The following is a 53,129-nucleotide window of genomic DNA, read 5'->3' as shown; positions in this document are numbered from 1 at the left end:
GGCGGCGTTGCCGACACTTCGGAGACGCCCAGTCTGCGCGCATGCCGGCGCCTTGCCAGCGCGCGCCTGGACGACGCCGGCATCCACCAGCAACTGAGAGACACGGCCTAGTGCCCCGCCGTGCCTCCGCGCCCGTGCGGCTCGGTGCCAACCTCGCCGGCCTCGTGGTGTTCGTCGCGTGCGCGTTCCCCGTCTACTGGATGGTGAACACCTCGCTCCTCCCGCGGCGCGAGATCAACGCACCCGAGCCGACGTGGCTGCCGCTGGGCGGCTCCTTCGACAACTACCGGCGCGTGCTCTCGGGCGGCCGGTTCTTCGACGCGCTCCTCATGAGCCTCGGCGTGACCGTCGCGACGGTCGCGGTGTCGCTGACCTTCGCGTTCCTGGCGGCGCTCGCCGTCACGCGGTTCAGGTTCCGTGGCCGCAAGGGCTTCATCGTCACGCTGCTGCTGATCCAGATGATCCCCGTCGAGGGCCTCTTCATCAGCCAGTACAAGATGCTCGAGGGCTTCCACCTCCTCAACACCGTCGCCGGGCTCACGCTGGTCTACGTCGCCAACGTGCTGCCGTTCACGGTCTGGACGCTGCGCGGCTTCGTGGCCGGCGTGCCCTACGAGCTCGAGGAGGCCGCGATGATGGACGGCTGCTCGCGCTTCCAGGCCTTCCGCAAGGTCACCTTCCCCCTGCTCGCGCCCGGGCTGGTCGCAACCGGGGTGTTCGGGTTCATCCAGGCGTGGAACGAGTTCACCCTCGCGGTGGTCGTGATGACCCGCGAAGACAAGAAGACGCTGCCGGTCTGGCTGGCGAGCTTCCTCGACGTCAACCGCGGCGTCGACTGGGGCGGCGTGATGGCCGGCTCGACGCTCATCGCGGTGCCGGTGATCATCTTCTTCCTGCTCGTCCAGGGGCGGATGGTCTCGGGGCTGACCGCCGGGGCGGTGAAGGGTTGACCACGCTGGAGTCGCTGGCCCTGGCCGTGCTGCTGCCGTCGTTCGACGGTACGACGGTGCCGGACGATGTCCTGGCGCTGCTCGAGGAGGGGCTCGGCGGGCTGTGCCTCTTCGGCAGCAACACTGCCGACGGGCCGGACGCCGTGGCGGCGTACTCCGAGCGCGTGCGGTCGGTCGCGCCGCGGGCGGTCGTCGCGGTCGACGAGGAGGGCGGCGACGTCACCCGGCTGCATGTGTCCGACGGGAGCCCGGTGCTCGGGCCGCTCGCGCTGGGCACCGCCGACGACCTGGCGCTGACGCGCGCGGTCGGGCGGGCCATCGGCCTCGAGCTCGCCGCGGTCGGCATCACGCTCGACCTCGGGCCGGTCGCCGACGTCAACTCCAACCCCGACAACCCGGTGATCGGCACCCGCAGCTTCGGCTCGTCGGCCCCGGAGGTCGCCGCGCACGTGGCCGCGTGGACCCGCGGCCTGCAGTCGGCGGGCGTGGCTGCCTGCGCCAAGCACTTCCCGGGCCACGGCGACACCGCCGAGGACAGCCACCTCGCGCTCCCCGTGCTCGACGCCGACCTGGCGACCCTCACCGCGCGCGAGCTGGCGCCGTTCGCGGCCGCGGTCGAGGCCGGCGTCGCCGCGGTGATGACCTCGCACGTCGTCGTGCCCGCCCTCGACCCCGCGCTGCCCGCCACGCTGAGCAAGTCGGTGCTCGGGCTGCTGCGCGACCGGCTGGGCTTCCGCGGCGTGGTCGTCACCGACGCGCTCGACATGGCCGGGGCCTCGGCCGGCCGCGGCATCCCCGAGGCCGCCGTGCTGTCGATCGCCGCGGGCGCCGACCTGCTGTGCCTCGGCACCGGCAACTCGGTCGCGCAGGTCCGCGCGATCCAGGCCGCGCTCGTCGACGCCGTCCGCTCGGGCCGCCTCCCGGAGCACCGCCTGGCCGCCGCCGCGGACGCCGTGGGAGGACTGACCGGGAGCGCGGCTCGAGCGCTGGTCGACAGTCGAGGAATTTCTGAGGCGCTGGCTGCTGGCGCGGCGCGGTCGGTCACGACGTACGGCGACCTGCCGTCGCTGTCCGGCGCACGGGTGGTCCGGGTCGACTCGGCCGGCACGATCGCGATCGGGTCCGCGCCGTGGGGGCTGCCGGCGGACGCCGTGGTCGCCCCGGGCGCGACCGACCTGCCCGACGGGCCGCTGGTCGTGCAGGTCCGCGACGCGCACCGGCAGCCCGAGGTCCTGGCCACGCTGGCCGCTGCGCCGCCCGGCACCGTCGTGGTGGAGTGGGGCTGGCCCGGCAGGCGAGCCGACGGGCACCCGACGATCGAGGCGCGCGGCTGGTCGCGGCCGGGCGCGACCGCAGTGACGGAGATCCTCAGACAGGCAGGGTGGGAGCAGTGACGGGCAGCATCGGTCTCGACATCGGGGCCACGAAGACGCTCGGGGTGCTCGTGGACGCCGAGGGCCGGGTGCTGGATCAGGTCCGCGAGGCGACCGAGCAGGGGGCCGACGGCGTGGTCCGCACCGCCGAGCTCGTCGTCGCGCACCTCGGCGCGGGCTCGTCGGTCGGGCTGGGCATCCCCGGGCTCGTCGACGTGGAGCGCGGTGCGGTCAAGCACGCCGTCAACCTCGGCGTCGACGGCGAGTGGGTCCCGCTGCGCGACGAGCTCGAGGCCCGGCTCGGCGTGCCGGTCGCGGTCGAGAACGACGTCAACGTCGCCACCCTCGGCGCGGTCGCCCTGAGCGGCATCCGCGACCTCGTCTACCTCTCGATCGGCACCGGGCTGGCCGCCGGGCTGGTGCTCGACGGCACCCTGCGGCGCGGCGCGACCGGCGCGGCGGGCGAGATCGGGCACGTGCCGATCGACCCGCTCGGCGCGGTCTGCCAGTGCGGTCAGCGCGGGTGTCTCGAGACGGTCGCCTCGGGCCGCGCGCTGGCCGAGGCCTGGCTGCCCGACGGCGCGACCGACGGTGACACACCCCCGGCGCAGGCGCTCTTCGCCGCGGCCGCCGCCGGCGACGCGCGGGCGATCGAGGTGCGCGACCGGTTCGCGGCCGGGGTGGCCGACGCCGTGCGCACCCTCTGCCTCGCGGTCGACCCCGCGACCATCGTGCTCGGCGGCGGCGTCTCCCACCTCGGTGCCCCGCTCGTCGACGCGGTCTCCGACGCGCTGCGCGCGCAGGCCGCCTCGTCGCCGTTCCTCGCCTCGCTCGACCTCGCCGGCCGCATCCGGGTGGTCCCCGACGACCAGCCCGTCGCCGCGATCGGCGCCGCGCTCCTCGGGCGGTCGTGATGGAGGTCGTCCCGCTCGGGTCCGCCGCCGAGGTGGCCGCGCTCGCCGCCGACACGATCGAGGCGCTGGTGCGCTCCCGTCCCGCCGCCGTGCTCGGGCTGGCCACCGGCTCGACCCCCGTCGCGACGTACGCCGAGCTCGTCGCCCGCCGCCGCGCCGGCACCGCACCGTCGTACGACGAGGTGCGGGCGTTCCTCCTCGACGAGTACGTCGGCCTCCCGCCCGGCCACCCGCAGTCCTACCGCGCCACGATCGCGCGCGAGCTGACCGACGACCTCGGCCTGCCGCCCGACCGGGTGCACCGGCCCGACCCGACCGACGTGCCGACCGCGGGCGCCGCCTACGAGGCGCAGCTCGCCGAGGCCGGCGGGGTCGACCTGCAGGTCCTCGGCATCGGCAGCGACGGCCACCTCGCGTTCAACGAGCCCGGCTCGTCGCTCTCGTCGCTGACGCGGCTCAAGACCCTGACGGAGGAGACCCGGCGCGACAACGCGCGGTTCTTCAACTCCCTCGACGAGGTCCCCCGCCACGTGCTCACCCAGGGGCTCGGCACGATCCTCCGCGCCCGCCACCTGCTGCTCATCGCGACCGGCGCAGGCAAGGCCGAGGCGGTCGCCGCCGCCGTCGAAGGACCGCTCAGCGCGTCGTGCCCGGCCTCGGTCCTGCAGCTGCACCCGCACGCGAGCGTCCTGCTCGACGCCGATGCGGCCTCGCGTCTCGCCCGCGCCGACCACTACCGCGAGGTCTACGCCGGCAAGCCCGACTGGCAGGGGCTCTAGCGGCTCGTCGGCAGCCGCCGGCTCAGGCCAGCGCGAGGGTGAGCGCGAGCACCGTGTCGGGCTCCTCCAGCCGGTCGCCGTACAGCTCACGCAGCTGGCCCATGCGGTAGCGCACGGTCTGCGGGTGCACGAACAGCGCGGCGGCGACGTCGTCGCGGCGGCCCTGGTGGAGCAGCCACGCCCGCAGCGTGTCGGCGAGCTTGTCGCGCGCCCCCGGCTTGAGGTCGTCGAGCGGGGCCAGCACCCGGGCGCGCAGGTCGGCCAGCGCCGACTCGTCGGCGTGCAGCACCAGCCGCGGGAGCTCGGCCTCGGTGTCCAGCTCGACACCGAGCTCCCGTGCGCGCAGCGCTCGGTCGACCGACCGGCGTACGTCGAGCCACGGCACCGCCGGGCCCGCGATCGAGCCGCGGTTGCGCAGGGTGCGGAGCAGGGCCGCCCGGCTGCGGCCGTGGGCGTCGGGCACGAGGAGCAGCACGCCCTCGTCGAGGCCCGGCAGCTCCGCGGCCTGGATGGTGGCGGCCGCGACCAGGCCGAGCACCGGCCGCACCTGCGACTCGGGCACCACCACCGCGGTCAGCGTGGTCGGCGGCGTCCACCCGGCGCGCTCGGCCGCCTCGGTCACCTCGTCGTCGGGGGCCTCGCCGAGGAGCAGCGCCGCGATCCGCTCGAGCAGCCGCTGCCGGACCCGGCCGGTGGTCTCGGTCTCGTCGGTGTGGCCGGCGACCGCGGCAGCCGACAGCTCGTCGATGTAGGCGAAGACCAGCTCGGCGAAGTCGGCCAGCACGTCGGCCGGCAGGCCGTTGCGCACCGCGATCGCGGACAGGTCGCGCCACGACACGCGCGCGCCGATGCGGAACGCCGCCAGCAGCGCGTCGGTCGTGCGGCCGCTGCGGGCCTCGCCGCGGCCGAGCTGGTAGCTGCCCTCGACGGCCGGGGCGGTGGGGGTGCGCAGGTCCTGGGCCCGGCCGCGGCTGGCCAGCGTGAGGAAGCCGCCGAGGGCGAGCTGCACGGCGTTGCGGATCGTCTCGCCCATGGGGCCGGAGAAAGCGTCGCGATAGCTGGGTACCTCATCGACGATGGCGCCCACGACGTCGTCCGCGACCGCGGAGAGCTGCCCCCGCATCTCCTCGAGTGCGGCGGGGGAGAGCTCGAGCCCGTGGTCGGAGGTGGCGCTGCTGCGCGGGGCTCGGCGCATGTTGTCTCCTGCGAACAAATGTGACGTGTTCGTTCACGTCCACCGGACATGAATCATCGCACGCGAATAGGACACCCTAGAGACATGGCATCCATCTCCGCCTCCGGACCCGCCCGCGGTCGCCCCGCCGGCCCGTCCCTGCGGAGCGCGCTGCGCAGAGTGGCCGAGGCGGCGGTGACGCCGCTGGAGCTCGGTGACGTCTTCGACGTCTTCCACCCGCTGCGCGGCGGCCGCGACGGGCTGCAGGGCCGGATCGTCTCGGTCACCGCCGAGACTGCCGAGTCCGCGACCATCCTCATCCGCCCCGGCCGCGACTGGGCCGGGCACGTGCCGGGCCAGTACGTGCGCATCGGCGTCGACGTCGACGGCGTACGCCTGTGGCGCACCTACTCGCTCACCCACGGCCCGCGCCGCGACCGCAACCTCAGCATCACCGTGAAGGCGATCCCCGACGGCGTCGTCTCCAACCACCTCGTCCACCGGGCCCGCGCCGGCCAGATGGTGCAGCTCGAGCAGGCCGAGGGCGAGTTCGTGCTGCCGACGCCGATCCCCCGCAAGCTGCTGCTCGTCACCGCCGGCTCCGGCATCACGCCGGTCATCGGCATGCTGCGCAACCTGTTCTCGCGCCGCGTCCCGGTCGACACCGACATCGCGCTGGTGCACGTCAACCAGAACGAGTCCTCGGCGATGTTCCGCGACGAGCTGCGCGCACACGGCACCGCCGGGCACCTGCGGCTCGTCGAGCGGTACGACGACCGGCACGGCATCCTCGACGTCGACCACCTCGACGAGCTCGTGCCCGACCTGCGCGAGCGGCTCACCTACGCCTGCGGGCCGGCCGGCCTGCTCGACGCCCTCGAGAAGCACCACGCAGACCGCGGCCTGTCGCTGACCACCGAGCGGTTCCGCCCGACCCTCGCCACCCTGGCCGGAGACGGGCAGAGCGGGGGCACGGTCACCTTCGCCGACGGCCGCGAGGTCGACGCCGACGGCGCCACGCCGATCCTCGACGTCGCCGAGGGCGCCGGCGTGCTCATGCCCAGCGGCTGCCGGATGGGCATCTGCATGGGCTGCGTCGTACCCATGACCTCCGGCGCCGTGCGCGACCTGCGCAACGGCGCCATCACCACCGCCGTCCCCGGCGAGACCGGGCCTGACGGCATCCCCATCCAGACCTGCATCAGCGCCGCTGCCGGCGCGTGCGAGATCCGGGAGACCCGATGACCACGATCACCAAGAAGCCCGACAACCCCATCGCCCACCTCACCCCCGAGGACATCGAGCAGATCGGCTACGAGCTCGACGCGATCCGCCAGGACGTGCTCGACGACCGCGGCGACCGCGACGCGGCGTACATCCGCCGGGTGATCACCGTCCAGCGCCGGCTCGAGCTCGGCTCGCGCGCGGTGCTGCTCGGCTCGGCGCTGCCGCCGCTGTGGGTGCTCGGCACGCTCGGCCTGTCGGTCTCCAAGATCCTCGAGAACATGGAGATCGGGCACAACGTCCTGCACGGCCAGTGGGACTGGATGCGCGACCCGAAGATCCACTCCACGACGTGGGAGTGGGACATGGCGACGCCGGCGGAGCAGTGGAAGCACTCGCACAACCAGGTGCACCACACGTACACGAACATCGTCGGCCAGGACAACGACCTCGGCTACGGCATCATGCGCGTCGACGAGGATCAGCGCTGGGTGCCGGCCTACCTGCTGCAGCCGCTGTGGAACTTCATCAACGCCTGCTTCTTCGAGTACGGCATCGCGGCCTACGACCTCGAGCTCGGCCGCAACCTGCGCATCCCGAAGGAGAAGCGGCCGCCGGAGTTCCGCGACAACGTCCGCAAGGTGCTCGGCAAGATCCGCCGCCAGGCCACCAAGGACTACGTCGTCAACCCGGCGCTCGCGCTGCCGTTCGGCGCGTTCGTGCCGACGCTGGCCGCGAATTTCGTCGCCAACGTCGTCCGCAACGTCTGGTCGCACTCGGTGATCATGTGCGGCCACTTCCCCGAGGGCGTCGAGACCTTCGAGCGCGCGTCGATCGCCGACGACGAGTCCCGCGGCGAGTGGTACCTCCGTCAGATGCTCGGCTCCGCCAACATCTCCGGCTCGCCGCTGCTCCACCTGATGTCGGGCAACCTCTCGCACCAGATCGAGCACCACCTGTTCCCCGACCTGCCGTCCAACCGCTACGCCGAGATCGCGCCGAAGGTGCGGGCGCTGTTCGAGAAGTACGACCTCAGCTACTGCACCCGGCCGATGCCGCAGCAGGTCTACTCGGCCTGGCACAAGGTGGTCCGGCTCTCGCTGCCCAACGGCTGGCTCGCCACGACCACGACGCGCAACCTGCCCTCGCAGCTCAAGCTGCTGTGGGCGATGTCGACCAAGGGGCCGAAGGTCCGGCGCGCCGCCCAGGCACGGCTGACCCAGCAGGCACGCAAGCTCGCGGCGACGGCGTAGGCCCGTCAGGCGTGCTGGTGCGCGGTCACCAGCGCGGCCAGCTGCGCGCGTGCGGTGATGTCGAGCTTGGTGAAGATGTGGGCCACGTGGGTCTGCACGGTGCGCCGCGAGACGAACAGCCGCTCGGCGATCTGGGGGTTGGAGAGTCCCTCGGCGACCAGCTGGGCGACCGTGCTCTCCGTGGGGGTCAGGCTCTCCCAGCCCTGCTGGGGCCGCTGCCGGGCGCCGCGCCTGCCGCGGCGCACGCCCAGCGACCGTAGGCCGGCGTCGACCCGCAGGATGCCCCTGCTCGCGTCGAGACGCTCGAAGATGTCGCCCGCCCTCTCCATCAGCTCGCGAGCCAGGCCGGGGTCTCCCTCCCGCGCGGCCAGGCGGGCTGCGTCCTCGCAGCTCAGTGCCTCCTCGAGCACGCGCCGGCCCCGCGCGTACGCGTCCGCGGCTTCGCGCGCGGCGTCGAGGTCGTCGGACAGCAGGGCACGGCACCGCAGCGCGGCGCCGGTGATCGACGGCACGTCGTTGCGCTCGGCCACCGCTGCGACCGCGTCCGCCACCTCCGCGGCCAGGTCCGCGTTGCCGGTGGCGCGCGCCAGGCGCACCAGGTCCGGACCCACGGCGGGGTAGTCGATGGCCATGCCGACACTGCGGCACAGCCGCCACCGGTCGGCGAGCGCGCGGTAGGCCCGGGGCACGTCGCCCTCGGCCTCCAGCAGCAGCGCCTGGGCCAGCAGCACGCGGTAGTCGAACAGCCGCGACCCCCGGTCGGCGAACGTCTCCGCGTCCCGGATCGCCCGACGGGCGCCCGGCAGGTCGTTGCGGTAGAGGCGGATCACGGCCCGGGCGCTGTGGCTGGGCTTGACCGCGTAGGTGACCCCGGTCTCCTCCGCGAGGGCGATCCCCGCCTCCAGCTCGGCGACGGCGTCGTCCCACTGGCCGACGACGAAGAGCTCGACCGCCAGGTAGGCCTGGTACGTCGCGAGCGGCCAGCGCACGCCGAGCTCCTCGCAGAGCTGCCGTCCGGTGGTGAGCGCGCGGACGGCGGCGTCGTGCTCGTCGCGCTCCATGAGGATCCAGCCCCGGGTGGCGTGCACCGGGAAGGCGTGCCCCGCGCGACCCGGGCTGCGATCGGCCCGCGCGACCGCTTCGTCGTTCAGCGTGACCGCCTCGGAGAGCTGCCCCCGCATGCAGGCAACGACCGACCGGGTCGCCAGGGCCGCGGTCGCGGCGCGGTGGGCGCCGCACCGCTCCGCGAGCGACTGCGCGAGCTCGGCCGACGCCTGGGCGCCGTCGAAGTCCCCGAGCCACAGGCTCGCGAAGCACGCCTCCGAGAGCCCGAGAGCCCGCAGCTCCTCGCTGCCGGCCGCGGACCGCGTGACCGGGTCCAACGCGCGCAGCGCGTCCGCGGGCCTGCCGTTGACCATGAGCGCGGCGCCCAGCCGGAGGCGGGCCGGGGCATCGGCCTCGGTCCGGTGACCCCGCTCCACGAGTGACTCGCAGGTCGCGATCGCCTCAGTGACCCGGCCGGCCATCATGAGGCTGTCCGCGCGCTCGACCTCGAGCAGGTCGAGGCGCGCGTCCGTCGGCTCCATCAGCCCCGCGGCCTGCTCGAGCAGCTCCGCCGTCGTCTCCGGCGACGTCGACTCCGCCTCCCGGGCCGCCCGGATCAGCCAGTCGACCGCCTCGGGGTCGCCGTGGGTCGCGCCGCGCGCGAACTGGTCGGCCACGCGGGTGGTCGGCGAGCCGGCGTCCGCGAGGCGGGTGGCGGCCTCGCGGTGCAGCGCGAGGCGCAGGCTCGACGGCATGTCGGCGTAGATCGCCTCCCGGAGCAGGTCGTGGCGGAAGCGCAGCTGCACGCCCTCCTCACCGAGGACCCCGGAGGCGATGACGGCCTCGACGGCCGGCATGAGCTCGGAGACCGGGCGGGCGAGGACCGTCGCGAGCTCGGTGATCGAGAACGCCGACCCGAGCAGCGACCCGCCCCGCAGCACCTGGATCGCCTCGTCGGGTAGCGAGCTGAGCCGGCCCAGGATGGTCAGCTGCAGGGAGGGCGCCAGCGACGCTCCGGTCACGTCCGCGTGCCCGTCCGTCCGCCGGAGGCTGCCCTCCTGCGTGATCGCCTTCAACAGCTCGGTGACGAAGAGCGGGTTGCCCGCGGCGCCGGCGACTACCGCGAGCAGCCCGGGACCGGGCGTGGCGCCGACGAGCTCCGTGACCACCTCGCGCACGTCGTGCTCGTGCAGCTGGCGCAGCTCGAGCCGCTCCATCCCGCCCAGCGACTCCAGCAGCCGGAGCAGGGCGGGCGGTCGCGGGAACGGCCGTCGGCAGCAGACCAGCGTCACGGGCAGGCCCAGCCCGGTCCGTGCCAGCGCGCCCAGCGTCACGAGGCTGGACGGGTCGGCCCACTGCAGGTCGTCGAGCGCGAGCACCAGCGGCCTCTCGATCGCGACCGACTCGACCAGGTCGCACAGCGCGTCCACCACCCGGAACTGCAGCCCCGGATCGCTGCTCACCGTCGGCGCCGCGCGGTCGCGGCCGTCGTGCCCCGAGATGAGCTCGGCGATCGCGGCCCGCCGTTCGTCCGCAGCGCCCCGCGCGCAGCCGAGAGCCGCGGCGATGACGCCGAACGGCCGGTTGCGCTCCATCTCCTCGGCCTTCGCCGTGGCGACCTGGAAGCCGCGGTCGCACGCGGTCTGCAGGGCGTGCGCCAGCAGCCGCGTCTTGCCGATGCCGGCCTCGCCCTCGACCATGACCACGGACAGACGGCCGGCCACGGCCCGGTCCAGTGCGGCCCCGAGCCGGCCGATCTCGTCGTCCCGGCCACGCAGGGTGGGCTCCGGCGACGTCCCGGACATGGACGCCATGCTATGTCGCCGGCGGGACACCGCCCGGGGAGCCGCCCGTGGATCCGCCCCCGGACCCCAGCGCCTCGGAGAGCGCGTGCAGCAGACCGAGCCACCCCGTGAACGGGATCGACGACTCACCTGGTCGCGCGCCCGGCGGGCTCGTCACCACGAGCCTGCCCACCGGCGGGTCTGTCTGGTCGAATGAGATCCGCACCTCCATGGGCTGCACTCAACCCGGCCCGACCGGCCACGACATCGGCCAACGTGCGGATGCATCGACCTCACCGGGCGGGGCATCGTCGGTGCCGCACGCTGCACGCGGGCCGGGTCAGGCGCCGTGGAACGCCGTCAGCACGGCGATGCACGCGGCGATACCCGCCAGCATGCCGATGTCTTCGGCTCCGCTTCGGCGAAGGCTTGGGGTGACCGGGCAGGACCACACGAACGAGGACATCCCATGCACGCGACGCCGCCGTACGACCTCGACCTCCGCGTGGTCGGGGCAGCCCCGGGCCAGGGCAGCACTCCCTGGCCCTGCCGCGAGGACCCGGACCTGTGGTTCTCCCCGCTGCCGGAGGGGGTCGAGCGCGCCAAGCGCATCTGCCACACCTGCGCCGCCATCGACCACTGCCTGGGAGCCGCGATCGCCCGGGGCGAGCGCTGGGGCGTCTGGGGCGGCCAGCTCCTCGAGAACGGGCGCATCATCCCCCGCAAGCGCGGCCCGGGCCGGCCGCGCAAAGACCAGGCGGCGTGACGCAGCGCGCCTGCTCCCCGCGCGCGATCCGATCGTGCTCGGCCCTGGCGAACTCCGACGTCGACCACCACCTCGTCGGGTGCGGTCGGCGTCGACCAGAGCTAACGCTCGCGGCCCCGACTTGGCAACCTCGGCCGGCGACTCCACCAAAGGCCAGACTCGGCGCCTCCTGGGCCTTACGGTCGCAACATGAACGTCTCACGGCTCACTGTTCCGCAGCGGATCTCTGCGGTCTCCGTCCTGGTCATCGCGCTCGCTGCATTCCTCCCCTGGGTCTCGCTGCTCGGCGTCAGCGCGCTCGGCATCGAGGGAGATGGCGTCATCACCTTGGTACTGGCTGTTGCCGGCGCGATTGTCTTGGCACTGACCACCGGCCTGATCGGTAAGAAGAAGAACCCGGGCAAGTGGTCGCAGATTTCACTTCTCGTGTTGGCGATTCTGGTTGCTCTGGTGGGTCTCATCGACATGAACGGCGCCGCCGCCATTGGTCTGTACTTGACCTTCTTTGGTGGCGTGGCTTGGGTCGTCGGTGCTGCCTGGCAGCTCAGCGCCTCGAAGAAGATCGTCGAGGAACACCAGGCTCAGCAGCCCATGTAACTGGGCGCCGGTTGCGAAGGCGCTGCGCTTGTCAATCGGCGTCCGGCAGTCTCCTTCGTTGGTCTCTCAGACTGAGACGTCGTAGGTCCGCCCGAACGGGTCGGTCCAGGTGTAGCTGCCGTCGGCGTTGCGCCGGTAGGTCCAGCCGTAGTGGGTCTTCGCCCGGTGCTCGCACGGAGGTGCGAGCTTGCGAGCCTCGAAGGGTGGCGCCTGGCACAGCGGCGCGAGGTTGTCGGGCCGGGTCTGGCCCGGCGGTCCGCCGTCGTCCACCTCGACGAAGGCCTCGATGTGGTCGAGGTCGCACTCGCGCGCGTCTCTGTCGCAGTTGGGGTGGACGCAGGTGCGGTCGCGGAGGATCACGAGCTCGCGCATCCACAGTGGTGGCTCGTAGCAGTCGACCGCGTCGGTGCGGGCCAGGTCGAGGACGGGCTGAAGCGTGAACCTGCTCGTCGCCAGCCAGCTCTGGATGGTCGGCGCCGTCACCGGACCGAACCGCTCGAGGGTGCCGACCTCGTCGGTGGGCGACAGGTGCAGGTAGAGCTTGGTCTTGGACGTCGCGCCCGCACCGTCGGCGAGGTCGCCGAGCGCTGCCACCTTGCGGTGCTCGAGCGACGGTTGCTCGTCGGCGGGCACGGCGGGGTCGAGGCGCGCGTGCGCCTGCTTGCAGATCGCGTCGTAGAGCTTCTTCAGGGTCGGGGTGTCACCGACCGCCTCGAGCCGCGACGTGCCGGCCCACACCGGGCCGGAGTAGGTCTCGAACCGGACGTCCCACTCCGCCTTCGCGGCGTCCTCCTCCGCAGCCTGCTCCCCGGCGTCGAACCGCGCGGCCGCCTCGTTGACGAGCCGCTCGATGCGGGTGCGGCCGACCGAGTCGGCGATCGGCGCGACGTTCGCGTCGACGTACGCCGCTGCCTCGCGACTCAGCCGGTGGGTCAGCTGCGCGATCTGCTTGGCCCGCCACGGAGCCAGGCGCAGCTCCTCCATCGCCCGGTGGGTCTTGGGCAGCCGGTGCTTGAGGTCGAGGCCGTCGGACATCAGCTGCATCGCGCCGCGCGCCGACGTGGTCAGCGCGGCCGCCAGCGGTGCGACGGCCTTCGCGTGCACCAGCGGTGTGCCCTCACCGCCGATCGGCTCGCAGACGTCGCGCCGGTCGGCGTCGCTCCAGTGCGCGGCCCGGGTCTCGTCGTCGACGACGTGCCGCTCGGCCCAGGCAGTGGCGAGCCGCAGCTTGCTGCGATCGGCCTCGCGCGCCTTGAGCTCGGCGTCCTCGACCAGCTGCAGCATGAACTCGTCCGCCACGTCGTCCACGACGACCGGCGAGCCCGAGCGCTGCACCTCGATCAACATGATGCGAACCACGCTAGACGCGACCACCGACATTTAGCGTGGGTCATGGGTCCGGGGACGGCCCGACCACCGACCGGGACACGTGGTGATCCCTGAGCGCTGAGTGACCGTTCCCGGGCCTGGTGTCTGGTCGATGCGGTGTCCTTGTTTGGGAACTTGAAGCCGTCCTTCGCGGCAGCGCGATCGGGGGGACTTCTGCTTACAGAATGTCTGGGCTGTGGCCGCGCCGTTCAGCCGCCTTCCCACCCCTCGTTGACAGGACGGTGCATTGACGATCGCGACGACCATCCCGGTGACCCCGCTGTGTCTGGGGGTCGATGTGGCCTGCCGGGCTGAGCACCAAGCAACACTTGCGGTGGGCGGCAAGGCAGCCTGGAAGGGCCGGAAGTTCTCGACCCAGCCGGCTGAGCTCGAGCGGCTGTGGGCTGATCTGGACCTTGCGGACCCGGCCGAGCTGACTGTGGTCCTCGAGCCCACCCGGAACGCCTGGATTGTGCTCGCGCACTGGTTCAGATCGCGTGGTGCACGGGTGGTGATGGTGCCGACCACCCAATCGGCCGACCTGCGGGCTTACTACTCCAAGCACGCCAAGAACGACCGGCTCGATTCGGAGATCCTCGCCAAGCTTCCGTTGCTGCACCCCGAGGGACTGCGCGAGTTCACCGGTCCCGGGTCGGCCGACCCGCTGCGCCGACTGACCAAACAGCGCTCCACGATGGTCAAGCGTCGAACCGCGGTCTACTCCCGCCTCGACGCGTTCATCGAGCTCCTCGGCCCGGCCTGGTACGGGGTGCTCGGGTCGAACTACGGCAAGGCCGCGCTGATGCTGCTGGCCCGCTACGCCGACCCGCAAGCGGTGATCCGGCTCGGACAGGCCCGCCTGGCGCGGTTCTTGGTCCGTCACTCCCGGGGCTTCTGGCGCGAGGACCACACCAAGGCATTGATCGTGGCCGCCCGCGAGACCCTCGCCCTGTGGACCGGACCGGACGGCACGATCGGGCTGGACTTCGCTGAGCTGGGCGCCGACATCGCCGCCGAGGCCGAGCAGGCACGGTTCCTGACCGAGCAGATCGAGGACCTCGACGAACGTATCGCCAACCTCAATGACCAGGCCGACCCCGACGGAATCATCGCCTCGGCGCCAGGCGTGGGACCGGTGACCAGCGCGGTCATCGCCGGCCGGATCGGGGACCCGCACCGGTTCACCTCGTTGGCCGCCATCCGTGCCTACTCCGGGCTGGTGCCCAAGGTCAGCCAGTCCGGGACCAGCGACCCCACCCTGGGGCTGACCAAGGCTGGTGACCCACTGCTGCGTGAGGCGCTGTACATGGCCGCCGAGCAAGCCCGACGCATCGACCCGCAGCTGGGTGCTCTTGGCGTCAGACCGGTTGTTCACAGGTCTCGTCCTGGCGCTCGCGACGCATCCGGATCTGGCACCCCTCGGTGTCAGGAACTCGGGACGCGCGCCGGTCGCCGGTCTCCCCGAGGTCGTCGACGAACGGGTCGAGGTGCATCTGCATCGGAACGTCAGGCTGGCGTCCCGGTGTGATCTGGAGGCGATCCTGCAGTCCGGCCGCTGACCTCGATCGGCGCTCGCAACAGACGCCGTTGCTCACGAGACGCGGTTGGGCAAGGGTGAGTGCATGACCGCGCTGCCCACCTTCGTCGGCACCGCCGACGTCGCTGTCCTGGATCACCTCTCCTTCCTCTGCCGAACGCCGCTGACCAGCCAGGCGACCGGCGGGAGCTTCTCACTGGTCGAGGAGCGTGGGCGGGTGGGCTGCATGACACCGCGCCACGTACATGAACGCGAAGCGGAGACCTTCATCGTGCTGGACGGTGCACTCGAAGGCTGGTGCGAGGGGGAGACTCAGCTTGTCGAGGCCGGGAGCATGATCCATCTCCCAGCGCGGAAGGAACACGCCTTCCGGGTCGCGTCAGACACGGCGCACTTCTACACGCTGATCACTCCGGCAGGATTCGAGGAGTTCTTCGCAGCGACGGGCACACCCGTCGAGACGTCCTTCGACGGTGAGCTCCCCACGCCCGGACCAGTCCCACCTGAGGCGGTGGCTCTCCTCCAAGAGGTGCTCACTCCTCTCGGCTGCACGATCACCGGCCCGCCGCCGTTCGCTCATCACTGAGGACGGCGCCGACCCGAGCCACGAGGCGGCGCGCTGGCCGGGTGGTCGCTGACTGTCAGCGGCTGGTGGCTCACCTCCAGGGCGCTGACCCAGCGCCTACTCGTCGCCCGTCAGGTTGAACGCCCGCAACGCGCGCCCGGTCATCCACACACCGGCCCCGAACGTCACCGCGAGCGCCAGCAACGCATAGACGAGCGGCAGGTCGTCGACGAGCTCGAGCGAGGCGATCTGGTCGATCAGCTCGGCGGCCCAGCGGGTGATCGAGAGCCAGCGGATGCCGTCGAGCAGGCCGCCGAGCAGGCCCTCCCAGACCAGCAGGTAGATCAGCCCGATGACGACCGCGTGGCGGGTGAGCACCGAGAGCCAGGCGAAGACCGCGCAGTAGGCAGCGCCGGCGAGCAGCGAGGCGAGGCCGAAGCCGACGGCGAACGACGGGGAGTCGCTGCGCAGGACGAGACCGGCGACGAACATCGGCAGCGCGCCGAAGACGAACACGCAGACGATCGCGACGACCAGCTTGGAGGCGACGATCGTGTGGCGCGAGAGCGGCTTGGCGAGGAGGTAGGAGATCGAGCCGTCGTCGATCTCGGGCGCGAGCAGGCCGGAGGTGGCGAGCAGTGCGACCAGCGGCAGGATGACCACGAGGCCGAGGCCGTAGAGCGTGCCCTCGGCGGCGTCGAGGTCGTCGCCGACCAGGCCGCGCACGAGCAGCGAGATGGCGAGCAGGACGACGGGCAGCACGATGAGGAGCACGCCGCGCCAGCGCCCGAAGATGCTGCGGACGCCGAGCCGGACGATCGTGGGGCTCAGCATCACGACCCCACCAGGTAGGAGAAGACGCTCTCGAGCGACTCGTCGGTGGGCGTCACCTCGTGGAGGCGTACGCCGTGCTCGCGGGCCAGTCGCGGCAGCACCTCGCTGAACCGGCCGAAGTCCGATGCCTCCAGCTCGATGCCGCCCTCCGCGCGCAGCCGCGCACCCCGCACGGACGCGTCGCCGAGCAGCGCCGAGGCGAGCAGGCGGTCGTCCGACGTACGGAGCACGAACCGGTTGGGCCGGTCGGTCATCAGCCGCCGGATCGCGCCGAAGTCACCGGACGCGGCGTGCCGCCCCGCGACCATGACCTCGATCTGCCGGGCGACCTGCTCGACCTCCTCGAGGATGTGCGAGCTGAACAGCACCGTCCGGCCCTCGGCACCCATCGTCCGCAGCAGCTCCATGAGGTGCATGCGCTGGCGCGGGTCCATGCCGTTGAACGGCTCGTCGAGCAGCAGCACCGCCGGGTCGTGCACCAGCGCCGAGGCCATCTTGATGCGCTGCCGCATGCCCTTGGAGTACGTCGAGATGTCGCGGTCCTGGGCCTCGGTCATCTCGATCTGGGCGATGGCGCGCTGGGCGGCCGCGCCGGGATCGGCGAGACCGTGCAGCTCGGCCATGGCGACGACGAACTGGCGCCCGGTCAGGTAGTCGAAGAGCGCCTCGCGCTCGGGGACGAGCCCGAGCTTGCGGTAGACCTGCTCGTTGCGCCACAGCGGCTCGCCGTCGAGCGTGACCGCGCCGGTCGACGGCGCGAGGAAGCCCGACATCATCGCGATCAGCGTGGTCTTGCCGGCGCCGTTCGGGCCGAGCAGGCCGGTGACGCCCGGGCCGATGGTCATCGAGACGTCGTTGACGGCGACGACGTTGCGGTACCAGCGCGAGACGTGGTCGATCCTGATCTCGCTCATGGCTACGGGCTCACGTTCCGGTAGCGGGCGAGCAGCGCGCCGACCGAGCCGGCCGCCATGACGAGCGCGACGGCGACGTAGAACAGCCCCATGCCGGTGCCCTCGGGAGGCAGCACCGTGGCGTTGGGCGCGTCGAAGAGGAAGACCTGGACGCCGTTGACGAGGGTGTACGGAGAGAAGACGCCGGCGACCTGGCCGACCTTCTCGCTGTCGGTGCTGAAGGCGATGCCCTGGATCGTCGACACCGCGGTGTAGGTGACGCCGAGCACCACGATCACCGCCGCCACCGCGAGACCCCGCCGGACCGTCAGAGCAGCCACCAGCGCGGCCAGCCCGGAGAGCAGCAGCGCCAGCAGCGCCGCGCCGAACAGCCCGCCGAGGAAGTCCTTGGTCTCGCTGCCGACGGGCAGGTCGGCGAGCAGCCCGCCGGCGTACATCAGCGCGAGCGGCGCCGCGATCAGGATGAACGTCGCGACCGCCAGCGACGCGAGCCGGATCAGCACGTAGACCGTGCGCGGCATCGGCCGGGCGAGGTAGAGCGTGATGGTGCGGAACCTCAGGTCGCGCGAGAGCAGCGCCGGCGCCTGGGCAGCGACGAACACCGAGATCAGGGCCTGCGTGACGACGGGGTAGCGCGAGTAGGCGACGAGCTGCTCGTCGTACTGCAGCAGGTCGCGCGCCTGCACCAGCACGCCGACGAGGATCAGCGCCGGCAGCAGCATCATCGCCAGCAGGATCATCGGCAGCACCTTGGAGCGCCCCGAGCGGCCGAGCCCGTAGGCGTTGCGCAACCCGGTGAGGAAGAACGACCGCGCGACGGGCCCGCCGCCGAGCCGCGGGCCGGTGTAGGGCCGGTAGCCGAGGTCGTGGATGACGCCCGCGGGGCGGCCCCTCGACTCAGGGGCGTCAGACGGGGAGGACACTGCCGGCACCTCCCTCGCGGAAGACGTCCTCGATGCGCTGGTGGCGCTCCTGCATCCGCACCAGGCCGAGGCCGAGGTCGACGGTGAGGTCGCGTACGACGTCAGGGGTCGCCTCGTCGCGCACCTCGACCTCGATCAGCGCACCGCCCGCGGGCCGGGCGGTGAGGCCGGCCTCGACCAGCGCCTGGCCGAGCAGCCGGTCGGCGTCCGGCTTGCCCTGCACCTCGACGACGAGGCTGCCGGTCGCGTGGAGGAAGTCGGTCGTGGCGGAGGAGCGCAGCAGCCGCCCGCTGTCGAGCACGACGACGTGGTCGCTGACCCGCTCGAGCTCGCCGAGCAGGTGCGAGGTCACCAGCACGGCGATGCCGAACTCGTGGCCGACCTTGCGCACCAGCGCCAGCATGTCGTCGCGGGAGGACGGGTCGAGCCCGTTGGTCGGCTCGTCGAGCAGCACCAGCCGCGGGTCGTGGACGAGCGCCTGCGCGAGCTTGGCGCGCTGCTTCATGCCCGTCGAGTAGCCGCCCATCGGCCGGTAGCGCTCCTCCGCCAGCCCCACGTGGCGCAGCACGTCGGCGGCGCGCTCGCGGGCGGCGTTGTGGGGGAGCCCGGACATCTGGCCCATGTGGACCACGAAGTCGCTCGCCGACACGTCGGCGGGCAGGCAGTCGTGCTCGGGCATGTAGCCGACCAGGGCCCGGATCGCGGCGCCGTCCGTGGCGACGTCGTGGCCGAGGACGCTCGCGGACCCGCTCGTCGCACCGACCAGGCCGAGCAGGATCTTGATGAGCGTCGACTTGCCGGCGCCGTTGGCCCCGACGAGCCCGGTGACCCCGTCGCCGACCGTCACGTCGAGGTGGTCGAGCGCGGTGACCGACGGGTACTGCTTCGTCAGTCCCTGCGTCTCGATCACGGCCACGCGCTCAACCTAGACGTCGGCACCCACGGACGGCGTCCTACTCAGGGCGACTTGGCCGCGTCTTTGGTCGTAGCCTCGGGCGGGTGAACCTCCGACAGGTCGTCGCGACCGGCTACGGCGGCCCCGAGCAGCTCGAGGTCCGCGAGCACGACCCCGGCGCACCCGACGAGGGGCAGGTGCTCGTCGAGGTGCGCGCGATCGGCGTCAACGCGTGGGACATGAAGTCCTACAGCGGCACCGTCGGCGACGACCCCGACAAGCTCCCGATCCTCCTCGGCGGCGAGTGCGCGGGCGTCGTGCTGGACGGTGCGCTGACCGCCGGCGACGAGGTGGTCGTCCACCCCGTGAGCGGGGCGTACGCCGACCGCGTGGTCGCCAAGGCGACGTCCTGCCTGCCCAAGCCCGCGGGCCTGTCGTGGGAGGAGGCCGCCGGCCTGATGCTCACCGGCACCGCCGCGGCCCACCTCGTCGCCGCGACCGGCGTGCGCGACGGCGAGGTCGTGCTGCTCAACGGCGCGGCGGGCGGCGTCGGCCTCTACGCCGCGCAGCTGGCCCGACGGCGCGGCGCCCGGGTGCTCGGCACCGCGCTGCCGGGCGACCACGACCTGCTGCGCGAGCTCGATGTCGAGCCGTTCGACTTCCGCGAGGACGTCGAGGCGTGGGTGCGCGAGCAGGCACCCGAGGGCGTCGACGCCGTGCTCGACGCCGTGGGCGCGCCGCCCGTGCTCGACCTGTCGCTGGCCGTCGCCAAGGACAGGGCGCGGGTCGCGACGCTGATCCCGAGCTCGGCCGCCGCCGAGCGCGGGCTCACCCAGCTCGGCTTCGGCGAGGGCGCCGACCCCGGCACCGAGCTGCGCGCGGCGGCCCGCCACGACCTCGTCCGTGCGATCGAGGAGGGCTGGCTGCGGGTGGTCGTCGCCGAGACGTTCCCGCTCGACCGCGCCGCCGACGCGCACCGGGCGATGGCCGCGCCCCACGGTGCCGGCAAGATCGTGCTGGTGCCGTGACCGACAGCGCCCGCGCGATCGAGAACCTGCTCTACACCTACGCCGACCGCATCGACCGCGGCGACCTCGACGGCGTCGCCGAGCTGTTCGCGCACGGGCGGATCCACGGTGTCGAGGGCGGCGGCCCGGAGACGGTGTTCGAGGGGCCCGAGCGCGTGCGCGCCCTCTACGGCCGGACCACCCGCATCCACGACGACACCGGCACGCCGAAGACCAAGCACCTCACCACCAACGCGATCATCGAGGTCGACGACGAGGCCGGCACCGCGACCGCGCAGTCGAGCTACCTCGTCACCCAGGCCACCGCCGGGCTCCCGCTGCAGGTGATCGTCACCGGCCGCTACCGCGACACCTTCCACCGCATCGACGGGCGGTGGTGGTTCGACACCCGGACCATGTACGTCGACCAGACCGGCGAGCTGAGCCACCACCTGCTGACCTGAGGCGCCTCTATAGGTTGGACCGATGGGCACGACGTCGGCACTCGCCCCGACCGCCGTGGGGGGCGACGAGGTCGTCTTCCGGCTCGCCGACCCCGAGCACGAGCTCGACGGGGTGTCCCTGTGGCTCGACCTCGTGCTCCCGGCCGACTGGCCCGAGGACCTCTCGCTCGCGCCGGTCGAGGGCGGCTGGGAGCTGCGGCTCGGGCTCCCCGACCTCGACTGCCTGGAGTACCTCTTCGACGCCGGCGGCGACATGGCCCCCGACCCCGGCAACCCCGACCAGGTCGACGGTGCCTTCGGTCCCCACTCCTGGCTGGCGCTGCCCGGCTACGCGCCGCCGGCCTGGCTCGAGGCCGAGGGCCGGCCGGGCGAGCGCCACCCGCTCACCGTCGGCGACCTCGACCTCGAGGTGTGGGAGCCCGACGGCAGCGCCGGCGAGCCCCTCCCGCTGCTGCTCGTGCACGACGGCGCCGAGATGGACACCTACGGCCGGGTGCTCCACTACGCCGCCACGCGGCCGCCGATGCGGGTGGCGCTGCTCAGCCCCGGCGGCGCACGCGACGAGCGCTACGCCGCCAACCCGGCGTACGCCGCGGCGCTGGTCGGTGACGTGCTGCCGGCGCTCCGCGCGGCGTACCCCACGGCGTACGAGCCCGTGCTGCTCGGCCAGAGCCTCGGCGGGCTGGCGGCGCTGCACGCCGCGTGGCTCTACCCGACGGCGTTCTCCGGGCTGATGCTCCAGTCGGGGTCGTTCTTCACCCCGGTGCTCGACCCGCAGGAGTCCGGCTACAGCCACTTCGACCACGTCGTCGGGTTCGTGTCGATGCTGCACGAGTCGACGGGGGCGCCGGCCGGGTTCCCGCCCGTGGCCATCACCTGCGGGCTGGCCGAGGAGAACCTCGCCAACAACCGCCTCATGCACACCCACCTCACCGAGCTCGACGTCGCGGTCACGTGGGGGGAGGCGCGGCAGGGCCACACGTGGACGTGCTGGCGCGACACCCTCGACCCCCACCTGGGTGACCTGCTCGACCGGGTGTGGGCATAGTGCGCTGATGGACCGCCACCAGGTCGAGCTCGACGCCCCCGGCTTCGGTCGGTCGGGCACGGTGATCCGCTACGGCCACTGGGGGCGGCCGGTGCTGGTCTTCCCGAGCGAGCGCGGCCGGGCCTGGGACTACGAGAACAACGGCATGGTCGGCGTCGTCGCCGACCTCGTCGACGCGGGTCGCTGCAAGCTCTACTGCGTCGACTCCTTCGACGACCAGACCTGGTCGGACTCCTCGCTGCCGCTCGAGGAGCGCGCCCGCCGGCACGGCGCCTACGCCTCGTGGATCCTCGACCAGGTGGTGCCCTTCGTCGGCACCGACAGCCCCGGCGCCACCGACGCCGTCGTCACCGGCTGCTCGATGGGCGCCTACCACGCGCTCCAGCTCGCGCTGACGCGCGCGGACCTGTTCCCCGTCGCCATCTGCCAGAGCGGCAACTACGACCCCGCCGCCTGGAACGCCTGGGGCGAGCGCGGCGAGGCGGCGTACTTCACCAACCCCAGCGACTACGTCGCCCACCTGAACGGCGAGCACCTCGACTGGCTGCGCGCGCGCCTGCACGTCGTGCTCGTGGTCGGCGAGGGTCCGTGGGAGACCCACCCCACCGGCTCGCTGCCCTCGGCGCGGCACCTCGCCGGCCTGCTGGCCGACAAGGGCATCCCGCACGAGCTCGACGTGTGGGGCCACGACTCCGCCCACGACTGGGACTGGTGGCGCAAGCAGATCGCCCACCACCTGCCGCGGTTCGTCTGAATGGACGGCGGATCCGAGCAGGCTCTGAAACGCGAGCTCCTGTCCTGGCTCGACGAGCAGCGGCGGCACGTCGTGGAGCAGGTGGAGACGATGCCGTCGGAGGCTCGTCGACGGTCCCAGGTGCCGTCCGGTTGGACGGCCCGTGGTCTCCTGCGCCACCTGACCCTCGACGTCGAGCGCGTGTGGTTCCGCGCTGTCATGGCCGGTGAGGAAGTGGAGCTTCCCCAGGGCTACGAGGGTTGGACCGCACCTGAGGACGAGAGCGACGACGACCTGCTCGCGGCGTACGCCCGGGAGTGCAGCCTGGCGACGGCGGCCATCGAAGGCCTGAGTCTGGATGCGGAGCCGGTGTGGTGGTTCGAGGGTGCTGGTGACCCTCCGCACTCCTCCCTCCGCGAGGTGATCCTGCACGTGATCGTCGAGACCGCGACCCATGCCGGCCACCTGGACGTCTGTCGCGAGCTGGTCGACGGGAGCCAGCGCCTCGTCCTCGACGAGCCGACGACCTGAGACGCTCTCGTCTGCCGCGGGTCGGGCGCTCTGCCTAGTCCGGTCCCAGGTCAGCGTCAGCCTCGAGCACCTCGCCGGTGAGGCTGTCGATCAGCTGGGTGCCTCGCGCGGCCGAGCGCAGAGCCAGAAGTGCGATCGCGCGGCGGTCGAACGACTCGGGCTCCGCGCGAGGGTCCGGGCCGACGAGGACCCAGCGACGCGGGCGCCGGGTGCCGGGGGCGGGGCGGCCGGGCTCGGGGTCGCGGTCGACGGGTGCGACGTACGCGCCGTGCAGCGCCTCGGCGAGCCGGGTGGCGCGCACCCGGCCGATGCCGGGGTGGCGGCGCAGGCCGTCGGGCGCGGCCTCGGCGACCCCCGCGAGGCTGCCGTAGGCGGCGAGCAGGCTGCGCGCCATGGTGCCGCTGATGCCGGGGACGACGGACAGCATCACCTCGGCCTGGGCCGACGGGTGACGCGGTGCGCGCCGAGGCCCCTCGGTGCGGGCGGTCGGACCGGTGCGCCGGGCGCGCTTGGCCAGGCGGACGATCCACGCCGCGCTGTCCTCTGCGTCCAGGCTGTGCAGCACGGTGAAGCCGTCCTCGATCAGCCGGCACACCGCTCCTCGCCACGCGTCCTCGGCGATGCCGTGCGGCTCGCCCTCGATCATCAGGACCGCCTGGGGGAACGCCGACTGCAGTCGCACCGCCTGGTCGAAGATGCGCCCGTCGCGGATCGACGCGCCCAGGTCGGCCGGGCCCTTGCGCTCGACCGCCAGGCCGACGCCCAGCACGTAGTCGCCGACGGGCAGGTCCGTCATCCGCACGTCGAGTCCCGCGTCGGTCAGTGCCTCGGGGATCGTGCTGTCCCGCTCCCGGTGGTCGACCAGCACCGGACCCACCTCGACCACACCTGTCCGCTACCCAAACCGCAGCCGTCTGACCACACGGTGTGATGGTCATGGCTGGGTACGGGACCACGTGAGCATCGACGCGTCCGACCACCTCGTGCGGGTCCGCGGTGCGAGCGAGCACAACCTGCGCAACGTCGACGTCGACATCCCCCGCGACGCGATGGTGGCCTTCACCGGGGTGTCGGGCTCGGGGAAGTCGTCGCTGGCCTTCGGCACGCTGTACGCCGAGGCGCAGCGCCGCTACTTCGAGTCGGTGGCGCCGTACGCGCGCAGGCTGCTCCAGCAGGTGGGCGCTCCGCACGTGCAGGAGATCACCGGGCTCCCGCCGGCGGTGGCCCTGCAGCAGCGCCGCGGAGCCGCCACCTCGCGGTCCTCGGTCGGCACCATCACCACGCTGTCCAACCTGCTGCGGATGCTCTTCTCGCGAGCCGGCGACTACCCGGCCGGCGCGGAGCACCTCGCGGCCGAGGCCTTCTCGCCCAACACCGTGGCGGGCGCCTGTCCCCGGTGTCACGGCCTGGGCGTCGTGCACGACGTCACCGAGGAGCTGCTGGTCCCGGACCCGTCGCTGAGCATCCGCGAGGGCGCGATCGCCGCGTGGCCGGGGGCCTGGCAGGGCGCCAACCTGCGCAGCATCGTCAGCGGCCTCGGCATCGACATCGACCGGCCTTGGCGCAGGCTGAGGAAGAAGGACCGGGACTGGCTGCTCTTCACCGAGGAGCAGCCGTCGGTCCTCATCGAGCCCGAGCGCGACCGCATCGACTACGGCTACTACGGGAAGTTCTGGAGCGCGCGCCAGCACGTGATGCACGTCCTCGCCGACTCCAAGAGCGAGCGGATGCGCGAGCGGGCCCTGCGCTTCGTCGAGGACGCTCCGTGCCCCGACTGCCGCGGCAGCGGGCTCCGCCCGGAGGCGCTCGCCGTGACCTTCGCCGGGCACTCCATCGCCGAGGTCAACGAGCTGTCGTTCGTCGAGCTCGTCGAGCTGCTGCGGCCCGTCGCGGAGCTCCCCGAGGAGACCAACGAGGTCGCCGTGCGGATCTGTGCCGACCTCGTCGCCCGGGTGGGGGTGCTCCTCCACCTCGGCCTGGGCTACCTCAGCCTCGGCCGGAGCTCGACGACGCTGTCACCCGGTGAGGCGCAGCGGCTGCGGATCGCGACCCAGCTGCGGTCGGGGCTGTTCGGTGTCGTCTACGTCCTGGACGAGCCCTCCGCGGGCCTGCACCCCGCCGACGCCGAGCCGCTGCTCGACGTGCTGGACCGGCTCAAGGCGTCCGGCAACTCGCTGTTCGTCGTCGAGCACGACCTCGACGTCGTACGCCGTGCGGACTGGGTCGTCGACATCGGTCCCGGTGCGGGGGAGGCCGGCGGCCGGGTCCTCTACAGCGGCCCGGTGCCCGGCCTCGAGGCCGTGGCCGACTCCGCGACCAGCGCCCACCTGTTCGGGCGCGCCGAGCGGCTCGAGCACGACGCGCGTGAGCCGCAGGGGTGGCTCCGGCTCGACGGGGTCACCCGGCACAACCTGCACGACCTGTCGGTGGAGATCCCGCTGTGCGTGCTGACCGCCGTCACCGGCGTCTCGGGCTCTGGCAAGTCGACCCTGGTCAGCCAGGTGCTCGCCGAGGACCGCGACGCCCTCGAGTCCTTCGACCGCCTCGTGCTCGTCGACCAGCGGCCGATCGGCAGGACGCCGCGGTCCAACCTGGCGACCTACACCGGGATGTTCGACGCGGTGCGCAGGCTCTACGCCGCCACGGACCTGGCGCAGGAGCGCGGGTACGGCGCCGGCCGCTTCTCGTTCAACGTCCCCGAGGGCCGCTGCGAGACCTGCCAGGGCGAGGGTTTCGTCGCCGTCGAGCTGCTCTTCCTGCCCGGGACCCACGCGCCGTGCCCGACCTGCCACGGTGCGCGCTACAACGCCGAGACGCTCGAGGTCACCTACCGCGGCAAGAACGTCGCCGAGATCCTCGGCCTCTCCGTCGACCAGGCCGCGACCTTCCTCGCCGACGTGCCCGCGGCCCTCCGCAGCCTCCGGACCCTGCGCGACGTGGGCTTGGGCTACCTGCGGCTGGGGCAGCCGGCGACCGAGCTGAGCGGCGGAGAGGCGCAACGGATCAAGCTCGCCACCGAGCTCCAGCGAGCCCACCGCGGTCATGCGCTCTACCTGCTCGACGAGCCCACCTCGGGGCTGCACCCCGCTGACACCGCGCTCCTGCTCCGCCAGCTGCACCGGCTCGTCGACGCCGGCAACACGGTGGTCCTCGTCGAGCACGACCTCGACGCCATCGCCACCGCCGACTGGGTCATCGACCTCGGCCCCGGCGGCGGCGACGCGGGCGGTCGGGTCGTCGCCACCGGCACGCCGGCCGACATCGCGAGGACGGAGGGGAGTGCAACGGCGCCGTACCTCGCGCGCCGGCTCGACCGGCCGTGACCTCGGTGCCCCAGAGTCGGCGGGTGTCCTCCGAGCCCGCCCACCACCCGTCGGCATGGCGCGGCCTGGTGCTCGTCTGCATCGCCGGGATGATCTGGGGCACGATCGGGCCGGTCGTGGACGTCGTCGACGACCGGTCCTCGCTGTCGGTGTGGATGGTCGGCGCCTACCGCGCCGTGGCGGCGGTCGTGGTGCTGCTGGTCGCGGTCGCCGCGTCCCGACGGCTGCCGCACTGCCGCGCGCTCGTGGCCGAGGACCCGTGGCGTGCCGTGAGCGTCGGGGTGCTGACCGCGACGTTCATGCTGCTGTTCTTCGTCTCGGTCGTGTCGGTCGGGGTCAGCATCGCGACCGTCGTGTGCCTCGGGTGGGCGCCGGTCCTGCTGCTCGTGGCAGATGTCGCGCGAGCACATCGACGGCCGCCACCCGGCCAGGTCCTGACGGTGGGTGCAGCGGTGGCCGGGCTCGTCCTGATCAGCGTGGCCGGGGGCGGCGACAGCGACCCCTCACACCCGGTCCTCGGCGTCGTGACCTCCCTTGCCTCGGGCACGGCGTACGCCCTGTCCGCCGAGCTCGGCCGCCCGCTGTCGACGGGTCACGACGCCGTCAGCGTCGCGACGGTGACCATGACCGTGGCCGCGGGTGTCCTGGTGGTGAGCGGGCTGGCCGTGACGCTCGTCCGAGGGGAGACCATGACGACCACGGACGGCACGACCTGGCTGCTCGTCGTCTACCTCGGCGTAGGCACGATGGCGCTGGCCTACGTGCTGCTGTTCGCCGGGCTGCGCACCACCCCCAGCCGCACCGCCGTGGTCGCCACCCTGCTGGAGCCGGTGACCGCGGTGCTGATCGCCGTCCTCCTCCTCGGCGAGCACCTCACCGCGGCCGGCACGGTCGGCGCGGTCCTGATCGTGGCCGCCATCGCGTCGCTCGGCGCCCGGCGGCCGACCCCTGTGCCACAGTGATTCGACAGCTGATGCACGGAAGCATCGACGCCGCGCGCTTGTTGGACCAGTGATGACCGAGACCATCTCCACGCCCGCAGCGCTCCCCGTCGCGCTCCAGCACCGGTTCGCCGACGAGCTGCCCGAGCTCGCCCTGCCGTGGCGCGCCGAGGACGCCGTCGAGGCGCGGCTGCTCGCGCTGTCCGAGGACCTCGCGACCGGGCTCGGCCTCGATCCCGTCGCACTGCGCACCGAGTCGGGCCTCGGCCTGCTGACCGGCACCGTGGTCCCGGCGGGTGCGACACCGGTCGCGCAGGGGTACGCCGGCCACCAGTTCGGCGGCTACTCGCCCCGTCTCGGGGACGGGCGGGCGCTCCTGCTCGGCGAGCTCACCGACACCGACGGGCGGCTGCGCGACCTGCACCTCAAGGGGTCGGGACGCACGCCGTTCGCCCGCGGAGGTGACGGCCGGGCCGCGGTCGGGCCGATGCTGCGCGAGCACGTGGTCAGCGAGGCGATGCACGCCCTCGGCATCCCCACCACCCGGTCGCTCGCCGTGGTCGCGACCGGGCGCGCGGTGCAGCGCGAGACCGTGCTGCCCGGCGCCGTGCTGGCCCGCGTCGCCTCGAGCCACCTGCGCGTCGGGAGCTTCCAGTACGCCCGCGCGCTCGGCGCCCAGGCGGGTGACGACCAGGTGCTCCGCCGACTCGCCGACCACGCGATCGCCCGCCACCACCCCGATGCGGCGGACGCCGATGCGCCGTACGTCGCGCTCTACGACGCGGTCGTCGCGGCGCAGGCCGAGCTGGTCGCGTCGTGGATGCTGGTCGGCTTCGTGCACGGCGTGATGAACACCGACAACATGACGATCTCCGGCGAGACGATCGACTACGGACCCTGCGCGTTCCTCGAGGCCCACGACCCGGCGACGGTGTTCTCGTCGATCGACACGGGCGGCCGCTACGCCTACGGCAACCAGCCGGCCGTCGCGTCCTGGAACCTCGCCCGCCTGGCCGAGGCGATGCTGCCGCTCTTCGACGCCGACGAGGAGGCGGCGATCGCGATCGCCCAGGAGTCGCTCGGTCGGTTCGCCGGGCTCTACGCCGACGCGTGGACCGCCGGCATGCGCGCCAAGCTCGGGCTCCCGGAGGGCCTCGACGACCAGGTGCTGCGCCCGCTGCTCGAGGAGCTCGAGGAGCTGATGACGGGCGGTCACGTCGACCACACGTCGTTCTTCCGCTCGCTCGCGCGGCTGGCGCGCGGCGACGCCGAGCCCGCCCGCGGCGCCGTGCTCGACCTCGTCGCGTTCGACGCGTGGGCCGAGCGCTGGCTGGCGCTCGAGCCGGACGCCGACGCGATGGACCGGGTCAACCCGGTCTACGTGCCGCGCAACCACCTCGTCGAGGAGGCCCTCGACGCCGCCACCGGCGGCGACCTCGCTCCGGTCGAGCGACTGCTCGAGGCCGTGCGCCGGCCCTACGACGAGCGCCCCGGGCTCGAGCGCTACGCCGCGCAGGCGCCCGAGGACTTCGGCCGCTACGTCACCTACTGCGGCACCTGAGCCGCGTAGGCGAGCTCGACCGCGTCGAAGATCGCGGCGTCGATCGTGCGCGGCGCGAGCGCGTCCCCGATCACGTGCGCCGACGCCAGCCCCTCGGGGAGCACGGACTCGCGCGGCTCGACCGCGACGACGGTGTCGACACCGCGGATCGTGCCGCGCGCGCCGGTGAGCGCGTCGCAGACCGTGAGCTCGCCGCCCGCCCACGACTCGACGACGTGGTGGACGCTCCTGCCGAACGACGCCGACCCGAGCCGCTCGAGGAGGAGCTGCCGGTCGTAGCCGCTGCCGACGTGGGGGAACAGCGACTCGAAGACGGTGACCACCTCGACCTCACGGTCCGGCCCGAGCAGCGACTGCACGACCCCCGAGGCGTACGACGTCCCGTCGGAGTCGACCACCACGACCCGCCGCCCGAGCGCGGTCGGGTCGTCGAGCGCGGCGAACGCGTCGACGACGTCGTGCGGCACGCCGTCGGCCCAGGTGCCGCCGGCCGCGAGCGACGTGCCGCTCGGCGCGCGGGCGCCGGTGGCGACGACGACCTCGTCGGCGCCGAGGTCCCGGATCGCCTCCACAGTGGAGGAAATTCCGAGCCGCACCTCGACACCCGCGGCCGCGAGGTCGCGCAGCAGGTCCCGGAGCAGCAGGTCCACGCTCTCGCGACCGGGCACGCGTCGCGCACGGAGCAGCTGCCCGCCGAGCTCGGCGGCCCGCTCGAGCAGCACCACCTCGTGGCCGTCGCGTGCCAGCTCGACCGTGGCCCGCATGCCGGCCGGGCCACCACCTACCACCACCCAACGACGGGGCGAGGAGGTCGGCGGCCGGGGCGGCCGCTCCCGCTCGCGGCCGGCCACCGGGTTCACCGTGCACGAGACGGGCAGGCCCCGGCTGCCGCGGCCCAGGCAGCCCTGGTTGAGCCGGATGCAGTGCGCGATCTCGGCGTGCCGCCCCTCGCGCAGCTTGGTCGCCAGGTCGGGGTCGGCGAGCTGCGCCCGCGTGAGCGCCACCATGTCCGCGACGCCGGAGTCGACGACCTCGGCGGCCTCCTCGACCGACGCGACCGCTCCGACGCCGAAGACCGGCAGGTCGGGGTTGGCCGCCTTGACCGCCGCCACCTCCTCGCGCAGCCACGGCGCCGGCACCCCCGACGGCGCGAACACGAAGTGCACGTTGTGGTAGCCGCCCGCCGCGAGGTCGACGAAGTCGACGCGAGCCTCGGCGCGCAGCCGCGCGATGACCTCGCGGCAGTCGGCGGGGCCGAGCCCGCGCGGGTGCCGCTCGTCGGCCACCACGCGGATGCCGACCGTGAAGTCGTCGCCCACCCTGGCCCGCACGGCCGCCAGCACCTCGCGGGGGAACCGGGTGCGGCCGTCGAGGTCGCCGCCATACGCGTCGGACCGCAGGTTGTAGAGCGGGGAGAGGAACTGGTGCAGTAGGTAGCCGTGCGCCAGGTGCAGCTCGACGCCGTCGAACCCGCCCCGCCGCGCGAGCTCCGCGCAGCGCGCCCACGACTCGACGAGCCGGGCGATGTCGGCCGGGGTCATCGCGGTGGTCGCGTGACCGGTGGCGGGCGAGACGACCCGCGAGGGGGCGTACGCCGGCCGCGGGCCGACCGGGCCGTCGGGCTGGGTCTGGGCGCCGTGGTGGTTGAGCTGCACCAGGATGCGGGCGCCGGCCTGGTGCACGGCGTCGGTCAGCCGGCGGTTCGCCTCGACCGAGCGCGGGTCGAACGCGTCCTGGAAGTGCCGGATCGAGCCGCTCGGGTCGACGAGGTGGTTGCCCGCGACGAACAGCGCGCAGCCGCCCTCGGCGCGCCTCACGAAGTACGCCGTCTCGCGGTCGGACTCGACCCGGTCGGAGTACTGCTTGGAGTGCGCCGCCTGCATGAGGCGGTTCGCGACCTCGAAGGTGCCGATCCGCAGCGGCGTGAACAGCGCGCTCACGGTCAGGAGTCGAGGTGCGCTGCGAGCCGCTCCACGGTGCCGTCGACGTCGGTGAGCTTGTCGAGCCCGAAGAGCCCGAGCCGGAACGTCGAGAAGTCGTCGCGCTCCCCGCACATCAGCGGCACGCCGGCCGCGACCTGCATCCCGCGCTGCTTGAGCGTCGCGCCGCTGCGGATGTCGGGGTCCTCGGTGTAGGACACGACCACGCTCGGGGCGGCGTACTCCGCGGCCGCGACCGACGGGAAGCCGCGCTCGGCCAGCAGGGCGCGCACCCGCGCGCCGAGCGAGGTCTGCGCCTCGCGCAGCCGGTCGAGACCGGCGTCGCGGGTCAGCAGCATGAGCTCGGCGTCGTGCGCGAGCGTGTCGGTCGGCATCGTGGCGTGGTACGGCGTCTGCCCCTGCGTGTAGGCCTCGCTGATCGTCAGCCACTTCTGCAGGTCGACGGCGAAGCTGGTCGAGGTCGTCGACATGACCCGCTCGCGGCCGGCCTCGCCGAGCATCACGTAGCCCGCGCACGGCGACCCGCTCCACCCCTTCTGCGGGGCGCTGAGCAGGACGTCGACGCCGAGGTCGGTCATGTCGACCCACAGGGCGCCCGAGGCGATGCAGTCGAGGACGAGCAGCCCGCCCACGTCGTGGGTCGCCGTCGCGAGCGCGCGGACGTAGTCGTCGGGCAGGAGCATGCCCGCGGCGGTCTCGACGTGCGCGGCGAACACCACCTCGGGACGCTCGCGCTCGATCGCCGCGACCACCTCGTCGACGGGCGCCGGGACCCAGGGCGCCTGCGGCTCGTCGGCCACCTGGCGGGCGCTGCACACCGTCGCCGCGGCCGCCACCGACCCGGCGTCGAAGATCTGCGACCAGCGGTAGGAGAACAGGCCGTTGCGCACGACCAGGCAGCGCCGGCCGGTCGCGAGCTGCCGGGCGACGGCCTCCATCGCGTAGGTGCCGCCGCCGGGCACGACGGCGACCGTGTGGGCGGCGTACGTCGTGCGGAGGACGTCCATCACGTCCTGCATCACCCCGACGAAGCGCTGCGACATGTGGTTGAGGGACCGGTCGGTGAAGACGACGGAGTACTCGAGCAGACCGTCGGGATCGACGTCGGGGCGCGGAAGGGTCACTCCCGCAGGTTGCCACAGGTCTGCTAGGCAGTGTCCATGGGAGTTCCCGGGACCAACCCGCCGCCACCAGGGCTGGCCGAGACCGAGCTGTTCGCGGTCGACGCCTACCGCACCGAGTTCGACGCGACGATCACCGAGGTCGACCACGAGGGCGGGCGGATCGCGCTCTCGCGGACGGCGTTCTACCCGGTCGGCGGCGGACAGCCCAGCGACACCGGCACCTTGCAGACGGCGGCGGGCGCGCTCGCCGTGACCGGCGTACGCCGTGAGCGCGGCACGATCTGGCACACCCTCGCGCCGGACGCCGGCGAGCTCCCCGCGGTCGGCGCGGAGGTGCAGGGGGAGATCGACTGGGACCGCCGGCACCGGCTGATGCGGACCCACACGGCGCTGCACATCCTGTGCGGGGTGATCTGGGCCGACTACTCGATCCCCGTGACCGGCGGCAACATGGAGCCGATGAAGGGGCGGCTCGACTTCCCCTTCCCGGAGATGTCCACCGAGCTCGGCAGCCAGGTCGAGCGGCGCATCAACGAGGAGATCGCCAGGGCGCACGAGATCGTCGTCGACTTCCTCCCGCGCAGCCTCGCCGACGCCGACCCGGCGCTGATCCGGACCTCGGCCAACCTGATCCCGCAGGAGATCGACCCGCTCCGGGTCATCGACATCGTCGGCCTCGACCGGCAGGCCGACGGCGGGACGCACGTGCTGTCGACGGCCGAGGTTGGCGGCGTCCGGGTCGTGGGCACCGAGAGCAAGGGCAAGGACAACAAGCGGATCCGGATCGAAGTGGTCGACGCCCAGGGAGACACCGCATGACGAAGGACCATCTCATCGGGCTGCTGCTGGGTGCCGAGGAGGACTGGCCGCGCGCGTTCGAGGAGATCCTGCGCCGGGTCGGGCCGCTCGACGTGGGGGGCGAGACGCACACCGTGTCGAGCGAGCGCCTCACCATCGAGCCCTTCCACCTCGACGACCCGGTGCGCACCGAGCTCGTGATCGACCGGCTCGCGCACTGGTACTACCACCCGCGCGAGTGGCTGAAGAAGGCCGCGCTGGTCAACGGCACCTACCTGCTCAACAGCCCGTTCACGTTCCAGTCGATGGAGAAGCACAGCGCCTACTGCGCGCTGGTCCGGATGGGGTTCAAGGTGCCGCCGACGACGCTCGTGCCCTACAAGAACCCCGTCGACAACGTGAGGTGGGCCTACACGTCCGAGCGCTACAACCGCGACTTCGACCTCGACCGGCTCGCCGAGGAGCTCGGCTACCCGCTCTACATGAAGCCGTTCGACGGCGGGGCCTGGCGCGGAGTCTCCCGGATCGAGGGCCGCGACGACCTGCACCGCGCCTACGACGAGTCCGGCGAGATGCTGATGCACCTGCAGGCGACCGTCGACTACGAGCACTTCGCGCGGGCGCTGTCCATCGGCCCCGAGACGATGGTGATGGACTTCCGGCCCGACCAGCCGATGCACCTGCGCTACGCCGTCAACCACGGCTTCCTCTCCGAGGCGGCGGGACGGCAGACGGTGGCGACGTCGAGGATCGTCAACGCGTTCTTCCGCTGGGAGTTCAACTCCTGCGAGATGCTCGTGGTCGGCGACGACGTGCACCCGATCGACTACGCCAACGCCTGCCCCGACGTCTCGGTCACCTCGCTCCACTACTACTTCCCGTGGGCGATCACCGCGCTGGTGCGGTGGGCCACCTACTGCGTGGTCAACGGCCGGAGGTCGGCGGTCGACCTGCAGACCAGCCGCTACTTCGAGGTCGCCGACGACGCGTCGCTGTCCTTCGACGACAAGCTGGGCCGCTACCTCGCCCTGGCCGACGAGCACTTCGAGACCGAGCGCTACTGGGAGTGGTCGAGCCGGCACCTCGCGCACCTGCCCGAGGCGGTGCTCGAGTGGGTCACGAGCGACGACTTCGACCGTCTCCTCCGCGACACCGTCGCCGCGACGTACCCCCCGCACGAGCAGGAGCAGTTCCTCGCCCACTTCCGCGGGCTCGTCGGGCTGTGGGCCTCCGACCAGGTCGGGCTGGTCACGTGAGGTTCACCGAGAGGGAGCTGACCCTCGCCCTGGAGGGCGCGGCCAAGAACGTGCTGGCGGTCCAGGACAAGACGGTGCGCAAGAAGCAGCGGACGGCCGACGAGGCGTGGGACGCGCTCACGAAGTTCCAGCGGTTCCAGCTGCTCGACGGCCTCGGCGACCAGCTGCTGCCGGTGCTGGTCGGCCTGCCCGACGTCGAGGTGGCGCCCGGCAACCGGCCGACGTTCTCCGACGCGCAGCTGCGCACCGCGGTCGAGGAGCGGCTCGAGCCCGGCCTCAAGGACGTCAAGCGGCGGGTGGTCGTCGAGGCCCGGGTCGCGCTGCTGCGCACCGCGCTCCAGGCGCTGCCGCCCCGGGCCGACCCCGACGCGCTGGTCGTGCCCGACCACCTCTGACCGGCCTGCCGGGGTAGTCCGTGACCCAAGGGGCCCGAGAGGTGGGGATCGAGGGCCGTTGAATCACGGACTACCCAGCCAGAGCCGAGTCCACGACCGCCTTCGCCTCGGCCTGCACCTCGGCGAGGTGCTCGGGTCCGCGGAACGACTCGGCGTAGATCTTGTAGACGTCCTCGGTGCCGGAGGGCCGGGCCGCGAACCACGCGGACTCGGTCGTCACCTTCAGGCCGCCGATCTTCGCGTGGTTGCCGGGCGCCTCGGTGAGCTTGGCGGTGATCGCCTCGCCGGCCAGCTCGGTCGCGGTCACGTCGTCGGGCGAGAGGGCGCCGAGCTTGGCCTTCTGCTCGCGCGTCGCGGGCGCGTCGACGCGGGCGTACGCCGGGTCGCCGTGCTGCGCGACCATGTCGGCGTAGTGCTCGCTCGGGCTGCGGCCGGTCCTCGCGACGATCTCCGAGGCGAGCAGCGCGAGGATCAGACCGTCCTTGTCGGTGGTCCAGGTGCTGCCGTCCGTGCGGAGGAACGACGCGCCGGCCGACTCCTCGCCGCCGAAGCCGAACGACCCGTCGATCAGGCCGGGCACGAACCACTTGAACCCGACCGGCACCTCGACCATCGGCCTGCCGAGCGACGCGGCGACCCGGTCGATCATCGAGCTCGACACCAGGGTCTTGCCGATGCGCGCCGACGACGGCCAGCCGGGGCGGCCGCCACCGAACAGGTACTGGATCGCGACGGCCAGGTAGTGGTTCGGGTTCATCAGCCCCGCGTCGGGCGTGACGATGCCGTGCCGGTCGGAGTCGGCGTCGTTGCCCGTGGCGATCGCGTAGGTGTCCTTCTGCGCCACGAGCGAGGCCATCGCCGACGGTGAGGAGCAGTCCATCCGGATCTTGCCGTCCCAGTCGAGGGTCATGAACCGCCACGTCGCGTCGACCAGCGGATTGACGACGGTGAGGTCGAGCCGGTGCCGGGTGGCGATCTCGGCCCAGTAGTCGACCGAGGCGCCACCGAGCGGGTCGGCGCCGATCTTCACGCCGGCGTCGCGGATCGCCTCGAGGTCGACGACCGAGGGCAGGTCGTCGACGTAGGTGCCGAGGAAGTCGTAGGAGCTCGCCGCCGCGCGCGCCCTCGTGAACGGGATGCGCCGGACGCCGTCGAGGCCGGCCCGGATCAGCTCGTTGGCCCGGTCGGCGATCACCGTGGTCGCGTCGGTGTCGGCCGGCCCGCCGTGCGGGGGGTTGTACTTGAAGCCGCCGTCGCGCGGCGGGTTGTGCGAGGGCGTCACCACGATCCCGTCGGCCAGGCCCTCCGACCTGCCGGTGAGGTCCTTCCCCCGGTTGGCGCGGATGATCGCGTGCGAGACGGCCGGCGTCGGCGTGTAGCGGTCGCTGCTGTCCACGAGCACGGTGACGTCGTTGGCCGCCAGCACCTCGAGCGCGGTCGCCCACGCCGGCTCCGAGAGGCCGTGGGTGTCGCGCCCGACGAACAGCGGACCGTCGTACCCCTGCTGCCTGCGGTAGTCGCAGATCGCCTGGGTCGTGGCGAGGATGTGCCACTCGTTGAACGCCGTGTCGAGCGACGAGCCCCGGTGGCCGCTGGTGCCGAACACGACCTGCTGCTCGACGACGTCGGGCTCGGGGACCAGCGTGTAGTACGCCGTCAGGAGGTGGGGCAGGTCGACGAGGTCCTTCGACTGGGCGGGCTGTCCTGCGCGCGGGTCGGGCATGAGGCCATCATGCCGCCGAGGGCGCGGGAGACTAGCCGCCGGACACCCACGCGCGTGGCCGAACCGTCGGCATCGTCCCAATTGACGAGGACGCCGCTGGACCACCCGGCTCAGTTCGGGTCGAGACGGGCTGAGTCCGGGCGAAGCCGCCCCGGGAGCCCGCCTCGTCGGGTGTCATTTCTGTCATGGCCCTGCTCGACCTCCCTGCGACTGCACCTCTGCCGCAGGCCGCGGTGGAGGTCGAGCAGGGGCCTGTCCACCCGCAGCTGCGGATGGTGCTGCGCAGGGTCGGGCTCAACCTGCTCGTCGCGTGCGTGGTCCCGGGCATCGTCTTCTACACCCTGTTCGTGAGCGCCGGGATCTGGCCCGCGATCGGCGGCGCGCTGATCTGGTCCTACGGCGCCATCGCGGTCCGGGCGCTGACCGGCCGGCGCACGTCGGGGATGCTCCTGCTGACCGCGGGCGTGCTCACGCTCCGGACGATCGTGGCCCTCGCGGCGCAGAGCACGTTCATCTACTTCCTGCAGCCGGTCCTGACCGACCTGCTGATCGGGACCGCGTTCCTGGCCTCGGCGATGACCGCCCGACCGGTGGTGACGCGGCTGGCCGGCGACTTCTATCCGCTCACCGACGAGCTGCACGCGCGACCCGGCATCAGGAGGCTGTTCCGGCGCCTCACGCTGCTGTGGGCCACCGCGCTGCTGGCCAAGGCGGCGGCGGTGTTCACGCTGCTGGTCAGCCAGCCGCTGACCACCTTCGTGCTGGCGAAGGGGATCGTCGTGCCGGTCACCAACGCGGCCTGCATCGGGCTCACGATCGTGGCGGCCACTGCCGTGGCCCGGCACGAGGGGCTGCTGCCCTCGCGCGGCGCAATACTGCGCACATGGCACTCACGGCACTCGAGGACTTCCCCCGCCACCCGCTGACCTTCGGCCCGAGCCCGGTGCACCCGCTGCCCCGGCTCAGCGCCCACCTCGCCGCTGAGGGCGGCGGCGCGCAGGTGTGGGCCAAGCGCGAGGACTGCAGCTCGGGGCTGGCCTACGGCGGCAACAAGACCCGCAAGCTGGAGTACCTCGTGCCCGAGGCGCTGGCGCAGGGCGCGGACACGCTGGTCTCGATCGGCGGTCACCAGTCCAACCACACCCGGCAGGTCGCCGCGGTCGCCGCGCACCTCGGGCTCGGCTGCGTGCTGGTGCAGGAGAACTGGGTGCCGGACTGGACCGACCCCCTCAGCACCCAGGTCGGCAACATCCTGCTGAGCAGGGTCATGGGGGCCGAGGTGCGGCTGGACCCGGCGGGCTTCGACATCGGGTTCCGCGATTCATGGCGGCAGGCGCTGGAGGACGTCGAGCGGCGCGGCGGAACGCCGTACGCCATCCCCGCCGGCGCGTCCGACCACCGCCTCGGTGGCCTCGGGTTTGCGAGGTGGGCCCACGAGGTGGCCCAGCAGGAGGAGGAGCTCGGCGTCTTCTTCGACACGATCGTCGTCTGCACGGTCACCGGCTCGACGCACGCCGGCATGATCGCCGGGTTCGCGGCGCTGGAGGAGGCCGGCGGCCGGCCCCGGCGCGTGCTCGGCATCGACGCCTCGGCGACGCTCGACAAGACCCGCGAGCAGGTCGGCCGGATCGCACGCAGCACCGCAGAGCTGATCGGGGTGGGGCGCGACCTGCGTGACGACGAGATCACCGTGCTCGAGGGCTGGGCCGGTGACGTCTACGGCGTGCCGGTGCAGTCGACGCTCGACGCGATCCGGCTGACCGGACAGCTGGAGGGCGTCGTCCTCGACCCCGTCTACGAGGGCAAGTCGATGGCCGGGCTGATCGACCTCGTGCGCAACGGCGACATCCCGCGCGACTCGACCGTCCTCTATGCACACCTCGGCGGGCAGCCCGCCCTCAATGCCTACGCCTCGCTGTTCGCGGAGACAGACCGCGTCTAGGGACGCGCTTCCCTAGGTCGCAGACGGCCGCTGGTCGAGCGGCAGGGTGCCGCAATGCGCCATGCTGCGCCACGTGGGATTCGTCATGGCGCTGGTCCTGCTGCTCGCGGGATGGCTGGCGATCGGGCCGTGGGTGCTCGCGCTGCTGCTGGCCGCCCTGCTGGTGTCAGCCTCGCGCCGGCGGATGCGGCCCCACCGGTGGGCGCTCGCCGCGGTCGTGGCCGTGGTGGCGGTCGCGATCGGGGTGGTGGTCGTGGTGCCGGACGGACGGCTGCCCATCCCGCCGGGAGGCGGACTGCTCGTGACGTCGTCGTACGACGGGCACGCGGTCGAGGCGCAGCCGATCGACCTCGCGGTGCCGCAGCACCCCGCGCTGGCGCCCAACGGGAGCAGCTCGATGCACGACGACTCGTGGGCGACCGACAGCTACCAGGGCGCCGGCCCGCTCGGGCGGGACCCCGAGGTGTCGTCGGCGTGGTACGGCCTCGAGGAGTGCGCGACGCTCGCGTTCGACGCCGAGGGCCGGCTGGTCGCGCTCTGCGGCAACCGCGTCGGGCCGGTCATGCACGTGCTCGACCCCGGCACCATGCGGCCGGTCGACACCTTCGACCTGCCCGAGCGGGAGAAGTCCGACAAGCGCCCGTGGGAGGACCTCTGCGGCGGCGCTTACTTCTACCTCGACGGCGACGACCGCGCCGTCGTCGCCACCACCGACCGGCGGGTCCTCACCGTCGACACCGACGGGCTCGAGCAGGTCGACGAGGTCGACCTCGGCGACGTCGTCCCGGACGACGACTGCCTGGTCGCGCTGCTGCCGGACTGGTCGGGCAACCCGTGGTACGTCACCCAGGACGGTCGGGTCGGCGTGGCCGGCGGCGCGGACCCGTTGTCGCTCGACGGCGAGATCGCCAACTCGGTCGCGGCCGACGACACGGGCGTCTACCTGGTCACCACCGAGGCGTTCGTCAAGGTCGCGCTCGACGACGCGGGCGCGCCCGAGATCGTCTGGCAGACGGCGTACGACAACGGGGAGGAGAAGAAGCCCGGGCAGCTCAGTGCTGGCAGCGGCACCACCCCGACGGTGCTGCCCAGCGGCCTGGTCGCGATCACCGACAACGCCGAGCCCCAGATGCACGTGCAGTTCTACGACGCCACCGACGGCGACCTGGTGTGCGAGGCCGCGGTCTTCGGCAAGGGTGAGAGCGCCACCGACAACTCGCTCGTCGCGGTCGGCGACGCGAGCGTCGTGGTCGAGAACAACTACGGCTACCAGGCGCCGTGGACGACGATGCTCGGACGCGCGACGCCGGGTGGGCTGGCGCGGGTCGACGCCGACCCCGCCTCGGGCGAGTGCACGGTCGGGTGGCAGTCCGACGAGGTCGCGCCGACGTCGGTCGCCAAGGTCTCGCTGGCCACCGGCCTCGTCTACGCCTACACGACGCGCCCCTCGTGGTGGGGCGTGAGCGCGTGGTACCTCACCGCGATCGACGCCCGCACCGGCGAGACCGCGTGGTCGGTCCGCACCGGCACCGGCACGCTCTACAACAACCACTACTCCGCGGTCACGCTCGGGCCGGACGGGTCGGCGTACGTCGCCACGCTGGGCGGCATGGTGCGGGTCACCGATCGGGGGTAGTGCCGCGGTCGCGGCGCCGCTTGATCTCTGCGCGCGCGATGACGTAGGCGACGACGACGGGCCAGACGTACTTCACCTTGTCGAGCACCCACCACACGCGGTCGGGGACGTCGGGGAGGTCCGGCAGGTCCGGTGCCGGCAGGTCGGGGAACGGGATCGACGGCAGGTCCGGGGACGGGACGTGCGGCCACGGGACGCGGATGGCGAGGTGGACCGCCAGGCCGGTCAGCAGGATCGGGACGATCACCTTCGCCGCGCCGCCGAGGGCCGCGAGGCCGGCGTAGCGGTTCGGGTGCGCGCGCAGCCTCTCGTCGTGACGCTCGGCGGGACTGCCCGGCTCGGGCGCCAGGTCGAGGCCGCCCAGCCGGACCAGAGCTCCGGCGTCGTCCCCGTCGGGGTAGAGCGTCGCGCGCCGCGGGGCGCCGAGGGCGGAGTAGTAGACGAAGAGCCTGGCCGGATCGCCGTCGACCCGGAGGGAGACCTTGTCGTTCATGGTCCTGCGCTCGGCCAACAGCTCGCCGTCGACGTACCACCGCACGCGGTGGGCAGCCGTGCGTCCTGCGACGACGCGGTGCTCGCGGCCGTCGTGCACGAGGGTCCAGACCTGCTCCGGCGGCACGTGCCGACGCTAGGAGCTCCGCAAGCCCCGTCACATCAGGCGACGGTCGCTCGCGGTATGACTTTGGTCGTGGTCACCATCCGTCCCGCGCAGCCCGACGACGCACCGGAGGTCGCTGCCGTCTGGCAGGCCGCCTGGCACGACGGCCACCGCGGCCACGTCCCGGACGCGCTGGTCGAGGCGCGCGACGGCGCGTACTTCGCGCAGCGCAGCCGCGACCTGCTCGACCACGTCACGGTGGCGGTGGACGGCGAGCGGGTGCTGGGCGTGCTGATCACGAGCGGCGACGAGCTCCAGCAGCTGATGGTGAGCGACGCGGCGCGCGGGAGGGGAGTCGGGGGGCTGCTCCTCGCCGAGGCCGAGCGCCTTGTCGGGGCCGACGGCTTCAGCCGGATCTGGCTGGCCGTGGTGCCGGGCAACACCACCGCGCGCCGCTTCTACGAGAGCCACGGCTGGGTCGACCGCGGTGAGGAGGTCTACGACGCGGTGACGCTCCAGACGACGACGGTCGCCGTGCCGGTGCGGCGCTACGTCAAGGACCTCACAGGGCGACCACCGCGGTGACCGCGAGCGCGATGCCGGTGGCGTAGGTGCCGAGGGCGCCGACGTCGCGCAGCGGGACGTGCGCGGCCATCGACCTGCTCGTCAGGAGCGCCACCGCGTGCAGCCAGCGGAACGACGTCGCGGCGATCGCCAGCGCGTCCAGCCACCAGCCGTCGGTGAGGGTCGCGCACACGACGATGAGCACGGCGAGCGTGGGGACGTACTCGCTCGCGTTGCCGTGCGCCCGCTGCGCGATGAACATGCGGTCGGCCGGGTCGCTGGGCGCCTGGTTGCCGGTGGCGCCGCGGATCGCACGGTGCCGGGTGACGTTGGCGCCGAGCACGAAGACCAGCAGGCCGAGGAGCGCGACGCAGACGACGGGGATGGTCGGCGGGGGAGTCATGACGGGAGTTCCTCTCGGGTGGTGGCGTGCGTGGTCAGCAGCCGGCGCACGATCACGGCGCTGAGGTCGGTGCCGAGCAGGGCGTCGGTCTTGTGCATGCCGCCCGGGCAGGTGACGTTGACCTCGATGAGGCGCCCGTCGATGACGTCGAGCCCGGCGACCGCGATGCCGTGCGCGACCAGCCGGGGCGCGAGCGCGTCCGCGATCCGGCGGTCGGTCTCGTCGACGGTCGCGGCCGTGACCGGCGGGCCGATGCGGAAGTCGCCCGGGTCCGGGCGCCGCAGCACCGCGCCGACGATCTCGCCGTCGACGAGGAAGAGCCTCTTGTTGCCCTCGTCGACGGAGGGCAGGTACTCCTGCACGATCACGTGCCGCCCGCCGGCCGTGGCCGACTCGGCGAGCGCCCGGCAGCCCCTCCCGCGCTCGAGCAGCCAGACGTCGGTGCCCGCGAAGCCGTCGACCGGCTTGACCACCGCCGCGGCGTACGTCGCCACGAAGGCCTCGACCTCGGCCGGGCTGCTGGTGACGAGCGTGGCCGGACACAGGTCAGGGAGGTGGAGGGCCACCAGCTTCTCGTGCAGCGCGCGCACGCCGACCGGGTGGTTGACCACGCGGACGCCGGCCGCCGCGGCCAGGTCGAGCAGGTAGGTCGTGTGCAGGTAACGCGCGTCGACGGGTGGGTCGATCCGCAGCCAGACCAGCTCGCAGGTGTCGGCGACGTCGAGCGTCGCGCGCTCGACCTCGTCGTACCAGCCCGGCTCGACGACCCAGCGGTGGTCGGCGCCCCGGCGCCGGGGCCGCAGGCGGACGTGCCGGGCGCGTGCCACCAGGCGACCCCCGGTGACCCCCAGGCCCGCCGGCTCGCACACCCACACCTCGGCGCCCTCGGTCTGGCAGGCGTCCATGAGGCCGACCGACGCGTCGATGTCAGCGGCCAGCCCGTCGAGCGGGTCGGTGACGAAGAGCGTCCTCACGCGACCGCTCGATCCACGGGCGCGAGGTCCCCCGCCGCCGCCGCGTGCCACAGCTCGGCGAGGTGGGGGGCCTCGGGCTCGAGCCTGGCCAGGGCGCGGCGACGGACCTCGTCGTCGTAGACCAGTCTCGTGAGGGCGCCGACGACCTCGCCGATCCGCTCCTCCGGTTGCGCGTCGAGGAAGCGCACCTCGAGGTAGCGGCCCCGCGGCCGCACCGGTGGGAACAGCGTCGACAGGTGCTCGCCGGGACCCGTGAACCGCGTGGCGGACCGGGCGAACGTCGCGTAGGCCGCCACGAGGTCCGGTCCGTGGAGCAGCCGGTCGTCGAACGCCGTGCGGCCGGGGTCGACGGCCAGCCAGGTCGCGAGGCGGGAGCCCGGCCCGGTCGAGCGGGCGTACGCCGCCGCGACGCGCGGCCCGGCCAGGTGGAGCACCCGCCACTGCTCGAGGCCGGCCCGGCCCGGCCACCAGTCGAGGCAGACCTGGGTCGAGGCGGTGCAGCGCATCATCCGCCGGCCCGCGGGACCGATGGCGTCGAAGTGCGCCTGCATGGCGACGTAGCGCGCGGAGGTCAGCTGCAGCGGCACCTCGGCCGGCGTGCGCTCGTCGACGGGGGAGGCGTCGAGCACGATCCCGGCCGCCGCGAGGTCGGCACGCAGGGTCGCGACAGTCCGCCGCAGCCGCGGCACCACGAGGTGCGCGGCGCCGCACGCCTGGTTGAGCTCGACCTGTCCGCCCGGCTCGAAGGAGAGCTCCGTGGCGGTGGCGGCCCGCACCCGCTCGACCGCGACGGGCGCTCCGGTCGCGGCGTCCCGGGTGAGGAGCTCGTGCTCGATCCCCACCCGCGTCGTACGGCGGTTGGCGGCGCCGGGGAAGAGTCGTGCGACCGGGTCCATGACAGCTCCTGATATCGTAAGGTAACCTACCGAAATAATGTAAGGAAGCCTTACGGATGTCAAGGGACAAACCGGATCGGAAGCCGTTGATCGCGCTGGTGCACAACGCGGACAAGGCGTTCCAGGCGCACATGGTCTGGAGCGCCCACGAGCGCGGTCGGCCCGACATCAAGCCGGCGCACAACTTCCTGTTCGCGATCCTGGGCGACGACGGCGACCGCGCCGCCAACCTCGCGGTCCGCGCCGGGATCACCCGTCAGTCGATGGGCGAGGTGATCCGCGACCTCGTCGACATCGGCATCCTCGAGATGGCTCCGGACCCGAACGACGGGCGGGCCAAGATCGTGCGCTACACGCCCGAGGGCAAGGCGTTCGCGAGCGCGGGCTACCGCCACCTGCGCGAGCTCGAGCAGCGCTTCGAGGCGGAGTTCGGCGCCGACTACGAGGCGACGCGGGTGGTGCTGGAGCGCGTCGTCGGCCTGCTCAGCGACACGGCGGCAGATCCCGGTCAGGGATAGCGGATCCCCGTCGTCTCCTCGCTGAGCTCCCACAGCCTGCGCTGCGCGGCCTCGTCGTGCGAGAGCGCGGTCGAGGTCACGACCTGCGGCGTGCCGGTGAGCTCGCCGAGGCCGTTCGGTCCGACGTACGTCGAGCCGGGGAGGTCGGCGGTCGCGGCCATCAGCAGCGGCCACGCGCCGCGGGCGGCCGACTGCGAGACGGCCCGGACGGTGGCGTCCAGGATCGTGGCGATGCCGCCACTCGGGCGGCCGTACTGTCCGTTGGCGGCGAGGTGGGTGCCGGCGAATCCGGGGTGCGCGGCGAGCGCCTTGAGGGGGAGCTCCTTGGCGCGCGCCCGGCGGTCGAGCTCGTAGGTGAAGAGCAGGTTCGCGAGCTTGGAGCGGCTGTACGCGGCCCACTTCGAGTAGCGGCCGTGGTGGACCCGGGGGTCGCCGAGCGGTGCCGAGCGGGCAGCGCGATGCATGCCCGACGAGACGGTCACGACGGTGGCGTCGTGGCTTGCCAGCAGCTGGGGCAGCAGCAGCCCGGTCAGCAGGAACGGCCCGAAGTGGTTGGTCGCGAGCTGGAGCTCGAGACCGTCGGCGGTGACCTGGCGCGGCGTCCCCATCACGCCGGCGTTGTTGACCAGCACGTCGACCGGGCCGAAGGCGGTCGCGGCCTCGGCGGCCCGCCGCACCGAGCCCAGGTCGGCCAGGTCGACCTCGAGCCGCTCGAGCGCGGCGCCCGGGACCTCCTCGTCGATCGTCTCGGCGGTCTCGTCGAGCTTCGCCGGGCTGCGTCCGGCGAGGACCACGCGAGCGCCGCGCCGGGCGAGCTCGAGGGCGGTGTGGTGGCCCAGCCCACCGACCGAGGTGCCAGTGACGATCACGGTGCGCCCGGCCTGGTCGGGGATGTCCGCGAGCCGCCAGGCGTCGACCCCGGTGGAGGTCATGGCGTGGTCGCGAGGCTCGCGAGCAGCTGCCCGCCGAGCTGCTGGTCGCCGTCGACGGTGACCTTCCCGGGCTCGGGCGCGCAGCGACCGCCGGCGAGGCGGACGAACGACTCGCGGTCCAGGTGCAGGGTCGTCGTCGGCTCGGCGGGCGGCTGGACCCGCTGGCCGCGGCCGTTCTTGTCGATCTCGAAGGCGAACGGCGTGCTGCCCTCCATGTCGAGCACCACGCTGGTGCCGACCGGGGCGCCGACCTTCTTGCCCAGGACGTAGCCCAGGCTCTCGGCGAGGTACTCGGCCGTGTGCCGGGCGGCCGCGGAGTCCATGTTGCCCGGCCGGCCGACCGCGCGGCGTACGTCCTGCTCGTGCATCCACACGTCGAGAGGGCGGTTGCGCAGCAGCGTGCGCCAGGTCCACGGGACGCCGCCGAAGATCACCGCCGGCTTGGCGCCGCCGTCGGTCGGCGGGTCGGCGAGCAGCGCGGTGTGCCGCTTGGTGACCGCCTCGCGGAGCTCGTTGATGATGGCGTCCGCGCTGGCGTCGCGGCGGTTGACGACGCCGATCTCGGTGTAGTGACCCATCGGGCCGGTCACGTGGGCCGGCTCACCGACCTCAGCGGTCTCCTCGGGGTTGCCGGCGAGGACGCCCTCGAGGTGGGCGGTGTGGCTGGCGCACGCCCGGACGTCCCAGCCGGCCAGGTCGGTCGGCGTCGTCCACTCCTCCTCGGGCACCTCCTCCAGCAGGTCGAGGAAGTCGTTGACCGCCTGCCACCAGATCTCGACGTAGCCGGCCAGCTCGTCGCGGTCGTCGCTCATGTGCGGCAGCCTACTGAGGAGTAGGTCCGAGCCGCGCGGCGCAGGCGTACGTTCTGGGGTCGTGACCGCACGCGTCCGCGCCCCCGAGCTCCGCGGCCGGGGTTGGCTCAACACCGGCGGAGCGGCGTACTCCATCTCCGAGCTGCGCGGCCGGTTCGTGCTCCTCGACTTCTGGACCTTCGCGTGCGTCAACTGCCTGCACGTGCTCGACGAGCTGCGGCCGGTCGAGGAGAAGTACGCCGAGGAGCTCGTGGTGGTCGGCGTGCACTCGCCGAAGTTCGAGCACGAGGCGGACGCGGAGGCGTTGGCCGCGGCCGTCGAGCGCTACGGCGTGCACCACCCGGTGCTCGACGACCCCGAGCTGGTCACCTGGCAGGCCTACACCGCGCGGGCCTGGCCGACGCTGGTCCTCGTCGACCCGGAGGGCTACGTCGTCGCGCAGTACGCCGGCGAGGGGCACGCGCACGCGATCGACCGGCTGCTGTCGGACCTGGTCGAGGAGCACCGGGCGAAGGGGACGCTCCAGCCCGCCGGCTCGCCGTACGTCGCGCCGGAGGTGGAGCCGACGACGCTGCGGTTCCCGGCCGATGCGGCACCGCTCCCCGGCGGCCACGCGCTCGTCGCCGACGCCGGTCACGACCGGGTGGTCGAGCTTGACGGCGAGGGCGAGGTCGTCCGGGAGTGGGGCGGCTTCCGGGAGCCGAACGGGCTCTGCGTCGTGGGCGATACGGCGTACGTCGCCGACACGGTCCACCACCAGCTCAAGGGCATCGACCTCGCATCGGGCGAGGTGACCGTGCTGGCCGGCACGGGCGAGCAGTGGATGCAGGGCGACCCGACCGAGCGCCTCAGCAGCCCCTGGGCGGTGGCCTGGTGGCAGGGCCGCGTGTGGATCGCGATGGCCGGTATCCACCAGCTCTGGACCTACGACCCCGCCACTGGCGCCGTCGAGGTGGCGGGCGGGACCACCAACGAGGGCCTGCTCGACGGGCCGCTGGCGCAGGCGTGGTTCGCGCAGCCGTCCGGGCTCGCCCCTGACGGCGACCGGCTCTGGGTGGCCGACGCCGAGACCTCGAGCCTTCGCTACGTCGAGGCCGGAGCCGTGCACACGGTGGTCGGCGAGGGGCTCTTCGACTTCGGCTTCCGCGACGGCCCGGCCGACCAGGCGCTGCTCCAGCACCCGCTGGGCGTCGCCGTCCTGCCCGATCGCAGCGTCGTCGTGTGCGACACCTACAACGGCGCCCTGCGCCGCTACGAGCCCGCGACCGGCGCGGTGACCACGCTGGCCAGCGGTCTCCTCGAGCCCAGCGCGGCCTACCGCGACGACCTCGACCTGGTCGTCGTCGAGTCGAGCGCGCACCGGCTCACCAGGGCGCCGCTGGGCGCGTCGGCCCGCGTCGTCGACGGGTTCAGCCACACCACCCAGCGCCCGGTCACCGAGGTGGCCGCCGAGGTGGACCTGGTGGTCACCTTCGTCCCGCCGCCCGGCCAGAAAGTGGACGACCGGTTCGGGCCGGCGTCCCAGCTCGTCGTCGAGGCGACACCGCCCGCCCTGCTCAAGGACGGCGCGGGCCGCGGCACGGACCTCGCTCGCCGGCTCGTGCTCGACCGGACCGTCGGCGAGGGCGTGCTCCACGTCGCCGCGCGCGCGGCGTCCTGCGACGTCGACGACCAGAACGCGGCCTGCCACGTGCACCAGCAGGACTGGGGCGTCCCGGTCCGGGTCGCCGCCGGCGCGGACGGCGTGCTCGAGCTGCCCCTGGGCGGGTGGGCTTGAGGCGGTCAGCCGAGCGCCAGCATCACTGCGATCGCGAGCATGGTCAGGCCGATCAGCACGTCGAGGACCTGCCAGGCGCGCGGCCGGGCGAGCAGGGGTGAGAACACCCGGGCGCCGAAACCGAGCCCGCCGAACCACAGCACCGACGCGACCGACGCGCCGGCCGCGAACCACCAGCGGCCGCCGTGCCCGTGGGTGTTGGCGATCGAGCCCACCAGCAGCACGGTGTCGAGGTAGACGTGCGGGTTGAGCCAGGTCAGCGCCGTCACCCGCAGCGCCGCCGAACGCCGCGACATCGGCTCGGGCGCGGCCGCGGCGAGGGCGGAGGCTCGGCGGGCACGCAGCAGCGACGTGACGCCGTACCACGTGAGGAACGCGACGCCGAGCCAGCGCACGACGTCGACCACCCAGCCGGCCTGCCGGATCACCGTGCCGATCCCTGCCACGCCGGCGAGGATCAGCACGAGGTCGGAGACCGCGCAGATCACCACGACTTGCAGCACGTGCTCGCGGGCCAGGCCCTGCCGCAGCACGAACGCGTTCTGCGCGCCGATCGCGATGATCAGCGACAGACCGGTCACGAGGCCGGCGGCGGCGGAGTCGAGCACACCGTCACGCTAGAGCCGGCGCCTCGTGCAGACCAGCGCATGATTCTTTAGTTTCATTAGCATTGCTTCATGCGCTACAACGCCGCCGCGGTCGAGGCGCTGGTCGCGATCTCCGACCACGGCACCTTCGAGGCCGCTGCCCGGGCACTGCATCTCACGCCGAGCGCGGTCAGCCAGCGGATCCGATCGCTCGAGCACGAGGTCGGCCAGGTCGTCGTATGCCGCAGCACGCCCTGCGAGCCGACGGAGGTGGGCGCGGCCCTCGTGCGGCTGGGCCGGCAGACCAAGCTCCTGGACGAGGAGGCCCGTGCCGCCGTCGAGGTGCACGGCGAGCGGGTCGACGTCACCGTGGCGGTCAACGCCGACTCGCTCGCGACGTGGCTCCGCGAGGTCCTGGCCGAGCTCGCCGGTCGCGACGACCTCGCGATCCGCCTCGTCGTCGAGGACCAGGCCTGGTCCGCCGAGCTGCTGCGCAGCGGCGAGGCGCTCGCGGCCGTCACCAGCGACCCCGTCCCGGTCCAGGGCTGCCGGGTCGAGCACCTCGGCTTCCTCCGCTACCGGCCGGCCGCCACGCCGGGGCTGGCCGAGCGCTGGCGCAAGGGCAACGGCTACGACTGGCAACGGATGCCGGTCGTGGTCTTCAACGCCAAGGACGACCTCCAGCACGACATCCTGCGCGAGCGCGGCGTCACCGACCCCGACGTCGTCCACCTCGTGCCGACCAGCGCCGACTTCCACGAGGCGGTGCGCCTCGGCCTCGGCTGGGGGATGCTCCCCGAGCCGCAGCTGCTCCCCGACCTCGAGGTAGGGCGGCTGGTGACCCTGGGTCGCCGCACCCACCACGACGTGCACCTGCACTGGCAGCGCTGGCGCATCGACTCCACGGCGCTGGCCACCCTCACCGCCGCCGTACGCCGCGCGGCCGGCGGCACCCTTCGGCGGTGACCGGAGCGTTCCGGTCTCGAGCGGCAGACGATCAGGTCTCGACTCGGCAACGCACCTGTCGCCGGCCGACCCGACGGTCCTAGCGTCGCAGGCATGCGGATCGGCGCCCTCCTCGTCGCGGCCCTGCTCACCCTCGGCGCCTGCGCCGACGACAGCGGCGACGCGAGCGACGACGCCAAGGAGCCGGCCGGCAGCCCCAGCGCGTCCGCGTCTCCGTCGGCATCGCCGTCAGCCGACGAGCCGGAGCCACTCCCCACGGGGAAGGACGACCTGGAGGTCCAGGCGAGCAGCCACCTCTCGCCCGACCTCTTCGCCCCCGAGCTCCGGCTCGACCTGCAGTTCTCCGGCCTGGTCGGCTGGACCAGCGTGCACCGCGGCGCCGACGGCTTCGACCTCGGGCTGCCCGGGCCGGACGCCGACGCGCCGCTCGTCGCGATCGCCTTCCTCGCGCCGGCCGAGGCCACCGCGGCCGAGGCGCTCGCCGCGGTGCGCGACGCCGCCACCGCTGCGGGTGCGCAGGTCAAGCACGTGTCCGGGCCGTTCGACGAGCTCGGCGCGACCGCCGGGGTCGACCTCACCGGCGGGGAGGGCCAGGTCGTCGCGAGCCGCGACGCCGGCATCGCCCTCGACGCGGTGCCCGGTGGACGGCTGCAGGTGTTCGCGACCGACGAGGGCGGGTCACCGTTGCTGATCGCGGTCTTCGCGCCCGACGCGAAGCAGTGGCCCCAGGTCAAGGACGTGGCGGAGCGGCTCTCCGGGGCGCTCTCGTTCGTCTAGGCACGAAGAACGCCCCGCCGGCGGACCGGCGGGGCGCTTCCCTTCGCAGAGGGCCGAGCGGCTAGAAGGCGTCCTCGGACAGGTCCATCACCGACAGGTCGGTCGCCTTGGCGATGGCCACCTCGGCGCTGATGCGCGGGAGGTTGGTCTGGGCGAAGAACTGGGCCGCCGCGATCTTGCCCTCGTAGAACGCGGTGTCCTTGCCGCCCACGTCGCCGGCGAGCTTCTCGAGCGCCACCTCGGCCTGGCGCAGCAGCAGCCAGCCGCACACGACGTCGCCCAGCGCCATCAGCAGCCGGGTGGTGTTGAGGCCGACCTTGTAGATGTTGCGGATCTCGTCCTGCGCCGACATCAGGTCGTTGATCATGTGGCCGACGAGGGCGTTGGCGTCCTCGAGCGCCTGGGCGAGCAGCTCGCGCTCGACCTTCAGCCGGCCGTTGCCGGCCTCGCTGTCGACGAACGCCTGGATCTGCGCCGCAAGGTGCCCGAGCGCGGCACCTTGGTCCTTGACGATCTTGCGGAAGAAGAAGTCCTGCCCCTGGATCGCCGTGGTGCCCTCGTAGAGGGTGTCGATCTTGGCGTCGCGGACGTACTGCTCGAGCGGGTAGTCCTGCAGGAAGCCCGACCCGCCGAACGTCTGGAGCGACTCGGTGCCGAGCAGCACCCACGAGCGCTCCGAGCCGTAGCCCTTCACGATCGGGAGCAGCAGGTCGTTGACCGCCATCGCCAGCCTGGCCTCGTCGGTGTCGAGCGTGCCCTCGTGCTCGAAGACCTGCACCTTGTCCTGCCACGACGCGGTGTAGAGCACCAGGGCGCGCATCGCCTCGGAGAAGGCCTTCTGCACCATCAGCGAGCGGCGTACGTCGGGGTGGTGGGTGATCGTCACCCGTGGGGCGGTCTTGTCGCCGGACTGGGTGAGGTCGGCGCCCTGCACGCGGGTCTTGGCGTAGTCGAGCGCGTTGAGGTAGCCGGCCGACAGCGTGGCGATAGCCTTCGTGCCGACCATCATCCGGGCGTTCTCGATGACCTGGAACATCTGCGCGATGCCGTCGTGCACCTCGCCGAGGAGGTAGCCGCGGGCCGGCTCGCCGCCACCGATCGACGGGTCGCCGAAGGTCAGCTCGCAGGTGTTGGAGACCTTGATGCCCATCTTGTGCTCGACGTTGGTGACGTAGACGCCGTTGCGCTCGCCGGTCAGCTCGCCGGACTCCACGTCGAAGTGGAACTTCGGGACGATGAAGAGCGAGAGCCCCTTCGTGCCCGGGCCGCCCACGCCCTCCACGCCCACGGGGCGGGCCAGCACCATGTGGATGATGTTCTCCTGCAGGTCGGACTCACCGCTGGTGATGAACCGCTTGACGCCCTCGATGTTCCAGGTGCCGTCGTCGTTGGGGGTGGCCTTCGCGCGGCCGGCGCCGACGTCGGAGCCCGCGTCGGGCTCGGTGAGCACCATCGTGGTGCCCCACTCGCGGTCGACGATGTGCTTCGCGATCGTGACGTCGCGCTCGTTGCCGTTGCGCTCGATGACGCCCGCGAACGCCGGGCCGCAGCCGTACATCCAGATCGGGGCGTTGGAGCCCAGGACCATCTCGGCGATCGCCCAGTTGAGGGAGGACGGAGCCGGCGTGCCGCCGATCTCCTCCTTGATCTGGAGGCGCCAGTACTCCGCGTCCATCCACGCCCGGTAGCTCTTCTTGAACGACTCCGGCAACGGCGCGGTGTGGGTCTCGGGGTCGAAGACCGGCGGGTTGCGGTCGCTGTCCTCGTACGAGGCCGCGAGGTCCTCGCGGGACATGCGCTCGACCTCGGCCAGGATCGCGCGGGCGGTCTCGCCGTCGACCTCGGAGAACGGTCCGGTGCCGAGCACCTCGTCACGGCCGAGCACCTCGAACAGGTTGAACTCGATGTCGCGGAGGTTGGTCTTGTAGTGGCTCACGGTGGGGAGCACCTCTTCGTGTCGGTCGTGCGGGTCGGGCTGGCGCCTCGACGGGGCTACTGATGGGTTCTACCAGTCAGTAACTTCATCGTAGGCAGGAGGTCACGGGCCTCGCAAGCGAACCCGGCGAGAGCTGTGACCCGCGTCTCGCTACCGCTCGCAGTTGCGGCGCACCTCGGCACGACAGGTGTCGACGCCGCCGGCGCCAATCACCACGTCACGGCCGCGGCCACCGGAGCCACCCTGCCTCGGCTGGTCGTGTAAGACGACCGAACCGATCAACACATCTGACACACTGGCCCCGTGCGAGTTTCAGCGAAGTCCGACTACGCACTCCGCGCCCTCATCGAGATGGCCTCCTGGTCCGACGGCAAGGCCGTCAGCGCCGAGGAGCTCGGCAAGCGGCAGGAGATCCCGCACGGGTTCCTCCAGGCGATCCTCGCCGACCTGCGCCGGGCCGGCATCGTGATGTCGCAGCGCGGCCAGTCGGGCGGCTGGCGGATGGGCCGCTCGGCCGACTCGGTCTCGGTGGCCGACGTGATCCGCGCGGTCGACGGCCCGCTGGTCTCGGTCTACGGCCTGCGCCCCGAGGCGGTCGAGTACAACGAGACCGCGACGGTGCTCCAGCACGTGTGGATCGCCGCCCGGCGCTCGCTGCGCGACGTCTTCGAGCAGGTGTCGATCCAGCAGCTCGCCGACGCCAAGCTGCCCAAGGCCGTCACCTCCCGGACGGCCGACGAGGACGCCTGGCAGCCGCACTAGAACACGTTCCAGTTCGGCCGGTTTCGCTCTACGATGCGGGGCATGAGCACCTCGGCGATCACCTCGGACGCGATCACCTGGAACGCCCCCGACGACGACCACCCGGCGCGCACCGCCTCGATGCGCTCCTACTCCGCGGTCGCCAAGGGTGACCTCGCCGAGTGGCTCACCGTCTACGCCGAGGACGCCGTCCTCGAGGACCCGGTCGGGCCGTCGATGTTCGACGAGCACGGCCGAGGCCACCACGGCCACGCCGGCCTGTCGGCGTTCTGGGAGCTGGCGATCGCGCCGATCGCGACGTTCGAGTTCGAGATCAACGACTCCTTCGCCAACCCGGCCGGCAACACCTGCGCGAACGTCGGCCGGATCCGGACGGCGTTCTCCGACGGCAGCAGCACGACGACCGACCTGATCATGGTCTACGTCGTCGACGACGGCGGGCTGGTCACGTCGATGCGCGCCTACTGGGAGCCGGACCGAACCATGGCGAGCTTCCGGCACGCCTGACGCCGGTGGTGGAGGTCAGTGCACCCCGTGCCGCTCGGCCCACTCGACCAGCGGCCGGGTGGCCCGCCAGTCCTCGCGGACCAGGTCGAGCAGCTCCGGGGTGTGCACGACCGGCTCGAAGCCGAGCACGTGACTGGCGATGATCGACTTGTGGCGCAGCAGCTCGATGCGCGGGTGGTCCTTGTCGTAGCCGCGCGGCGTCGTCTTCAGCACGTCGCCACCGACCGTGAAGCCCTTCCGCTCCAGCCCGCGCACGATCTTCTCGAGCTCCGCGCCGTAGGTGTCATGCGCGATCGCCGCCCGCAGCGCGGCCAGTCGCGGCGCCTCGGCGCGGTAGTAGCCGCCGCCGGTGCGCACGCCGCGGGGTGAGACCTCGACGTACCACCCGGTCGCCTCGGCCACCCGCACGAAGGCGCCCTGGTGGGTCTTGTAGGGCGTCTTGTCCTTGGCGAACCGGACGTCTCTGTAGGGGCGGAAGATCTTCGCACTCTGCTCGTCGGGGGCGAACTCCTTGGAGAGCGCATCGATCAGCGCGGTCATCGGAGCCTTCACCGACTCGTCGTAGACGTGCTTGTGCTTCTCCCAGAAGCTCTTGGTGTTGTCGACCTCGAGGTCGTCGTAGAAGTCGAGCGCCGCGACGGGGAACCCGGTGAACTCCACGCCCCGACCCTAGAACGGGATGAGTCAGAGCGGATGAGCGACAGCGGAGGAGTCAGAGCGGATGACGAGATTCGAACTCGCGACATCGACGATGAGCAGAGCGTCGCGCTCTGCGCTGGCCGTCGGATCGGTGACAGTGGATGA

General features: G+C 72.7%; 51 protein-coding genes. 31 read left to right on the top strand and 20 right to left on the bottom strand.

Going from position 1 to position 53,129, the window contains the following annotated elements:
* The first annotated feature begins 110 nt into the window (after positions 1 to 110).
* Genes G514_RS0110095 through G514_RS0110080 form a run of 4 tightly spaced genes read left to right on the top strand, consistent with a single transcriptional unit; the run spans position 111 to position 4,016 of the window.
* Positions 111 to 950: a carbohydrate ABC transporter permease gene (locus G514_RS0110095; RefSeq protein ID WP_036564427.1), complete on the top strand. Its 840-nt coding sequence runs from the start codon at positions 111 to 113 to the stop codon at positions 948 to 950.
* On the top strand, positions 947 to 2,344 hold the full coding sequence (locus G514_RS0110090; protein WP_028651649.1) for a glycoside hydrolase family 3 N-terminal domain-containing protein: 1,398 nt from the start codon (positions 947 to 949) through the stop codon (positions 2,342 to 2,344). The genes G514_RS0110095 and G514_RS0110090 overlap by 4 nt, the downstream gene beginning before the upstream one ends.
* On the top strand, positions 2,341 to 3,237 hold the full coding sequence (locus G514_RS0110085; protein ID WP_028651648.1) for an ROK family protein: 897 nt from the start codon (positions 2,341 to 2,343) through the stop codon (positions 3,235 to 3,237). Before G514_RS0110090 ends, G514_RS0110085 begins: the two co-directional genes overlap by 4 nt.
* Entirely contained in the window at positions 3,237 to 4,016 is a 780-nt protein-coding gene (locus tag G514_RS0110080; RefSeq protein ID WP_028651647.1) for a glucosamine-6-phosphate deaminase, read from the top strand. The genes G514_RS0110085 and G514_RS0110080 overlap by 1 nt, the downstream gene beginning before the upstream one ends.
* A gap of 22 nt (positions 4,017 to 4,038) precedes the next feature.
* Here the strand turns inward: G514_RS0110080 and G514_RS0110075 are convergent, their stop codons facing one another.
* Positions 4,039 to 5,211, bottom strand: a complete 1,173-nt coding sequence (locus G514_RS0110075) for a PucR family transcriptional regulator (RefSeq protein ID WP_028651646.1) — start codon at positions 5,209 to 5,211, stop codon at positions 4,039 to 4,041.
* Positions 5,212 to 5,295: 84 nt separating this feature from the next.
* Here G514_RS0110075 and G514_RS0110070 point away from each other — a divergent pair, with 84 nt between their 5' ends.
* Together G514_RS0110070 and G514_RS0110065 are read left to right on the top strand one after the other, a co-directional pair.
* A complete protein-coding gene (locus G514_RS0110070; RefSeq protein ID WP_051247271.1) occupies positions 5,296 to 6,435 on the top strand; it encodes a ferredoxin reductase in 1,140 nt (379 codons plus the stop codon).
* The gene (locus G514_RS0110065) at positions 6,432 to 7,667 is read left to right on the top strand and encodes a fatty acid desaturase family protein (RefSeq protein WP_028651644.1); all 1,236 of its coding nucleotides are present in this window, start codon (positions 6,432 to 6,434) and stop codon (positions 7,665 to 7,667) included. Before G514_RS0110070 ends, G514_RS0110065 begins: the two co-directional genes overlap by 4 nt.
* Positions 7,668 to 7,672: 5 nt before the next feature.
* Here the strand turns inward: G514_RS0110065 and G514_RS0110060 are convergent, their stop codons facing one another.
* The gene (locus G514_RS0110060; protein ID WP_169576387.1) at positions 7,673 to 10,516 is read right to left on the bottom strand and encodes an ATP-binding protein; all 2,844 of its coding nucleotides are present in this window, start codon (positions 10,514 to 10,516) and stop codon (positions 7,673 to 7,675) included.
* Positions 10,517 to 10,964: 448 nt separating this feature from the next.
* On the opposite strand from G514_RS0110060, the gene G514_RS26010 reads away from it, so the two are divergent.
* Entirely contained in the window at positions 10,965 to 11,261 is a 297-nt protein-coding gene (locus tag G514_RS26010) for a WhiB family transcriptional regulator (RefSeq protein ID WP_084151972.1), read from the top strand.
* 189 nt (positions 11,262 to 11,450) lie between these two features.
* Positions 11,451 to 11,858 carry a hypothetical protein gene (locus G514_RS0110045; protein WP_028651642.1) on the top strand — a complete coding sequence of 136 codons (408 nt, stop codon included), beginning with the start codon at positions 11,451 to 11,453 and terminating at the stop codon, positions 11,856 to 11,858.
* Between the two features lie 66 nt (positions 11,859 to 11,924).
* Here the strand turns inward: G514_RS0110045 and G514_RS0110040 are convergent, their stop codons facing one another.
* The gene (locus G514_RS0110040; RefSeq protein ID WP_028651641.1) at positions 11,925 to 13,205 is read right to left on the bottom strand and encodes an HNH endonuclease signature motif containing protein; all 1,281 of its coding nucleotides are present in this window, start codon (positions 13,203 to 13,205) and stop codon (positions 11,925 to 11,927) included.
* Positions 13,206 to 13,473: 268 nt separating this feature from the next.
* Here G514_RS0110040 and G514_RS26005 point away from each other — a divergent pair, with 268 nt between their 5' ends.
* On the top strand, positions 13,474 to 14,754 hold the full coding sequence (locus tag G514_RS26005; protein WP_211222108.1) for an IS110 family RNA-guided transposase: 1,281 nt from the start codon (positions 13,474 to 13,476) through the stop codon (positions 14,752 to 14,754).
* A gap of 94 nt (positions 14,755 to 14,848) precedes the next feature.
* Positions 14,849 to 15,349: a cupin domain-containing protein gene (locus G514_RS26000; RefSeq protein ID WP_051247269.1), complete on the top strand. Its 501-nt coding sequence runs from the start codon at positions 14,849 to 14,851 to the stop codon at positions 15,347 to 15,349.
* 96 nt (positions 15,350 to 15,445) lie between these two features.
* Here G514_RS26000 and G514_RS0110025 read toward each other — a convergent pair whose 3' ends face one another.
* Genes G514_RS0110025 through G514_RS0110010 form a run of 4 tightly spaced genes read right to left on the bottom strand, consistent with a single transcriptional unit; the run spans position 15,446 to position 18,915 of the window.
* Entirely contained in the window at positions 15,446 to 16,162 is a 717-nt protein-coding gene (locus G514_RS0110025) for an ABC transporter permease (RefSeq protein WP_028651640.1), read from the bottom strand.
* A complete protein-coding gene (locus tag G514_RS0110020; protein ID WP_028651639.1) occupies positions 16,162 to 17,076 on the bottom strand; it encodes an ABC transporter ATP-binding protein in 915 nt (304 codons plus the stop codon). The genes G514_RS0110025 and G514_RS0110020 overlap by 1 nt, the downstream gene beginning before the upstream one ends.
* Positions 17,077 to 17,078: 2 nt before the next feature.
* Positions 17,079 to 17,999, bottom strand: coding sequence for a hypothetical protein (locus tag G514_RS0110015; RefSeq protein WP_036564422.1), 921 nt, complete (start codon positions 17,997 to 17,999; stop codon positions 17,079 to 17,081).
* The gene (locus G514_RS0110010; protein WP_028651637.1) at positions 17,983 to 18,915 is read right to left on the bottom strand and encodes an ABC transporter ATP-binding protein; all 933 of its coding nucleotides are present in this window, start codon (positions 18,913 to 18,915) and stop codon (positions 17,983 to 17,985) included. The genes G514_RS0110015 and G514_RS0110010 overlap by 17 nt, the downstream gene beginning before the upstream one ends.
* A gap of 83 nt (positions 18,916 to 18,998) precedes the next feature.
* Here G514_RS0110010 and G514_RS0110005 point away from each other — a divergent pair, with 83 nt between their 5' ends.
* The 5 genes from G514_RS0110005 to G514_RS0109985 are packed head-to-tail and all read left to right on the top strand — an operon-like array spanning position 18,999 to position 22,677.
* Positions 18,999 to 19,922: a quinone oxidoreductase family protein gene (locus G514_RS0110005; protein WP_028651636.1), complete on the top strand. Its 924-nt coding sequence runs from the start codon at positions 18,999 to 19,001 to the stop codon at positions 19,920 to 19,922.
* Positions 19,919 to 20,365: a nuclear transport factor 2 family protein gene (locus G514_RS0110000; RefSeq protein WP_028651635.1), complete on the top strand. Its 447-nt coding sequence runs from the start codon at positions 19,919 to 19,921 to the stop codon at positions 20,363 to 20,365. Before G514_RS0110005 ends, G514_RS0110000 begins: the two co-directional genes overlap by 4 nt.
* Before the next feature lie 22 nt (positions 20,366 to 20,387).
* Positions 20,388 to 21,413, top strand: a complete 1,026-nt coding sequence (locus G514_RS0109995) for an alpha/beta hydrolase (protein WP_028651634.1) — start codon at positions 20,388 to 20,390, stop codon at positions 21,411 to 21,413.
* Positions 21,414 to 21,420: 7 nt separating this feature from the next.
* Complete coding sequence (locus tag G514_RS0109990; RefSeq protein WP_028651633.1) at positions 21,421 to 22,167, top strand: esterase family protein; 747 nt, start codon at positions 21,421 to 21,423, stop codon at positions 22,165 to 22,167.
* On the top strand, positions 22,168 to 22,677 hold the full coding sequence (locus G514_RS0109985; RefSeq protein ID WP_028651632.1) for a DinB family protein: 510 nt from the start codon (positions 22,168 to 22,170) through the stop codon (positions 22,675 to 22,677).
* 34 nt (positions 22,678 to 22,711) lie between these two features.
* On the opposite strand, the gene G514_RS0109980 is transcribed toward G514_RS0109985, so the two are convergent.
* Positions 22,712 to 23,563: an ERCC4 domain-containing protein gene (locus tag G514_RS0109980; RefSeq protein WP_028651631.1), complete on the bottom strand. Its 852-nt coding sequence runs from the start codon at positions 23,561 to 23,563 to the stop codon at positions 22,712 to 22,714.
* Positions 23,564 to 23,633: 70 nt separating this feature from the next.
* On the opposite strand from G514_RS0109980, the gene G514_RS0109975 reads away from it, so the two are divergent.
* Genes G514_RS0109975 through G514_RS0109965 form a run of 3 tightly spaced genes read left to right on the top strand, consistent with a single transcriptional unit; the run spans position 23,634 to position 28,502 of the window.
* On the top strand, positions 23,634 to 26,000 hold the full coding sequence (locus G514_RS0109975; RefSeq protein ID WP_028651630.1) for an ATP-binding cassette domain-containing protein: 2,367 nt from the start codon (positions 23,634 to 23,636) through the stop codon (positions 25,998 to 26,000).
* Between the two features lie 23 nt (positions 26,001 to 26,023).
* Positions 26,024 to 26,962: a DMT family transporter gene (locus G514_RS0109970; protein ID WP_036564434.1), complete on the top strand. Its 939-nt coding sequence runs from the start codon at positions 26,024 to 26,026 to the stop codon at positions 26,960 to 26,962.
* Positions 26,963 to 27,014: 52 nt separating this feature from the next.
* Positions 27,015 to 28,502, top strand: coding sequence for a protein adenylyltransferase SelO (locus tag G514_RS0109965; RefSeq protein WP_051247266.1), 1,488 nt, complete (start codon positions 27,015 to 27,017; stop codon positions 28,500 to 28,502).
* Here G514_RS0109965 and G514_RS0109960 read toward each other — a convergent pair.
* Both G514_RS0109960 and G514_RS0109955 read right to left on the bottom strand, forming a co-directional pair.
* Complete coding sequence (locus G514_RS0109960; protein WP_211222107.1) at positions 28,487 to 30,442, bottom strand: oxidoreductase; 1,956 nt, start codon at positions 30,440 to 30,442, stop codon at positions 28,487 to 28,489. The genes G514_RS0109965 and G514_RS0109960 overlap by 16 nt on opposite strands.
* Before the next feature lie 2 nt (positions 30,443 to 30,444).
* On the bottom strand, positions 30,445 to 31,566 hold the full coding sequence (locus tag G514_RS0109955; RefSeq protein WP_028651626.1) for an aminotransferase class V-fold PLP-dependent enzyme: 1,122 nt from the start codon (positions 31,564 to 31,566) through the stop codon (positions 30,445 to 30,447).
* Between the two features lie 36 nt (positions 31,567 to 31,602).
* Here G514_RS0109955 and G514_RS0109950 point away from each other — a divergent pair, with 36 nt between their 5' ends.
* The 3 genes from G514_RS0109950 to G514_RS0109940 are packed head-to-tail and all read left to right on the top strand — an operon-like array spanning position 31,603 to position 34,015.
* A complete protein-coding gene (locus G514_RS0109950; protein WP_051247263.1) occupies positions 31,603 to 32,385 on the top strand; it encodes an alanyl-tRNA editing protein in 783 nt (260 codons plus the stop codon).
* Positions 32,382 to 33,620, top strand: a complete 1,239-nt coding sequence (locus G514_RS0109945) for an ATP-grasp domain-containing protein (RefSeq protein ID WP_028651624.1) — start codon at positions 32,382 to 32,384, stop codon at positions 33,618 to 33,620. The genes G514_RS0109950 and G514_RS0109945 overlap by 4 nt, the downstream gene beginning before the upstream one ends.
* Positions 33,617 to 34,015 carry a hypothetical protein gene (locus tag G514_RS0109940; RefSeq protein WP_028651623.1) on the top strand — a complete coding sequence of 133 codons (399 nt, stop codon included), beginning with the start codon at positions 33,617 to 33,619 and terminating at the stop codon, positions 34,013 to 34,015. The genes G514_RS0109945 and G514_RS0109940 overlap by 4 nt, the downstream gene beginning before the upstream one ends.
* A gap of 70 nt (positions 34,016 to 34,085) precedes the next feature.
* On the opposite strand, the gene pgm is transcribed toward G514_RS0109940, so the two are convergent.
* Positions 34,086 to 35,738, bottom strand: a complete 1,653-nt coding sequence (gene pgm, locus G514_RS0109935; RefSeq protein ID WP_028651622.1) for a phosphoglucomutase (alpha-D-glucose-1,6-bisphosphate-dependent) — start codon at positions 35,736 to 35,738, stop codon at positions 34,086 to 34,088.
* 185 nt (positions 35,739 to 35,923) lie between these two features.
* On the opposite strand from pgm, the gene G514_RS25995 reads away from it, so the two are divergent.
* The 3 genes from G514_RS25995 to G514_RS0109920 all read left to right on the top strand — a co-directional run bounded on the left by G514_RS25995 (position 35,924) and on the right by G514_RS0109920 (position 39,316).
* On the top strand, positions 35,924 to 36,664 hold the full coding sequence (locus G514_RS25995) for a VC0807 family protein (RefSeq protein ID WP_051247262.1): 741 nt from the start codon (positions 35,924 to 35,926) through the stop codon (positions 36,662 to 36,664).
* Positions 36,622 to 37,680 carry a 1-aminocyclopropane-1-carboxylate deaminase gene (locus tag G514_RS0109925; RefSeq protein WP_028651621.1) on the top strand — a complete coding sequence of 353 codons (1,059 nt, stop codon included), beginning with the start codon at positions 36,622 to 36,624 and terminating at the stop codon, positions 37,678 to 37,680. The genes G514_RS25995 and G514_RS0109925 overlap by 43 nt, the downstream gene beginning before the upstream one ends.
* A gap of 73 nt (positions 37,681 to 37,753) precedes the next feature.
* Positions 37,754 to 39,316: a hypothetical protein gene (locus tag G514_RS0109920; RefSeq protein WP_157544709.1), complete on the top strand. Its 1,563-nt coding sequence runs from the start codon at positions 37,754 to 37,756 to the stop codon at positions 39,314 to 39,316.
* Here the strand turns inward: G514_RS0109920 and G514_RS0109915 are convergent.
* Entirely contained in the window at positions 39,300 to 39,935 is a 636-nt protein-coding gene (locus G514_RS0109915) for a hypothetical protein (protein WP_028651619.1), read from the bottom strand. The genes G514_RS0109920 and G514_RS0109915 overlap by 17 nt on opposite strands.
* Positions 39,936 to 40,004: 69 nt before the next feature.
* On the opposite strand from G514_RS0109915, the gene G514_RS0109910 reads away from it, so the two are divergent.
* Positions 40,005 to 40,499 carry a GNAT family N-acetyltransferase gene (locus G514_RS0109910; RefSeq protein ID WP_245582162.1) on the top strand — a complete coding sequence of 165 codons (495 nt, stop codon included), beginning with the start codon at positions 40,005 to 40,007 and terminating at the stop codon, positions 40,497 to 40,499.
* Here G514_RS0109910 and G514_RS0109905 read toward each other — a convergent pair.
* From G514_RS0109905 to G514_RS0109895, 3 genes are read right to left on the bottom strand one after another with little or no spacing between them, the layout of a single operon-like run.
* Positions 40,477 to 40,881, bottom strand: a complete 405-nt coding sequence (locus G514_RS0109905) for an MAPEG family protein (RefSeq protein WP_028651617.1) — start codon at positions 40,879 to 40,881, stop codon at positions 40,477 to 40,479. The genes G514_RS0109910 and G514_RS0109905 overlap by 23 nt on opposite strands.
* Positions 40,878 to 41,855 carry an ATP-grasp domain-containing protein gene (locus G514_RS30645; protein WP_036564417.1) on the bottom strand — a complete coding sequence of 326 codons (978 nt, stop codon included), beginning with the start codon at positions 41,853 to 41,855 and terminating at the stop codon, positions 40,878 to 40,880. The genes G514_RS0109905 and G514_RS30645 overlap by 4 nt, the downstream gene beginning before the upstream one ends.
* A complete protein-coding gene (locus G514_RS0109895) occupies positions 41,852 to 42,751 on the bottom strand; it encodes a glutamate-cysteine ligase family protein (RefSeq protein WP_028651616.1) in 900 nt (299 codons plus the stop codon). Before G514_RS0109895 ends, G514_RS30645 begins: the two co-directional genes overlap by 4 nt.
* A 56-nt stretch (positions 42,752 to 42,807) precedes the next feature.
* Between G514_RS0109895 and G514_RS29135 the strand changes: the two genes are divergently transcribed.
* A complete protein-coding gene (locus G514_RS29135; protein WP_084151969.1) occupies positions 42,808 to 43,269 on the top strand; it encodes a MarR family winged helix-turn-helix transcriptional regulator in 462 nt (153 codons plus the stop codon).
* Here the strand turns inward: G514_RS29135 and G514_RS0109885 are convergent.
* Positions 43,260 to 44,201, bottom strand: a complete 942-nt coding sequence (locus G514_RS0109885; protein WP_028651615.1) for an oxidoreductase — start codon at positions 44,199 to 44,201, stop codon at positions 43,260 to 43,262. The genes G514_RS29135 and G514_RS0109885 overlap by 10 nt on opposite strands.
* On the bottom strand, positions 44,198 to 45,013 hold the full coding sequence (locus G514_RS0109880; protein WP_036564413.1) for a maleylpyruvate isomerase family mycothiol-dependent enzyme: 816 nt from the start codon (positions 45,011 to 45,013) through the stop codon (positions 44,198 to 44,200). The genes G514_RS0109885 and G514_RS0109880 overlap by 4 nt, the downstream gene beginning before the upstream one ends.
* A gap of 61 nt (positions 45,014 to 45,074) precedes the next feature.
* Here G514_RS0109880 and G514_RS0109875 point away from each other — a divergent pair, with 61 nt between their 5' ends.
* Positions 45,075 to 46,790, top strand: coding sequence for an NHL domain-containing thioredoxin family protein (locus G514_RS0109875; RefSeq protein WP_028651614.1), 1,716 nt, complete (start codon positions 45,075 to 45,077; stop codon positions 46,788 to 46,790).
* 5 nt (positions 46,791 to 46,795) lie between these two features.
* Here the strand turns inward: G514_RS0109875 and G514_RS0109870 are convergent, their stop codons facing one another.
* A complete protein-coding gene (locus G514_RS0109870; protein WP_028651613.1) occupies positions 46,796 to 47,398 on the bottom strand; it encodes a LysE/ArgO family amino acid transporter in 603 nt (200 codons plus the stop codon).
* A 69-nt stretch (positions 47,399 to 47,467) separates the two neighbouring features.
* Here G514_RS0109870 and G514_RS0109865 point away from each other — a divergent pair, with 69 nt between their 5' ends.
* Together G514_RS0109865 and G514_RS0109860 are read left to right on the top strand one after the other, a co-directional pair.
* Positions 47,468 to 48,343, top strand: a complete 876-nt coding sequence (locus tag G514_RS0109865) for a LysR family transcriptional regulator ArgP (protein ID WP_028651612.1) — start codon at positions 47,468 to 47,470, stop codon at positions 48,341 to 48,343.
* A gap of 93 nt (positions 48,344 to 48,436) precedes the next feature.
* Positions 48,437 to 49,120 (top strand): hypothetical protein, encoded by a 684-nt coding sequence (locus G514_RS0109860; RefSeq protein WP_028651611.1) that lies wholly within the window; start codon positions 48,437 to 48,439, stop codon positions 49,118 to 49,120.
* Between the two features lie 61 nt (positions 49,121 to 49,181).
* Here the strand turns inward: G514_RS0109860 and G514_RS0109855 are convergent, their stop codons facing one another.
* A complete protein-coding gene (locus G514_RS0109855; RefSeq protein ID WP_028651610.1) occupies positions 49,182 to 51,056 on the bottom strand; it encodes an acyl-CoA dehydrogenase in 1,875 nt (624 codons plus the stop codon).
* 303 nt (positions 51,057 to 51,359) lie between these two features.
* Between G514_RS0109855 and G514_RS0109850 the strand changes: the two genes are divergently transcribed.
* Both G514_RS0109850 and G514_RS0109845 read left to right on the top strand, forming a co-directional pair.
* Positions 51,360 to 51,818 carry an RrF2 family transcriptional regulator gene (locus tag G514_RS0109850; protein ID WP_028651609.1) on the top strand — a complete coding sequence of 153 codons (459 nt, stop codon included), beginning with the start codon at positions 51,360 to 51,362 and terminating at the stop codon, positions 51,816 to 51,818.
* Between the two features lie 42 nt (positions 51,819 to 51,860).
* Positions 51,861 to 52,325, top strand: a complete 465-nt coding sequence (locus G514_RS0109845) for a nuclear transport factor 2 family protein (RefSeq protein WP_028651608.1) — start codon at positions 51,861 to 51,863, stop codon at positions 52,323 to 52,325.
* A 15-nt stretch (positions 52,326 to 52,340) separates the two neighbouring features.
* On the opposite strand, the gene G514_RS0109840 is transcribed toward G514_RS0109845, so the two are convergent.
* Positions 52,341 to 52,985: a DUF2461 domain-containing protein gene (locus G514_RS0109840; RefSeq protein WP_028651607.1), complete on the bottom strand. Its 645-nt coding sequence runs from the start codon at positions 52,983 to 52,985 to the stop codon at positions 52,341 to 52,343.
* Positions 52,986 to 53,129: the final 144 nt, after the last annotated feature.

The sequence above is a fragment of the Nocardioides halotolerans DSM 19273 genome, from assembly GCF_000422805.1.
GTDB lineage: Bacteria > Actinomycetota > Actinomycetes > Propionibacteriales > Nocardioidaceae > Nocardioides > Nocardioides halotolerans.
Note: the sequence above shows the minus strand (reverse complement) of the source record. Positions and strands in the feature narration are given on the sequence as shown.

Excerpts from the sequence above, each read along its gene's own strand:
- G514_RS0110020 (WP_028651639.1), bottom strand. The coding sequence starts at position 17,076 with ATGAGCGAGATCAGGATCGACCACGTCTCGCGCTGGTACCGCAACGTC.
- G514_RS0110060 (WP_169576387.1), bottom strand. The coding sequence starts at position 10,516 with ATGTCCGGGACGTCGCCGGAGCCCACCCTGCGTGGCCGGGACGACGAG.
- G514_RS26010 (WP_084151972.1), top strand. The coding sequence starts at position 10,965 with ATGCACGCGACGCCGCCGTACGACCTCGACCTCCGCGTGGTCGGGGCA.
- G514_RS0109995 (WP_028651634.1), top strand. The coding sequence starts at position 20,388 with ATGGGCACGACGTCGGCACTCGCCCCGACCGCCGTGGGGGGCGACGAG.
- G514_RS25995 (WP_051247262.1), top strand. The coding sequence starts at position 35,924 with ATGGCCCTGCTCGACCTCCCTGCGACTGCACCTCTGCCGCAGGCCGCG.
- G514_RS0109895 (WP_028651616.1), bottom strand. The coding sequence starts at position 42,751 with ATGGACCCGGTCGCACGACTCTTCCCCGGCGCCGCCAACCGCCGTACG.
- G514_RS0109985 (WP_028651632.1), top strand. The coding sequence starts at position 22,168 with ATGGACGGCGGATCCGAGCAGGCTCTGAAACGCGAGCTCCTGTCCTGG.
- G514_RS26000 (WP_051247269.1), top strand. The coding sequence starts at position 14,849 with ATGACCGCGCTGCCCACCTTCGTCGGCACCGCCGACGTCGCTGTCCTG.
- G514_RS0109845 (WP_028651608.1), top strand. The coding sequence starts at position 51,861 with ATGAGCACCTCGGCGATCACCTCGGACGCGATCACCTGGAACGCCCCC.
- G514_RS0110080 (WP_028651647.1), top strand. The coding sequence starts at position 3,237 with ATGGAGGTCGTCCCGCTCGGGTCCGCCGCCGAGGTGGCCGCGCTCGCC.
- G514_RS0109925 (WP_028651621.1), top strand. The coding sequence starts at position 36,622 with ATGGCACTCACGGCACTCGAGGACTTCCCCCGCCACCCGCTGACCTTC.
- G514_RS0110070 (WP_051247271.1), top strand. The coding sequence starts at position 5,296 with ATGGCATCCATCTCCGCCTCCGGACCCGCCCGCGGTCGCCCCGCCGGC.
- G514_RS0110045 (WP_028651642.1), top strand. The coding sequence starts at position 11,451 with ATGAACGTCTCACGGCTCACTGTTCCGCAGCGGATCTCTGCGGTCTCC.
- G514_RS0109990 (WP_028651633.1), top strand. The coding sequence starts at position 21,421 with ATGGACCGCCACCAGGTCGAGCTCGACGCCCCCGGCTTCGGTCGGTCG.
- G514_RS0109880 (WP_036564413.1), bottom strand. The coding sequence starts at position 45,013 with ATGAGCGACGACCGCGACGAGCTGGCCGGCTACGTCGAGATCTGGTGG.
- G514_RS0110075 (WP_028651646.1), bottom strand. The coding sequence starts at position 5,211 with ATGCGCCGAGCCCCGCGCAGCAGCGCCACCTCCGACCACGGGCTCGAG.
- G514_RS0109945 (WP_028651624.1), top strand. The coding sequence starts at position 32,382 with ATGACGAAGGACCATCTCATCGGGCTGCTGCTGGGTGCCGAGGAGGAC.
- G514_RS0109885 (WP_028651615.1), bottom strand. The coding sequence starts at position 44,201 with ATGACCTCCACCGGGGTCGACGCCTGGCGGCTCGCGGACATCCCCGAC.
- G514_RS0109860 (WP_028651611.1), top strand. The coding sequence starts at position 48,437 with ATGCGGATCGGCGCCCTCCTCGTCGCGGCCCTGCTCACCCTCGGCGCC.
- G514_RS0110025 (WP_028651640.1), bottom strand. The coding sequence starts at position 16,162 with ATGCTGAGCCCCACGATCGTCCGGCTCGGCGTCCGCAGCATCTTCGGG.
- G514_RS0109865 (WP_028651612.1), top strand. The coding sequence starts at position 47,468 with ATGCGCTACAACGCCGCCGCGGTCGAGGCGCTGGTCGCGATCTCCGAC.
- G514_RS0110040 (WP_028651641.1), bottom strand. The coding sequence starts at position 13,205 with ATGTTGATCGAGGTGCAGCGCTCGGGCTCGCCGGTCGTCGTGGACGAC.
- G514_RS0109905 (WP_028651617.1), bottom strand. The coding sequence starts at position 40,881 with ATGACTCCCCCGCCGACCATCCCCGTCGTCTGCGTCGCGCTCCTCGGC.
- G514_RS0109965 (WP_051247266.1), top strand. The coding sequence starts at position 27,015 with ATGACCGAGACCATCTCCACGCCCGCAGCGCTCCCCGTCGCGCTCCAG.
- pgm (WP_028651622.1), bottom strand. The coding sequence starts at position 35,738 with ATGCCCGACCCGCGCGCAGGACAGCCCGCCCAGTCGAAGGACCTCGTC.
- G514_RS0110065 (WP_028651644.1), top strand. The coding sequence starts at position 6,432 with ATGACCACGATCACCAAGAAGCCCGACAACCCCATCGCCCACCTCACC.
- G514_RS29135 (WP_084151969.1), top strand. The coding sequence starts at position 42,808 with ATGTCAAGGGACAAACCGGATCGGAAGCCGTTGATCGCGCTGGTGCAC.
- G514_RS0109950 (WP_051247263.1), top strand. The coding sequence starts at position 31,603 with ATGGGAGTTCCCGGGACCAACCCGCCGCCACCAGGGCTGGCCGAGACC.